The 57,671-nt window shown below is 42.3% G+C and carries 52 protein-coding genes and 1 pseudogene (1 of these 53 running past the window's edge); 29 read left to right on the top strand and 24 right to left on the bottom strand.

The features are described from left to right. Nucleotides 1-506, top strand: the 3' portion of a protein-coding gene (locus H6G92_RS05525) for a DUF6658 family protein (RefSeq protein ID WP_190891574.1). The gene continues 64 nt to the left of window position 1, outside the view; the window shows 506 of its 570 coding nt (coding positions 65-570); its start codon lies off the left edge, out of view; its stop codon occupies nt 504-506. Nucleotides 507-604: 98 nt separating this feature from the next. Continuing rightward, nucleotides 605-1,207: a hypothetical protein gene (locus tag H6G92_RS05520; RefSeq protein ID WP_190891571.1), complete on the top strand. Its 603-nt coding sequence runs from the start codon at nt 605-607 to the stop codon at nt 1,205-1,207. 235 nt (nt 1,208-1,442) lie between these two features. Here H6G92_RS05520 and H6G92_RS05515 read toward each other — a convergent pair whose 3' ends face one another. Next, nucleotides 1,443-3,608: a serine/threonine-protein kinase gene (locus H6G92_RS05515; RefSeq protein ID WP_190891569.1), complete on the bottom strand. Its 2,166-nt coding sequence runs from the start codon at nt 3,606-3,608 to the stop codon at nt 1,443-1,445. Between the two features lie 50 nt (nt 3,609-3,658). Continuing rightward, on the bottom strand, nt 3,659-5,359 hold the full coding sequence (locus tag H6G92_RS05510) for a serine/threonine-protein kinase (protein WP_190891566.1): 1,701 nt from the start codon (nt 5,357-5,359) through the stop codon (nt 3,659-3,661). Nucleotides 5,360-5,530: 171 nt separating this feature from the next. Here H6G92_RS05510 and H6G92_RS05505 point away from each other — a divergent pair, with 171 nt between their 5' ends. Next, nucleotides 5,531-7,045 carry a phenylacetate--CoA ligase family protein gene (locus H6G92_RS05505; protein ID WP_190891563.1) on the top strand — a complete coding sequence of 505 codons (1,515 nt, stop codon included), beginning with the start codon at nt 5,531-5,533 and terminating at the stop codon, nt 7,043-7,045. A gap of 45 nt (nt 7,046-7,090) precedes the next feature. On the opposite strand, the gene H6G92_RS05500 is transcribed toward H6G92_RS05505, so the two are convergent. Together H6G92_RS05500 and H6G92_RS05495 are read right to left on the bottom strand one after the other, a co-directional pair. After that, nucleotides 7,091-7,747, bottom strand: coding sequence for a transposase (locus tag H6G92_RS05500; RefSeq protein WP_190891561.1), 657 nt, complete (start codon nt 7,745-7,747; stop codon nt 7,091-7,093). Between the two features lie 349 nt (nt 7,748-8,096). Continuing rightward, entirely contained in the window at nt 8,097-11,285 is a 3,189-nt protein-coding gene (locus H6G92_RS05495) for a HEAT repeat domain-containing protein (protein ID WP_190891559.1), read from the bottom strand. A 160-nt stretch (nt 11,286-11,445) separates the two neighbouring features. On the opposite strand from H6G92_RS05495, the gene H6G92_RS05490 reads away from it, so the two are divergent. The 3 genes from H6G92_RS05490 to H6G92_RS05480 all read left to right on the top strand — a co-directional run bounded on the left by H6G92_RS05490 (nt 11,446) and on the right by H6G92_RS05480 (nt 13,356). Then, on the top strand, nt 11,446-11,700 hold the full coding sequence (locus H6G92_RS05490; protein WP_190891556.1) for a hypothetical protein: 255 nt from the start codon (nt 11,446-11,448) through the stop codon (nt 11,698-11,700). A gap of 821 nt (nt 11,701-12,521) precedes the next feature. Beyond that, nucleotides 12,522-12,776, top strand: a complete 255-nt coding sequence (locus tag H6G92_RS40775; protein WP_313889937.1) for a hypothetical protein — start codon at nt 12,522-12,524, stop codon at nt 12,774-12,776. Between the two features lie 199 nt (nt 12,777-12,975). Continuing rightward, nucleotides 12,976-13,356 (top strand): DUF6632 domain-containing protein, encoded by a 381-nt coding sequence (locus H6G92_RS05480; RefSeq protein ID WP_190891554.1) that lies wholly within the window; start codon nt 12,976-12,978, stop codon nt 13,354-13,356. A gap of 285 nt (nt 13,357-13,641) precedes the next feature. Here H6G92_RS05480 and H6G92_RS05475 read toward each other — a convergent pair whose 3' ends face one another. Further along, nucleotides 13,642-14,229, bottom strand: a complete 588-nt coding sequence (locus H6G92_RS05475) for a Uma2 family endonuclease (RefSeq protein WP_190891551.1) — start codon at nt 14,227-14,229, stop codon at nt 13,642-13,644. A gap of 140 nt (nt 14,230-14,369) precedes the next feature. Here H6G92_RS05475 and fni point away from each other — a divergent pair, with 140 nt between their 5' ends. Both fni and sppA read left to right on the top strand, forming a co-directional pair. Beyond that, nucleotides 14,370-15,419, top strand: coding sequence for a type 2 isopentenyl-diphosphate Delta-isomerase (gene fni / locus H6G92_RS05470; RefSeq protein WP_190891549.1), 1,050 nt, complete (start codon nt 14,370-14,372; stop codon nt 15,417-15,419). Between the two features lie 89 nt (nt 15,420-15,508). After that, the gene (gene sppA / locus H6G92_RS05465) at nt 15,509-17,344 is read left to right on the top strand and encodes a signal peptide peptidase SppA (protein ID WP_190891546.1); all 1,836 of its coding nucleotides are present in this window, start codon (nt 15,509-15,511) and stop codon (nt 17,342-17,344) included. Between the two features lie 167 nt (nt 17,345-17,511). Here the strand turns inward: sppA and H6G92_RS05460 are convergent, their stop codons facing one another. Further along, on the bottom strand, nt 17,512-18,069 hold the full coding sequence (locus H6G92_RS05460) for an HPP family protein (RefSeq protein ID WP_190891544.1): 558 nt from the start codon (nt 18,067-18,069) through the stop codon (nt 17,512-17,514). Between the two features lie 576 nt (nt 18,070-18,645). Here H6G92_RS05460 and H6G92_RS05455 point away from each other — a divergent pair. The 4 genes from H6G92_RS05455 to H6G92_RS05440 all read left to right on the top strand — a co-directional run bounded on the left by H6G92_RS05455 (nt 18,646) and on the right by H6G92_RS05440 (nt 24,940). Then, the gene (locus tag H6G92_RS05455) at nt 18,646-21,087 is read left to right on the top strand and encodes a dynamin-like GTPase family protein (RefSeq protein ID WP_190891541.1); all 2,442 of its coding nucleotides are present in this window, start codon (nt 18,646-18,648) and stop codon (nt 21,085-21,087) included. 115 nt (nt 21,088-21,202) lie between these two features. Then, nucleotides 21,203-22,228 (top strand): S66 peptidase family protein, encoded by a 1,026-nt coding sequence (locus H6G92_RS05450; protein ID WP_190891539.1) that lies wholly within the window; start codon nt 21,203-21,205, stop codon nt 22,226-22,228. A gap of 72 nt (nt 22,229-22,300) precedes the next feature. After that, nucleotides 22,301-23,905 (top strand): NAD(P)/FAD-dependent oxidoreductase, encoded by a 1,605-nt coding sequence (locus tag H6G92_RS05445; RefSeq protein ID WP_190891537.1) that lies wholly within the window; start codon nt 22,301-22,303, stop codon nt 23,903-23,905. Between the two features lie 387 nt (nt 23,906-24,292). Further along, the gene (locus tag H6G92_RS05440; RefSeq protein ID WP_190891534.1) at nt 24,293-24,940 is read left to right on the top strand and encodes a PEP-CTERM sorting domain-containing protein; all 648 of its coding nucleotides are present in this window, start codon (nt 24,293-24,295) and stop codon (nt 24,938-24,940) included. A 236-nt stretch (nt 24,941-25,176) separates the two neighbouring features. Here H6G92_RS05440 and H6G92_RS05435 read toward each other — a convergent pair whose 3' ends face one another. The 3 genes from H6G92_RS05435 to hemW form a co-directional block, all read right to left on the bottom strand. Then, nucleotides 25,177-26,298, bottom strand: coding sequence for a THUMP domain-containing class I SAM-dependent RNA methyltransferase (locus H6G92_RS05435; RefSeq protein ID WP_190891531.1), 1,122 nt, complete (start codon nt 26,296-26,298; stop codon nt 25,177-25,179). Between the two features lie 89 nt (nt 26,299-26,387). Then, the gene (locus H6G92_RS05430; RefSeq protein ID WP_190891528.1) at nt 26,388-27,275 is read right to left on the bottom strand and encodes a sugar phosphate nucleotidyltransferase; all 888 of its coding nucleotides are present in this window, start codon (nt 27,273-27,275) and stop codon (nt 26,388-26,390) included. 10 nt (nt 27,276-27,285) lie between these two features. Beyond that, complete coding sequence (hemW, locus tag H6G92_RS05425; RefSeq protein WP_190891526.1) at nt 27,286-28,467, bottom strand: radical SAM family heme chaperone HemW; 1,182 nt, start codon at nt 28,465-28,467, stop codon at nt 27,286-27,288. A 250-nt stretch (nt 28,468-28,717) separates the two neighbouring features. On the opposite strand from hemW, the gene H6G92_RS05420 reads away from it, so the two are divergent. Continuing rightward, nucleotides 28,718-29,794, top strand: a complete 1,077-nt coding sequence (locus H6G92_RS05420) for a PIN/TRAM domain-containing protein (RefSeq protein WP_190891524.1) — start codon at nt 28,718-28,720, stop codon at nt 29,792-29,794. Between the two features lie 63 nt (nt 29,795-29,857). Here the strand turns inward: H6G92_RS05420 and H6G92_RS05415 are convergent, their stop codons facing one another. From H6G92_RS05415 to H6G92_RS05405, 3 genes are all read right to left on the bottom strand, one after another. Beyond that, entirely contained in the window at nt 29,858-30,178 is a 321-nt protein-coding gene (locus H6G92_RS05415; protein WP_190891522.1) for a hypothetical protein, read from the bottom strand. 248 nt (nt 30,179-30,426) lie between these two features. Further along, a complete protein-coding gene (gloA2, locus tag H6G92_RS05410; RefSeq protein ID WP_190891983.1) occupies nt 30,427-30,813 on the bottom strand; it encodes an SMU1112c/YaeR family gloxylase I-like metalloprotein in 387 nt (128 codons plus the stop codon). 173 nt (nt 30,814-30,986) lie between these two features. Continuing rightward, nucleotides 30,987-32,063 (bottom strand): alpha/beta hydrolase, encoded by a 1,077-nt coding sequence (locus H6G92_RS05405; RefSeq protein WP_199344707.1) that lies wholly within the window; start codon nt 32,061-32,063, stop codon nt 30,987-30,989. Between the two features lie 240 nt (nt 32,064-32,303). Here H6G92_RS05405 and H6G92_RS05400 point away from each other — a divergent pair, with 240 nt between their 5' ends. The 3 genes and pseudogenes from H6G92_RS05400 (at nt 32,304) to H6G92_RS05390 (ending at nt 34,427) form a co-directional block, all read left to right on the top strand. Further along, the gene (locus H6G92_RS05400) at nt 32,304-33,230 is read left to right on the top strand and encodes an AraC family transcriptional regulator (RefSeq protein WP_190891520.1); all 927 of its coding nucleotides are present in this window, start codon (nt 32,304-32,306) and stop codon (nt 33,228-33,230) included. 603 nt (nt 33,231-33,833) lie between these two features. After that, nucleotides 33,834-33,989, top strand: a pseudogene (locus tag H6G92_RS41050) (pentapeptide repeat-containing protein); the annotation flags it as partial. A 9-nt stretch (nt 33,990-33,998) separates the two neighbouring features. Beyond that, on the top strand, nt 33,999-34,427 hold the full coding sequence (locus tag H6G92_RS05390) for an MAPEG family protein (RefSeq protein ID WP_190891518.1): 429 nt from the start codon (nt 33,999-34,001) through the stop codon (nt 34,425-34,427). A gap of 215 nt (nt 34,428-34,642) precedes the next feature. Here the strand turns inward: H6G92_RS05390 and H6G92_RS05385 are convergent, their stop codons facing one another. After that, nucleotides 34,643-37,015 (bottom strand): putative PEP-binding protein, encoded by a 2,373-nt coding sequence (locus tag H6G92_RS05385; RefSeq protein WP_190891516.1) that lies wholly within the window; start codon nt 37,013-37,015, stop codon nt 34,643-34,645. Nucleotides 37,016-37,653: 638 nt separating this feature from the next. Here H6G92_RS05385 and H6G92_RS05380 point away from each other — a divergent pair. Beyond that, the gene (locus tag H6G92_RS05380; RefSeq protein WP_190891514.1) at nt 37,654-38,103 is read left to right on the top strand and encodes an MgtC/SapB family protein; all 450 of its coding nucleotides are present in this window, start codon (nt 37,654-37,656) and stop codon (nt 38,101-38,103) included. A 25-nt stretch (nt 38,104-38,128) separates the two neighbouring features. Here H6G92_RS05380 and recF read toward each other — a convergent pair whose 3' ends face one another. Together recF and H6G92_RS05370 are read right to left on the bottom strand one after the other, a co-directional pair. Next, nucleotides 38,129-39,250: a DNA replication/repair protein RecF gene (gene recF, locus H6G92_RS05375; protein WP_190891512.1), complete on the bottom strand. Its 1,122-nt coding sequence runs from the start codon at nt 39,248-39,250 to the stop codon at nt 38,129-38,131. 143 nt (nt 39,251-39,393) lie between these two features. Beyond that, complete coding sequence (locus H6G92_RS05370) at nt 39,394-42,252, bottom strand: cation-translocating P-type ATPase (protein WP_190891510.1); 2,859 nt, start codon at nt 42,250-42,252, stop codon at nt 39,394-39,396. Nucleotides 42,253-42,730: 478 nt separating this feature from the next. On the opposite strand from H6G92_RS05370, the gene H6G92_RS05365 reads away from it, so the two are divergent. Then, nucleotides 42,731-44,398 carry a transglutaminase-like domain-containing protein gene (locus tag H6G92_RS05365; RefSeq protein ID WP_190891508.1) on the top strand — a complete coding sequence of 556 codons (1,668 nt, stop codon included), beginning with the start codon at nt 42,731-42,733 and terminating at the stop codon, nt 44,396-44,398. An 87-nt stretch (nt 44,399-44,485) separates the two neighbouring features. Here H6G92_RS05365 and H6G92_RS05360 read toward each other — a convergent pair whose 3' ends face one another. From H6G92_RS05360 to H6G92_RS05350, 3 genes are all read right to left on the bottom strand, one after another. After that, nucleotides 44,486-45,181 (bottom strand): hypothetical protein, encoded by a 696-nt coding sequence (locus H6G92_RS05360; protein WP_190891506.1) that lies wholly within the window; start codon nt 45,179-45,181, stop codon nt 44,486-44,488. A 64-nt stretch (nt 45,182-45,245) separates the two neighbouring features. Then, a complete protein-coding gene (locus tag H6G92_RS05355) occupies nt 45,246-46,031 on the bottom strand; it encodes a hypothetical protein (protein WP_190891504.1) in 786 nt (261 codons plus the stop codon). 153 nt (nt 46,032-46,184) lie between these two features. Further along, nucleotides 46,185-47,039, bottom strand: coding sequence for a PD-(D/E)XK nuclease family protein (locus H6G92_RS05350; protein WP_190891502.1), 855 nt, complete (start codon nt 47,037-47,039; stop codon nt 46,185-46,187). A 146-nt stretch (nt 47,040-47,185) separates the two neighbouring features. On the opposite strand from H6G92_RS05350, the gene H6G92_RS05345 reads away from it, so the two are divergent. The 6 genes from H6G92_RS05345 to H6G92_RS05320 all read left to right on the top strand — a co-directional run bounded on the left by H6G92_RS05345 (nt 47,186) and on the right by H6G92_RS05320 (nt 50,338). Beyond that, a complete protein-coding gene (locus H6G92_RS05345) occupies nt 47,186-48,601 on the top strand; it encodes a phosphoglucomutase/phosphomannomutase family protein (RefSeq protein WP_190891501.1) in 1,416 nt (471 codons plus the stop codon). A gap of 144 nt (nt 48,602-48,745) precedes the next feature. Then, entirely contained in the window at nt 48,746-49,024 is a 279-nt protein-coding gene (locus H6G92_RS05340; protein ID WP_190891500.1) for a LapA family protein, read from the top strand. Between the two features lie 13 nt (nt 49,025-49,037). Continuing rightward, nucleotides 49,038-49,262 (top strand): DUF433 domain-containing protein, encoded by a 225-nt coding sequence (locus H6G92_RS05335; RefSeq protein ID WP_094347786.1) that lies wholly within the window; start codon nt 49,038-49,040, stop codon nt 49,260-49,262. Further along, the gene (locus H6G92_RS05330; protein ID WP_190891499.1) at nt 49,259-49,591 is read left to right on the top strand and encodes a DUF5615 family PIN-like protein; all 333 of its coding nucleotides are present in this window, start codon (nt 49,259-49,261) and stop codon (nt 49,589-49,591) included. The genes H6G92_RS05335 and H6G92_RS05330 overlap by 4 nt, the downstream gene beginning before the upstream one ends. Nucleotides 49,592-49,602: 11 nt before the next feature. Then, nucleotides 49,603-49,860 (top strand): BrnA antitoxin family protein, encoded by a 258-nt coding sequence (locus H6G92_RS05325; protein WP_190891498.1) that lies wholly within the window; start codon nt 49,603-49,605, stop codon nt 49,858-49,860. Nucleotides 49,861-49,894: 34 nt separating this feature from the next. After that, entirely contained in the window at nt 49,895-50,338 is a 444-nt protein-coding gene (locus tag H6G92_RS05320) for a DUF29 domain-containing protein (protein ID WP_190891497.1), read from the top strand. Nucleotides 50,339-50,384: 46 nt separating this feature from the next. Here H6G92_RS05320 and H6G92_RS05315 read toward each other — a convergent pair whose 3' ends face one another. Then, a complete protein-coding gene (locus tag H6G92_RS05315; protein WP_242059051.1) occupies nt 50,385-50,576 on the bottom strand; it encodes a CopG family ribbon-helix-helix protein in 192 nt (63 codons plus the stop codon). Between H6G92_RS05315 and H6G92_RS05310 the strand changes: the two genes are divergently transcribed. After that, entirely contained in the window at nt 50,560-50,703 is a 144-nt protein-coding gene (locus H6G92_RS05310) for a hypothetical protein (RefSeq protein ID WP_190892015.1), read from the top strand. The genes H6G92_RS05315 and H6G92_RS05310 overlap by 17 nt on opposite strands. Nucleotides 50,704-50,785: 82 nt before the next feature. On the opposite strand, the gene H6G92_RS05305 is transcribed toward H6G92_RS05310, so the two are convergent. Both H6G92_RS05305 and H6G92_RS05300 read right to left on the bottom strand, forming a co-directional pair. Then, nucleotides 50,786-51,193, bottom strand: a complete 408-nt coding sequence (locus H6G92_RS05305) for a hypothetical protein (protein WP_190891496.1) — start codon at nt 51,191-51,193, stop codon at nt 50,786-50,788. A gap of 2 nt (nt 51,194-51,195) precedes the next feature. After that, nucleotides 51,196-52,167, bottom strand: a complete 972-nt coding sequence (locus H6G92_RS05300; protein WP_190891495.1) for a hypothetical protein — start codon at nt 52,165-52,167, stop codon at nt 51,196-51,198. Nucleotides 52,168-52,287: 120 nt separating this feature from the next. Here H6G92_RS05300 and H6G92_RS40185 point away from each other — a divergent pair, with 120 nt between their 5' ends. The 3 genes from H6G92_RS40185 (at nt 52,288) to H6G92_RS05290 (ending at nt 53,279) form a co-directional block, all read left to right on the top strand. After that, nucleotides 52,288-52,416, top strand: a complete 129-nt coding sequence (locus tag H6G92_RS40185) for a hypothetical protein (protein WP_277926722.1) — start codon at nt 52,288-52,290, stop codon at nt 52,414-52,416. 421 nt (nt 52,417-52,837) lie between these two features. Next, nucleotides 52,838-53,032 carry a BrnT family toxin gene (locus tag H6G92_RS05295; RefSeq protein WP_242059050.1) on the top strand — a complete coding sequence of 65 codons (195 nt, stop codon included), beginning with the start codon at nt 52,838-52,840 and terminating at the stop codon, nt 53,030-53,032. Further along, nucleotides 52,986-53,279: a hypothetical protein gene (locus H6G92_RS05290; protein WP_190891493.1), complete on the top strand. Its 294-nt coding sequence runs from the start codon at nt 52,986-52,988 to the stop codon at nt 53,277-53,279. Before H6G92_RS05295 ends, H6G92_RS05290 begins: the two co-directional genes overlap by 47 nt. A gap of 33 nt (nt 53,280-53,312) precedes the next feature. Here H6G92_RS05290 and H6G92_RS05285 read toward each other — a convergent pair whose 3' ends face one another. The 3 genes from H6G92_RS05285 to H6G92_RS05275 form a co-directional block, all read right to left on the bottom strand. Next, nucleotides 53,313-53,546 (bottom strand): DUF433 domain-containing protein, encoded by a 234-nt coding sequence (locus H6G92_RS05285; RefSeq protein ID WP_190891491.1) that lies wholly within the window; start codon nt 53,544-53,546, stop codon nt 53,313-53,315. Nucleotides 53,547-53,668: 122 nt separating this feature from the next. Then, complete coding sequence (locus H6G92_RS05280; protein ID WP_190891489.1) at nt 53,669-54,304, bottom strand: hypothetical protein; 636 nt, start codon at nt 54,302-54,304, stop codon at nt 53,669-53,671. 150 nt (nt 54,305-54,454) lie between these two features. Beyond that, nucleotides 54,455-55,177: a Uma2 family endonuclease gene (locus tag H6G92_RS05275; protein ID WP_190891977.1), complete on the bottom strand. Its 723-nt coding sequence runs from the start codon at nt 55,175-55,177 to the stop codon at nt 54,455-54,457. A 422-nt stretch (nt 55,178-55,599) separates the two neighbouring features. Between H6G92_RS05275 and H6G92_RS05270 the strand changes: the two genes are divergently transcribed. Next, on the top strand, nt 55,600-57,534 hold the full coding sequence (locus H6G92_RS05270; protein WP_190891487.1) for a GAF domain-containing protein: 1,935 nt from the start codon (nt 55,600-55,602) through the stop codon (nt 57,532-57,534). The last annotated feature ends 137 nt before the right edge of the window (nt 57,535-57,671 follow it).

Here is a 57,671-nt window from a genome sequence, read left to right as displayed (position 1 = left end):
CTGGACTCTTGTTGATAGGTAGCACTGCTTGTAGTGGGGCAAATGCTCAAGGTGCAAATCCACAAAATCCTGCTGTACAAGCTGGCGGAGCAAACAATCCTTATAAGAATGGTGGAGACAAGTATACCAACTATAGAATGTCTACCGATCCGAAAATAGCAAACCCAAAAGCCAATCAGGGACGCGACCAAGCTAGCTTACAACCAAGTTCGGAATTGTTGATTGCTACAGCAGATAGAGAATCCAAGATACTCTATCCTGGTGCTGAGACACCAGCAGGTCGAATCAACAAAGAAGCAGAGTTGCCACTCATCACAGATAAAGACTTCCGTCAGCCTGAACCCGGTGGTTTGATTCAGAATGAACCAAATGTTGGAGATCGGGTTCAGGATCGGATTGAGACTGTAAAAGAGGCTGTTGAAGAAGCTTCCGGCTTTTTGAAAAATAAGGCAGATGAAGCGAGTGCAAGACCTGAATTACAAAAAAATCCAGCAGTAGGCAGATAAAATCCTTATTTTGTCTGAATGCTTGGAATGCAAAATTAATTCCAAATGCCATCTTGGTTGAAGTTTAATTTAGTCACAAAAATGCAAGGAGTAGAAGCATGAAAAAAGTAAGTACTTGGCTGAAAAATATTCGTCCCTTGAAAGTTTTAACTGTTTTTTTAGCAGGAATATTTTTATTCCTGACACAAGCTTGTGGTGCTCCCGGAGTAGCAACACAGCCACCACAGCCTGACGCTCAATCACCTTATTCCAAACGATATGATCCTACAAAAGATTATCCTCTCTCTTCTCCCGCTGGTGGAATGAATAACTTTAGTGATGTAGAACCCAGAGCAAGATTAGATGAAAAGGCAGCTAATGACAGAGCTGATGCGCTGGCAAAAAATGCTCAAAGAAATATTGAGCAGAAGGGAATTGACAGCCCAGAGCAATATGGGCGAAATTACAAACAAGGTACACCCTTTGGTGAAAGAGTGAAAAACTTGGGTGAAGATGTTAGCAGTTCCGCTGATGAATTGCGAGAAGGCGTAGTTAAGGGTACTCAGCGCGGAATTGAAAATATTAAGGGTAATACCCAAAATGCTGCCGAAGACTTGACAAAAAATGTTCAGCGTGGGGCTGAAGATGCTGGTAAAAATGTTCAGCGCACAGCTGAGGACGCAGGCAAGGCAGTAAAGAGAACAGTTAGAGACGTTGATTGAAATTAATCATTCAATCTTTTGCAAAACCTGAAAGCGCCCACAGACTTTAGTCTGGGGCCTACCTAAAAAAAGCCTGCCTACGCAGGCTTTTATAAGTTTTAGGTGGGGTTCAATTCCCCAGTTAAATAATTACGAATTTTAAAGACGCTATTTCTGTTTGTGGTTTGTCTGCTCTAAGAATAAAACAGATTGGTAACGTTCCCCTGCAACTCTGTACCTCTACCTTCGTATTTTCCTACTGCGGCGTTGTCTCCTGCGTTGGTGTCGGTGTGGGAGTAGCGGTTTCTATAGGAGTTGGTGTCGGTGTGGGCGTTGAGATGGGAGTTGGGGTAGGTGTTTCTATTGGCGTGGGTGTTTCCGTGGGCGTTGGTGTTGGTGTTGGCGTTGGGGGAGGAGTGGGATTTTCTGCTGTAATGCTGAGTTGATAATCTACTGGTTTTGATGCTGTAGAAACCACGACAAACTCGTAAAATCCGTTTTCTGGTAATTTAGTTGACAAGCTACGCTGGGTAGAATCTTCTAAAAATCGAATTTTGCCAGAGGGTGAATAGACTGATAACAAAACTTGGGAATTTGCTTGTAGCTTCAAATCCAGAGATTGGTCTTTGGCAAGTCCAGCAATGAATACTTTACCAGCACCAGGTTGGATAGTACCGCTGACTGTTTTGCCAGTAGCGCCCGGATCAAAGACAAGTTTCTGAAAAGCGCTACCGGCGAGGATAGCACTGAGTTTATCGCTAACAAAACCGTACCAAACTTGCCCAATGGGCTGATCTTGGAAATTTTTACCGCGCTGGTCAGGGAATACATTTAAGAAAGCAGCGTCTCCCAAATCATACAAAGAACGACTTCCAACGTTAATTTTGTTGACTTCCACTTTCCAGCGATCGCGTTCAGCAGTTGTGTAAGTTCCCAACTGTCGTCGTGTATTGGAACTCAATGGTGCAAGTTTTTCCAGCAATTCTGAGGCTGTTTTATCCCATTCTGCCCGCAAACCTTCATCTTCAGGGCCATTGCTGAGAGTGCGTCCTCGCAAACTAGGATTTCTGTCCCAAAAAACTTGATTCACCAAGTTCACGTAGAAGTTAGAGTCAATAGCCAACTGTTGACGGCGATCGCTTAATTTTTCTTTGCGTTCCCGTTCTGCTGGTGAATATTGCGCTAAAGGATCGGTTGGTTGTTCACTGGTTGGAATTGGACTGGCTGTGGGTGTAGGTTCGACTTCACCGACATCTCGCCTGCTATTCAATCCCCACGAAATTAATCCAACACTACCAACGACTAACGCCGCTACAAGGAAAATTTTTGTTGGTGTCCACCAGCTTGTGGGTTGAGGAGATGGGGGGGATGGGGAGGATGGGGGAGGTGGAGAGACGGCTACGGTGGCGGATGTGGGTTGTGGTTGTGGTGGTGTGGGGTATTGAGTTGGGGGAAAGTTAGCTGGGGGCGAGTTGATAGCTTGGAGTACTTGACGGGCTGATTGATAGCGATCGCTAGGTCTAGCAGATAGCATTTTATCTAATACCTGTGCCAAAGTTTGACTCAGGCTAACTTCCCGTTGCCACTGCCAGGTAAGATTGTAGGTATCAATTAATTCTTGGGGTTGTTTTCCTGTCAGTAAAACCAACATTGTTGCGGCCATTGCATACAAGTCGCTGTGGGGAGATACTAACCCAGTTTGCATCTGTTCTGGAGGCGCAAATCCGATCTTACCCAATAGGGTTGGTGATGGGGATGATGCAACTATGCCGGGTTGGTAATATTGGGAAGCAACGGTTGCTACTACTTGTTTGACACCACCAAAATCAATTAACACTGGCAGTTTGTCAACAGTGCGAAGCATTAAGTTATCGGGAGAAATATCTCGATGAATAACACCTAGTGAATGGATATACTCCAACACTGGCAAAATTTGCTGCAACAATTGGCGTACTTCTGACTCTGTAAAGCGCAAACCCTTCTGTAACCGGGCATTTAACAAAGAATTGTAAGTTTCCCCTTCTACATAATCTTGCACCAAAAACAGATATTCTTTGCCCCCTAAGTTGATGCGAAGTAGTTCCCGGAAGCGGGGAATTTGGGGATGTTGCAGTTTATAAAGAACACTTGCTTCTCTCTCAAACAGTTCTTCAGCTTTTTGAACAACGTAAGCGGTTTGAACTTGGGGGGAAAATTCCTTTAAAACACAAAGTTCGCGGAAACGGTTGACATCTTCAGCTAAATAAGTGCGTCCAAAGCCACCCTGACCAATTTGACGTACAATCACATAGCGATCGCCTAAAGTTAGTCCCGGTTGGATACCATAACTCATGGGTGTATCCAACAATTTTTCACCGCACTGGAGACAAAAGCGACTACCTGGGGAATTTTCATGTCCTTTAGAACAATATATTTTAGTCATTAGTTATTAGTCATTAGTTATTAGTTATTCTTCCCCAGTGCCCAGTCCCGTTACTTGCCAGATTGTACTTTACTGACTTGATCAGCTGCGATCGCATACCAAATTTGACCAAAAGTCTGTTGGTTCAGTTTCCCACGCTGCTGATCAGGAAACAACCGATCAAATTTTTCATTTGTGTCTTTGGTCAGCTGATCAATTGTATAGTTCCCAAACTGCCCTGATCGCGCAAGTCGTCTCCATGTTGCATAATCTTTTTGACTATAGTTCCCCAATTTGCGACGAGCTGCTGTACTGAGGTTAGCCTGTTCTAGTTTATCCAACAAATCATCAGCGATACCAGACCATTCATCTCGTAAACCCGCGTCTTCAGGTTTAGATGTGAGGCTACGTCCCTTTAATTCCGGTTTTTTTGTATAAAATAAATTATCTACAAAAGGAATAAAAAATCCTTCAGTAATTTCTAGTTCTTGACGACGACTGATAATTTCCTGGAGGTTGCTATTTTTTCCTTTGTCGCTGACTGGTTTACCGATCGGATTTGGAAACTGGGGAATTTGCGGTAATGAAACTGAAGGTATAGTAATTGAAGTTACGCTCCGAATCACCGCATTTACTACCGCCCAAGCACCTGCGCCGGTTAAGACAACTAAAGCTGTCCCCCCTAAACTCATCACAAAAGGACGAATCCAAATAGGTAAAGATATTGGTTTAGCAATCGCTTGCGTTTTGTTCTGGAATCTACTCACAATAGCGCTGGCGCGTTGTCTTCCTGGAGCAACGACCATCGTTTTTATCTTGGTGGTAATATAATTACCTGCGGATTTACTAGCAGTTGACGATGGTAAATCTTTGAGGATTTGCTCGGCTCGTTGGTAGCGATCGCTCGGTTTATAAGCCAGCATCTTTTTTAACACCGCTTCCAGTTGCGGACTCACTCGGATTTCCTTTCCCCAACCCCAAATTCCCTGATAGCTGTCGTATAATTTTTGCGGTTCTTGTCCTGTGAGTAACACCAGTGATGTCACCGCTAAAGAATATAAATCACTACTAAAAAATGCTTTACCCTGCCGTAGTTGTTCTTCTGGTGCGTAGCCTTTTTTACCTAACAAAGTGTTATTTTCAGCCAGCTTAGTCCGCCAAAAACCTTGAGAAGCCGGCAATTGCTTGACACCACCAAAATCAATCAGCACTGGCAGATTATCAGAACGTCGCCAAATTAAATTGTCAGGAGAAATATCACGGTGAACTACATCTCGTGAGTGGATGTAGGATAACACAGGTAAAATTTGTTGCAGTAAAGTGATTATTTCCTCTTCATTGAAGGTTTTTCCTTGATTTTCACGCTGTTCTAATAATTGGTAGTAATTGTCACCATCCACATAATCTTGCACTAGAAAGAAAAAATCTTTAGTGCCTATTTTCACTTGTAGCGAGGCGTGAAAACGCGGAATTTGCGGATGCTGGAGTTTTTTGAGAACATTAGCTTCTCGCTCAAATAACTCTTTAGCTTTTTGTAAATCTTGATGTTCTTGAACTTGGGGTGCAAATTCCTTCAGCACACAGGTTCGATGGGATTGACTTATATCCTCAGCCAAATAGGTGCGTCCAAAGCCGCCCTGCCCTAGATGACGGATAATTTGATAGCGATTATCCACAACCTGTCCCACACCAAGAGGTAATGGCTCACCACAATGGGTACAAAAGCGGTTACTACCATTATTTGTGTGTTGTTTACTGCAATAGAGCTGCATGGTGCCCAAGGATAAATTAAGGTTTTATTGAGTAACTACAACGCGTATACCCTCATTTTCGGATATCCTACGAATTACGTTAGCGCAGCGGTAGCGAGTCCGCGAGCGTCATTACGAACTACGAATTATTTTAACGGTGTTGGTTCTACTTCAGGATAAACAACAAGCGTCATGAACCACAAATCAAGACAACAGCAGGTAATTAAAGCATTTGAAGATTTTTTGTCTACCCCCCTAGAAACGCTACTGCAACGGCATCTCAACACTCAGACTTCGGCAGCGTTGAGTTTATTTCACGATGTGGCGGCTAATGTGCCAGCTTACAAGGCTTTTTTAGCAGAAAGGGAAATTAGTCCCGCGACTATTCAAACCTTGGAAGACTTTCAAAAACTCCCAGCGATCGCTAAACAAAATTATATACTGCGTTATCCCTTAGCTGACTTGTGCCACAACGGACAATTAGAAGCGTGCGACATGATAGCTGCTTCATCAGGTTCTAGTGGGAAACCGACATTTTGGCCTCGTTTTTTCACAGATGAACTCCAAATCGCCACACGTTTTGAACAGATTTTTCACGATAGTTTCTATGCAGATACCAGACGTACCCTAGCAGTGATTTGTTTCACTTTGGGCACTTGGGTAGGTGGGATGTTTACTACTAATTGCTGTCGTTATCTTGCTAGCAAAGGTTATCCCATTACTGTAATTACTCCTGGTAACAATAAAGAAGAAATCTTGCGAGTTGTCCAGGAATTAGGTTCAGCTTTTGAACAAGTGGTGTTATTGGGATACCCACCATTTTTAAAAGATGTCATTGATACTGGTATCGCCCGTGGTGTGGAGTGGCAGCAATATCAGATTAAATTAGTGATGGCGGGAGAAGTATTTAGTGAAGAATGGCGGAGTTTAGTTGGCGAAAGAGTTGGTTCACAAAATCCTTGTTATGATTTTGCATCACTCTACGGCACTGCGGATGCAGGAGTTTTGGGTAATGAAACACCGTTAAGTATCTGCATTCGCCGTTTTTTGGCAGAAAATCCCGATGCCGCTAGAGCTTTATTTGGGGAATCGCGTTTACCCACGCTAGTACAATACGATCCTTGCAGTCGCTTTTTTGAAGTTCAAGATGGCGGATTGCTGTTTTCAGGAGATAACGGTATTCCCTTAGTGCGTTATGACATTTTAGATACTGGTGGGATAATTAGTTATGATGCCATGCTGCAATTTTTAGCAGAATGGGGATTTAACCCGCTTGAAAATCTCTGTTCTGACACTCAAGAATCACTTAGAGGTATTCATCAGCTACCTTTCGTTTATGTCTTCGGTCGTTCTAACTTTACAGTTTCTTACTTTGGTGCAAATATCTATCCCGAAAATGTAACGGTGGGATTAGAGCAACTAGGAATTCAAGAATGGGTGACGGGTAAATTCGTGTTGCAAGTGAAGGAAGATGCTGACAAGAATCGATTTTTATCAGTGGTTGTGGAATTAGGAGCAGGGGTAGAGGGTAGTGAAGATCAAAGAGTTGCGATCGCATCTTCTATTCTTTCACAACTGTTACGTCTAAATAGCGAGTTTGCTAACTATGTTCCCGCAGAATATCAAACACCACAGGTTACATTAGCGCCAATGGGGGATGCAGAATATTTTCCGATTGGGGTTAAACATCGTTATACGCGTAAATAGTACTAGGCGCGATGAATTAGCAAGAAGACGCGATGAATCGCGTCTCTACAAGGGGGGATGGGGTGGTTGTTCGCAATCGCGTTCCCAATTAATTGGGTTATTGATAATATATTGTCTAATGCGATCGCGAGCAAATTCATTACGAATTATGTTGTTATGAAACCTTTCTTGCCATCCAAAACCTTCATATATTTGATTAATTTCAAATGAACATCGTCCTTTGTACCATCTAATAATTTTAGAAAGAGAATTTTTAGACAACATCGGATTAAATAACCCAGTAACCCCACCCCGTTGAATATCCCCCCTTGTAGAGACGCGATTCATCGCGTCTTCTTGTTTTTTATTCATCGCGTCTTCTTCCTGTGTTCGTGGATTCATCGCGTCTCCTTCTCGTATTTGATTAATAACCAAAATCCCATGAATATGATTAGGCATGACACAAAACGAATCTATCTGGCAATTAGAAAAATGATTAGGAATCTCGTACCACAATTTATGAGCAATTTCTCCAATTGGCGATCGCTGCATTTCACTCTGCACAACCTCACCAAAAAAGCATTTTTTACCGTCGGTGCAAATAGTAACGAAATATCCAGCATTACTAGCATAACTCCATGCCGGTAAACGGGTTGAATCAATTCGATATTTACCTTTGTATTTGGGTTTGTTGTTTTCTGGTTGAGGATCGTAATGATTCATGATTACATCTTTTATTGATACAAAAATTTATGCAATTATTGCTTTGCATTGATGTAATTTCCAACCCAAAAAACTCGGAATTATTCGCGCTATGTAAATGATGGGAAGGAAGAAGACGCGATGAATCGCCTCTCTACAAGGGGGGATAAAAAAACGATGCCTGCGGCGAGCTACGCCTACGCATTTCCATTCTGTTTACGATATCTGTTTTATTAGGGGCATCGCATTCCCTGGATTGCAGAAAGATCGGACGCGATAGATTTACGAGATGGGATGAATCGCGTCTTTACAAGGGATTGCTGCTTCTACATTTCGCTTATGTTTTGGCTGGAGAAAGTATTTTTCTTTCCTACTCTCCATCTTTCACTTTCTCTTGTTGATGCCAAGCTTGAGAAAAAGCGGGGTAGGGCATACCTTGGGCGCACTTCCAGATAACTTTGTAGCAATTATCAAATCGCTCAAAGGCATTTTTGTAATTTTCAGGTGATAAGTAATCCTTCAACACGGTAACAACATTCGGCATCTGTTCCTCTAACATAATTTCCTTCAAGCTAGATGCCACTTTCCATTGAATAGAATAATTCAGTTGTGGTTTGCCGATTAACTCCACTAAAGCAGTGATCGCTTTTTCGTTGCCAGAGCCAATTTTCCCTAAGCTTTCTACCGCTTGCCTTCGGGTATTATCATCCAATTGTGGTTTGCCAATTAAATCCACCAAAGCAGCGATCGCTTTTTCGTTGCCAAAGCCAATTTTTTCTAAGCTTTCTGCCGCTAGGCTTCGGATAAAATCATACAGCTGTGGATTGCCGATTAACTCCACCAAAGCAGCGATCGCTTTTTCGTTGCCAAAGCCAATTTTTTCTAAGCTTTCTGCCGCTAGGCTTCGGTGATCATAACCCAGTTGTGGATTGCCGATTAACTCCACCAAAGCATCAATCGCTTTTTGGTTACCAGGGTCAATTTTCCCTAAGCTTTCTGCCGCTTGCCTTCGGGTATAATTATTCAGTTGTGAATTGCCAATTAACTCCACCAAAGCATTAATCGCTTTTTGGTTACCAGGGTCAATTTTCCCTAAGCTTTCTGCCGCTTGCCTTCGGGTATAATTATCCAGTTGTGGATTGCCGATTAACTCCACCAAAGCATCAATCGCTTTTTCGTTGCCAGGGTCAATTTCCCCTAAGCTTTCTGCCGCTCGCCATCGGGTAAAATCATTCAGTTGTGGATTGCTGATGAACTCCACCAAAGCATCAATCGCTTTTTCGTTGCCAGGGTCAATTTCTCTTAAGCTTTCTGCCGCTAGGCTTCGGGTAAAATTATCTAGTTGTGGTGGATTGCCGATTAACTCCCCCAAAGCATCAATCGCTTTTTGGTTGCCAAGTTCAATTTCCCCTAAGCTTTCTGCCGCTTGCATTCGGATAAAATCATCCAGTTGTGGTTTACCGATTAACTCCACCAAAGCAGCGATCGCTTTTATGCGATTTGTCTGAGCCAGTGCTGTCTCTGCTCCCTCTGAGATTGAATAGAGAAATTTTACCCACTCGTTTTGTTCAACTTTAAACTCGCCAAAGCCCCATTTAACAATTTCCGCTACAATCGCATCTGCGTTGCCAGAATTTTTCCACTCATCAACCCCCGCAGCAGCGAGAAAATAAGCGCGAAACTCATAAAATCCTCTTGTGACTTTATCAATAGCTCTGTATTCTCCGCACCCATCATCAAATTCCATCAATGCCTGAATAAACTCTTCCTTCTCCTTTCTCTCCACATCCTCACGTCCCAACCACAGCAAAATCACCTCCTTCCACTGCGGGGCAAAAATGCGATAAACACCTAACGCGGGGTTGTCGGGAACATGATTCAGAAACTCGTCCCAATTCTCAACCGCCAACGCTGCAAAATATTCCTCAAATGTGGGATGGTAAAAACCGTAAACTTTCTCTTTCGTTGCTGATTCCGCAGCCAGTCCAACTTCATTTAGCCATCCCAACTTTAACGCTAACGAAAATAAAGAATTTTGCTGTTTTGGATCGCCTAATTCCTCACGCACAAACTTATGTGGTAGCCGAAACCGTGACTTTTGTTGATCAATTGCCCGTTTTGCCAAACGTCCCAACGCAGCGTTTAATTCCTCTTGCTGCTGTTCGGTGGTAGGGAAGCGATTTTCTTTCCACTTGTAAACCTCTTCCACAAACTGCTGATAAAGTCCGGCTTTAGTTTCCGGTAAACCTTTATCGGAACCTTGCCAAGTGCTACACAACAGCGCTAACCGCAAAGGATTTTTAACTAAATCTTGGATGCGCTGACGTTCAGCTTTATCTAATTCCTGCCATAATCTTTCCCCTTTGTCTGCATCCTTGTTGTGAAACCAACGCCCAATAAAGTCTTGCACTTGTTGCGGATATTCAAAATTGAGTAACCGATACGTCTCAAAATTTTCTAAAGCGTTGGCGTTTGCTTCCCAAATATTCACCCGACAAGTCAGCACAACCCGCGCATTTTTCACCCATCCCGTTAACTGCTGGGAAATCTCAGTTAATGGTTGGGGTGAAGACATTTCATCTGCTGCATCCAACAATAACCACACACAATTATTCTTGAATAAATCTGCTAAAGCTTTTTTCTCTTCTTCTGTTACATCTTCTACTGGTTCTAAAGCATCCTCCAGCCAATCTTGCAGGAGATAATCTTTTACGCTCTTTCCTTGCAAGTCTGCCAAAGAAATCCAAATTGGTAAACCCAGATTGTTGTTTAATATCCAAAAAGCTATAGTTTGCAACTGAGTAGTTTTTCCCGCACCCGGTTCCCCAATTAAAGCGATGCGGTGTCCTTGAGTTTTACCAATACCATCACCGATAATTTGCTCTAAAAAAGCCTGATGTTCAAATCGCTGCTTCTCTTCATAACTCGGTTCGTAAAGTTGCGAACCTTGTTCTGCGGAAATATCCTCGCTGCACTTCTTCGGTTTGTTACGTTCTACCAATGCTAAAGGGACATGAATTGCCTCTAGCTCAAATTTCATCTCATCATCAGCAAACAGCAACTCATTTGTGGTGAGACGCTTGTGCTTTTCCAGCATAGCGCCGCAGATTTTTTGCCAGTAAGACTCGCCTGATTTCTGGAAATTCGCCTGTAAAGCTTTAGATTTTTCTGGTCTACTAGCTTCCCATGCTTGGTCAAATTGCTTCAGGTTCTTTTCCTTATCTTTTGACCACAATCTCAGCGTGAAGTGCCAACTATCAACACCTTTAGTTTGGGTGCGGTTGTCCTCCAGAATCGTCAAAAAATCTTTCAGCAGAATCAGTGCTTCTCGAATTTGCGGTTTGGTTAACTTGTCTGGATATTTATCTTTCGCTGTCAGGTGTTCCAAAGCTACCAAGTTTGTATTGATTATCAGCTTTGGGTTGGCACTGTCCTTTGTATTCCAGTTGTACCCAATATTAAAAAGATTGTCTTTTTCCAGATTGGCGAAATCAAGCAAAGCCTCTAAAAGGCGCTTCACCCGTATTTTTATTTGATCACCGTAAGTCTTTTTCGGCATGACAGTCGAAGACAAATACCAGAAAGTTTGGGGCTACCCCTAATTGAATGTACTACCCCAAACCCATGTATTCCTGATTTTAACGAGATTTTATCCGCCTTGATTGCGTTTACCACCCCAAAGAGATGCTGTATTCAACAACTCATTCAGGTGGTACGAAATGAAAAACAAGCATCAAAACGCAAGTCAAAGAGCGATGTCTACGACGGGCTACGCCTACGCTTTCTTACTAATTCTGCAAACAATGCTAATTGGCGTAAATGCCGAAAATCGCCTTCAGCAAGGAGACTCACCAATCGAGGTTTTAATCTGGATGATTAACCAGTGTATCCCAGTCCTGAAACAAGCCAGCAGTTTGCAAGACAAGCAGAAAAAGAGCCTGCTACCCAGCCATCGCCATTCTGAGGATCAATAAGATCACAAGCCCCTCTCTGCAAGCAAAGAGGGGCTGTGGCTATATTGGTTGATTTATATAGGAATCCGGTTTAATCGCGTGAAAAAATCTAATAACAATTTAATTAATGATTGCAACACATCCTTGGTTTAAGACGCGATGAATCGCGTCTCTACAAGATGTATGGTCTATTTGTTACGTTTCTCAATTGCGTGCAATCCGGTTCGGATCGGGTTTTTTGATAAAAATTATAATAGATGACAAAAACGCCTTGTAGAGACGGCGATTTATCGCGTCTCTCTTGTTCGTTCAGAACACAAGTCCATTCGTTCAGAACACAAGTCCATTCGTTCAGGACACAAGTTCATTCGTTCAGAACACAAGTTCATTCGTTCAGAACACAAGTCCATTCGTCCAGAACACAAGTTCATTCGTTCAGAACACAAGTTCATTCGTTCAGAACACAAGTCCATTCGTTCAGAACACAAGTCCATTTGTTCAGAACACAAGTTCATTCGTTCAGAACACAAGCTCATTCGTTCAGAACACAAGTTTATTGTCGTGTAATTACTGAGCTAGCAATCCAATCTTATTACGAAAAACACCTTTTTTTTGCAAGCTTTACTGAACCACTATACTGTTCCATTGAGACACTCTAGAAAGATAAAGTTTAGTAAAAAGTCTGCATTGATGCCACGCCAAAAAAGAAGCTCTACCGTGCTGGAAAAAACCGAACAGAGAGTAATCGGATTTATTCCAGCCTCGATTTTGGTGATTCGATCAGCTTAAACAATTTAACCCAGTTAACCGGGCAACTCCGCAACCAGATTGACCAGTATAATATGATGCTAACTGCCATTGACACAGCAAAGGAACAAATAGAAACCCTTGAAAAGACTATCCGCGAAACTTCAGAGCGCTTAGTCAGCGGTGTGGTATTAAAGTATGGTAAAGACAGCCGGGAATACGAGATGACAGGCGGAGTACGCAAGAGCGATGCCTGCGGCGGCCTACGCATTCGTAAAGCCACTAAAGCCACTATCACCCGGTTAAAATCCACCGCCGAGTTAAAAGCGGCTTCTACACAGACGACGTAATGAGCAACAAGTAGGCATCATTCATGGTGAATGATGCCCATTATTTTGCAGACGATTCAGTGTTGAATCAGCTTTAAACCACAAAGAACATCAAGATTCCTAACACTCCCAAGTTGAAGTATCACTAGTGAGAATACTATTAAAAATAGGCATTCCATTAGTAGAAACTACCCTGGAAAAATAGTGTGAGGTTGGAGTAATGGATGAGCAGCATCGGTACTTGCAAATCGCCCTTGTTGTTGTTGGAATTGCTTTTCTCCTGATCTATCCGTTGATGAATATCTGGCCATCGGGCTGGTCATGGCAACCAGGTCAACACGAATACGAACAGATGATCGTCGGCATTTATGGGACGCTCGGTGTATTTTTATTACGGGCCTCTCGAAAACCAGAAGCGCATCTTAGTTTAATCTGGTTCACCGTCTGGTCGAGTTTTGTTCACGCACTGATCATGGCGGTACAGGCAGTGATTGACCCTATGGAACATGGACACCTCGTTGGCGACATTCCAGCATTGATCTTGGTGGCAGTTGTCCTTGGTTTCCTAGCGTCACGCGAAGTAGTGTCAGTGCATGAATGAGCGCGGCATAACAAATCAATCGATAGCGGGCAGCCTCATAAAATTCGCGGCTACACAAACATAGACGCTTTGCGGCTACTCTTCGAGAACGCCAAGGGCGAACCCACAGGGTAATCCGCCTCCGCGGGCTAATTGAAAGAAAGTTAAGGGTTTGAAACCCACCTCCGTGGGTTTTGCCTGTGTAGACGCGGTTTCTAACCGCTCATTTCACGTTAAGTTGACTACGCAGTTTAAAGTTTTTGGCGCTAACCCAAGCGTATTGGGTTCAAATCAACCGCAGGCATTTTACTCTTCAATCAACTCAAAATCAACTCGCTCATAAATATCACGCAAGGCAATTTGAAAATCAATAGAATCTAAGACTAAAACTGCATCTTCACCTTCATATTCCTTAAAAATCCATTGTCCTTCTGCTTGTTTAATAAATTGTTCCACAGCAAAAGTATATTGATCAATCATAATATATTCTTGAAAACCAGGAATTGAACGATAATATTTAAACTTATCTGTTTTGTCATAATTTTTAGTTGAATTTGATAAGACTTCAACAATTAATAAGGGATTAGTAATAGTTGTTGTACCTGTTCCCTCGTAAATAGGCTTACCTTTGATGACTATAATATCAGGATAAGTATAAAGGCGATAACGAGGGATTGATAATTTCACATCCCCTATGTAAATCTCATAATCTTGTCCTTGCACAGTCAGGGGAAACTTGCGACAAAAATTAAGTGCAATCTTATTGTGGTTAGTTATTCCCCCTGTCATAGGTATAATTTCTCCATCTATGTATTCATTTTTATATTCAGCTTTTTCTTCTAATTCCAAATATTCTTCTGGGGTGTAGTAACGCTTTTCTGTTTGTAAAACCATATTAATTAAGGGAATGGGTATATTATCAATAGCGTAACGTACCCTAAAGATAGGAAAAATAAATATTTTTGTTATACAAATACAGTTGCAGACAATGTAACAATAGCGATCGCAAGCCAATACTTTAGCCATACCCACCAGTGAACGCCCCTACCAACATCTCTGCACAAACTCAGAATCGCAAAGCCGATCACATTCGGATCTGTTTAGAAGAAGATGTTCAGTCTCATCAAATCACCAATGGATTGGAACGCTATCGCTTCACCCATTTTTGCTTACCCGAACTAAACCTCGACGATATTGATATCAGTACAACTTTCTTGGGAAAACACCTTGGCGCACCCTTGTTAATTTCTTCCATGACTGGTGGAACAGAACAAGCTGCAATGATTAACCAACGTTTGGCCCAAGTCGCGCAACGCTACAAAATTGCAATGGGTGTCGGTTCCCAGCGAGTAGCAGTAGAAAAACCTCAGGTAGCTGATACTTTTGCTGTCCGCAAGTATGCACCCGATGTTCTGCTATTTGCAAACTTAGGCGCTGTGCAACTTAACTACAAGTACGGTTTAGATGAATGTCTGCGCGTAGTTGATATCCTAGAGGCTGATGCCCTGATTTTACACATTAACCCTCTACAAGAGTGCATTCAACCTAAAGGTGATACTAATTTTCGAGGCTTGATTGACAAAATATCTGATTTGTGCAGTAAAATGCCAGTGCCAGTGATTGCGAAGGAAGTTGGTAACGGCATTTCAGCAGCGATCGCCAACAAACTCATTGATGCTGGAGTAGCAGCAATTGATGTGGCTGGTGCGGGGGGTACTTCTTGGGCAAAGGTGGAAAGTGAACGGGCAGAAAATCCCTTACAACGTCGCTTAGGGAAGACTTTTGCCGATTGGGGTTTACCGACGGCAGAGTGCATTACAACTATTAGAGCGATCGCACCAGATGTACCCTTAATTGCTTCGGGAGGTTTGCGTCATGGATTGGATGTCGCGGCTGCGATCGCTTTGGGAGCAGATATAGCTGGTTTAGCAATGCCTTTTTTGCAAGCAGCAGCAACATCAGAAACAGCAGTTGCTGAACTGGCTGAAGTATTAATTGCCGAAATCACCACAGTCTTATTCTGCACTGGCAACGCCAGCTTGTATCAGTTACAGCACTCTGGTAGTTTACAGCGCATAGAATAAGTAAACAGGTCATTGGTCATTAGTCATTAGTCCTTTGGTTATAACCAATGCCGAATACCCAATACCCAATAACTAATAACTAATAACTAATGCGTAATTTTATCAAACAAACTTTTGCTAGTTTAGTTGGCACCTTACTAGGACTAATTATTTTCGGTGGTCTGGGAACCACTGGACTATTCTTGCTGATATTGGCTGCTAGCTCCTCTAAAGATACTGGGCCAAATGTGAAAGATAAGTCAATGCTGGTTTTTGACTTGTCGATGAAAATTACTGATAGCGAACCTAGTTCAGGTGAACTGTTTCAAAACACAATATCAGGTGTGGATGAAGAAAGAATATCACTCCGCAAAGTTGTGGAAACTTTGGAAAAAGCGCGACGCGATCCGCGAATTGTCGGGATTTACCTGGATGCAACAAGCACAAGCCAAGCTAGTAATGTCGGCTATGCCTCCCTGAAAGAAATTCGGAAAGCACTGGAGGAGTTTCGCGCTACTGGGAAAAAGATTATCGCCTATGGCAGTGATTGGAGTGAAAAGGAATATTACGTTAGTTCAGTGGCAGATTCCATTGTACTTAATCCTCTGGGAATGATGGAAGTCAACGGTTTGAGTTCACAACCAATGTTCTTGGCGGGAGCATTACAGAAGTATGGCATTGGTGTCCAAGTTGTGCGAGTGGGGAAATTTAAAGGGGCTGTTGAACCGTTTCTCCTCACAAAGTTGAGTCCAGAAAACCGCGAACAAACTCAGAAATTGCTGGATGATGTTTGGGGAGAGTGGCGCACTACTGTGGGTGCAAGTCGGAAAATTGAACCGAACCAGTTGCAAGCGATCGCAGATAATCAGGCGCTACTGGAAGCCACACAAGCCAAAACCAGCGGTTTAGTTGATCAAGTACAATACCCCGATGAAGTGGTAACTGACCTCAAAAAGTTGACAGATAGCGATAAAGAAGACAAAACATTCCGACAAATTAGCCTGAATAGCTATGCCCAAGTTCCCGGCAAATCTTTGGGTGTAGAACGTAGCTCAAAAAATCAAATTGCCGTAGTTTATGCTGAGGGCGAGATTGTCGATGGTAAAGGTGAAGATGGGCAAGTAGGAGGCGATCGCTTTGCGAAAATCTTCAACAGACTACGACAAGATAAGGATGTGAAAGCTGTTGTACTACGGATTAATAGTCCTGGTGGTAGCGCTACCGCATCTGAAGTCATGCAGCGAGAAGTGAAATTAACTCGTGAGGCGAAACCAGTTGTAGTGTCAATGGGTGACATGGCCGCCTCTGGTGGTTATTGGATTGCTAGCGACTCAAACCGTATTTTTGCAGAACCAAATACCATTACAGGTTCAATAGGTGTGTTTGGGGTGTTGTTTAATGGCGAAAAGCTGGCGAATGATAATGGCATCACCTGGGATTCGGTTAAAACCGGAACCTATGCTGATAGTCAAACAGTTTCGCGTCCGAAATCGCCCCAAGAGTTGGCACTTTATCAGCGCAGTGTTAACCGGATTTATAATATGTTTCTGAATAAAGTTTCTCAAGGTCGGAAACTCCCAGAACAAAAAGTAGCAGAGATTGCCCAAGGACGGGTTTGGTCGGGTGTGGCGGCCAAGGAAATTGGTTTGGTGGATGAAATTGGTGGCTTGAATACTGCGATCGCCTATGCTGTCAAGGAGGCGAAACTAGGAGAAGACTGGGAAGTGCAAGAATATCCTCGCACTAGCAGTTTCGGAGAACGCTTTTTTGGGCGTGCAACTGAAGAGGCGCGGACTGCTTTAGGAATTGAGGGGACGCAACTCAAACAATCCAATCCCCTCACCGCTGAATTTCAGAAATTGCAACAGGAAGTAGAGATTCTGCAAAAGATGAACGATCCACAGGGGGTTTACGCCCGCTTGCCTTTCAACTTGAAGATTGAGTAGTTTTTTATGCAGCGATCGCACTGAGAATACCCTTGCGATCGCAAGGGTATTATCATACTGAGGAAACGTCCAAGTCTAACCAAAGCAACCGTAAATCATTTGAACTGCGATCAACCTACTGTTTTTTGCCCGATGCTTAAAGATGCTCCGCTTTGCTAGAGATAAGGCTATAACCAGTGTTTTGGATATGTCCTTTCTTCCGCTAAATTATTGAAGATCACAGCACATAGCACTAAAATCATCGATCCCTCAAAGGCAGGTGTTAGCAGAAATTGCCAGTCCGGTTTCGTCATCATGACGACTAATGCAACAGCACCCGAAGGTGGGTGTAGAGTTCCGGTAAGCTGCATGATTCCAATCGCAGTAGAAACAGCCATTCCCATTGCCAAGGGAGAAGCACCGAGAAAATGCAGAATTATCAGACTCACGATCGCAGCTAAAAGATTACCCCCAATGACATTGCGAGGTTGAGCCAAAGGACTGTCAGGCACACCAAAGATCAAGACACTCGTAGCACCAAAAGGAGCCATCAGCAAAGGAGAATTAGTTTTTACAGCAAGGTAAGACGTTGCAGTTATGGCTAAGAAACTACCGATCCAACTCCAAAAAACATGTCGATGATGAGGTCTGTCTATTGGACAGGTTAGCGGACAGGATCGCCATCTGCCAAAGGTTTTAAACCAATAATTTTTTAATTTTAACCGAACTTTTTTACTGTCGATCATGAATGAACCACTCGATAATCATGACTCCCTGAATTGACTGAGCAAGGCTTTGCTAAAGTTACAATAACATGACATTTGTCAAAAAAACCTCTAAAAAGTATTCAAATATACAGATTTTTTTGTTTTATTAAAAATTAGGCTAAAGGGTCAATTTAAGTTGCATAAAAGTCAATACATTTCAGATAAGACCAAAACACTTGTAGAGACGGCGATTTATCGCCTCTCAAAAACCTGTTCGCGTTGGCGTAGCCTCTCGTAGAGAAGCGTTCCCGTAAGGTAGCCCTTACTGCAAGCTAATCATTCGGTAAAATGACTGACGATTAGCTTAGTTGAAATTACTCTTTGTTTGATTTATTCTTGCTCACTAACTGCACCAAGGCGGATGAGTTGGCCTCGCCAACTTCGTAATCAGACTTCTCTTCGCGTCAGCCTAATAAGTTTTTAAGCAGACATAAGCTTTGTGGGTTAAGTGATTATCCAGTAACTAAATCACATCAAATATCTCAGAAATACTACTGAACCATCAAGACAACAAATGTAACTAACATATACATAAATATTGTCAGGATGCTGAACATGTCAGATTTACCGCTTCAGTGCAAAAATTTAAAAGAGCAGGTTGAGTCTATATTACAACTTTTACAACAAGAACCAACGCTACGTTCCCAAGATATTACACCTGTACAAACTTCCTTAAGCAAGGCGATTTCTCCCAAGTTTGAGATTGTGTTTGCGGGTGCGTTTAGTGCTGGTAAATCAATGCTAATTAATGCACTATTGGAGAGGGAATTACTCTACAGTGCGGAGGGACATGCTACAGGTACAGAATGCAAAATAGAGTATGCAGAAATAGATAAAGAACGTGTTGTTTTGACGTTTTTAAGTGAAGCAGAGATTCGGGAACAAGCAGTTTCTTTGTGTCAGCAACTAGGATTTAAAACAGTAACTAATATTAACCAAGCTGAGGTAATTAACTTGCTACGTCAAGGTTCTGAAACTATTATTCAGCAAGAGGGTGGTGAGAGTAAATCAGAACGTGCAAAGCAGGCGAAGGCGTTAACGTTGTTGCTACAAGGATATTGGGCAAACCGCGATCGCATCAACACGGTTAATAATGCTACATATTCAATGGAACAATTTAACTTTTCCAATCTCAAGGAAGCGGCTGGATATGCCCGTCGTGGTAGTAATAGTGCAGTATTGAAGCGAATAGAATATTACTGTAATCATCCTCTGCTACAAGATGGAAATGTAATTATTGACACGCCTGGTATCGATGCACCAGTAGAGAAAGATGCACAGCTAACTTATGCCAAAATTCAACATCCTGATACTTCGGCGGTGGTGTGTGTGCTAAAACCTGCTTCGGCGGGTGACATGACAAAAGAAGAAACAGAACTTTTGGAATTAATGCGGGAGAATGGGGGAGTACGCGATCGCGTTTTCTATATCTTCAACCGCATCGATGAAACTTGGTATAATACAGAACTACGGCAACGATTAGATAACTTAATTAGTGGGCAATTTAGCAATTCAAATAAGGTTTATAAAACCAGTGGATTATTAGGATTTTACGGTAGTCAAATTAAACAAACAAGCCAACGAGATAGATTTGGTTTAGATTCTGTTTTTGCAGAAAGTATTAAAGGTTTAGATGGTAAAGAAGAAACACCACAATTTGTCTATGCATTTAACAACTACTGCGTAAATTCAGGAAAACTATCTTCTACTAAATTCCGTGTCTCTGTTAACGGCTATGAAACTCCAAATCAAAATTATGTGCGGATTTTGGGAGATTCAGGAAATGAACTTATAGAACAGCTAATTCAAGATAGTGGTACTGAGGAATTTCGCACAGCTATTACTCGCTATCTAACACAAGAAAAGCGTCCACAATTATTTAAAAATCTTGCTGATGATTTGGAAGATGTTTGTATTAAACTGAAAAAACATTATCAGAGTGTACAACGTAATTTAGATAGTCAGCCTCAAGAGATTGAGATGATGAAGGCACAAGAAGTGCAACACCTAAATCAACAACTCCAGCAAATTGGTAGAGAATTTAGTGAGCATATCACTGAAGAAGTTAACCATGTAATTAATAATTCTTGTGATGCTTTTGAAGCAGATTTTAGGCAATTGCAATCACGCATGATTCGCCGTTTAGATGAATTGCTAGATACTTTTTCTGTAGCTTATGCTTATCGGCGTGCAACTATCAGCCATCCTCGCAACGCTACCGCACCTTTAATTGCTATTTTAGTGGAGGCATTTTATTACTTAGCAAATCAATTAGAAGATATTTTAGTTGAATCTTCTCAGCAAGTAGTTGCAAATTATTTCCAGCGGTTAATTGAAAAGATTCGCAAGTCCGAATATTATCGTCAGTTGTATCGTTTATTAGATCATGATGGCGGCATTGAACAAGAGATCAGAACTATAGAAAAACAAGTTACTCAAGCATTGGTGAGTGCAGCTAGTGTAGAGTGCGATCGCTTTGTGCGAGAAAGTCCGAGATTTTATGATGAAGGCACTTTTTCTATATATCAATTTCGCCAAACTTTATTACAAACTTCTCAAGGTTACGACGCTGAAAGTATCGTGGAAGCAGAACCAGCAATTAGGCAATTATTGAAATTAGATTTTGACCCCAAAGTTTCTCAAACTATTCGTAAATCTTTCCGTCAAACCATCAACCAAACCCTGAAAACTCAGTTATTGCCAATGGCAGATCAGCAAGCAGATGAGATTTTGCAGCAATATCCACAGGCGCGTGCTTATTTAGAGAAAACGCTGCAACAAGAAGCTGAAGAAAAAATTGCAAATAATCGGCGATTATTGAATGTTGTCGAAGAAAATATTGCAGCATATAATTCAGCCGCTTCTAGTATTAATAATTGTTTGCAGTCCATGCAATTATATGACCATCTTTTGCCTGTAATTGGTGATTTGTTTGACACTGATGGTAAGTTTGCTAATAATGGGTTTGTGATTTCAGATGTGGTACAAGAGGTTTAATTTTACATATGTCAATCCGATTTGATTTGTGAAAATTAGCAGTGTTTAGATCCCCGAATTCTCAAAGAAGTCGGGGATCTAACTTTTTAGAATCCTAATCTCCAACTTAATGGTTATGACTATCAAGCGTCGGGAATTTCTCACAACTTGTGGACTCGCTACTCTAGCCACCCAGATATCACCACTTACCGCTGAAGGTAAACTACCCGCAAACACCATCCGCAAGCCGCCTCGTCTGCAATTAGGCGATACTGTAGGACTAATCGCGCCTGCTGGTATCGTTGACGCTAAAGACATCGAAGCAGCGCAGCAATCAATTTTACAATTAGGGTTAAAAGTCAAGCTGGGGAAGCATATTTTAGATCGTTACGGCTATTTAGCGGGTAAAGATAGCGATCGCGCCCAGGATGTAAACTTGATGTTTAGCGATCGCACCATAAAAGCAATTATCGCCATGCGTGGTGGCTGGGGTTGTAATCGCATTTTACCTTTACTCAACTACTCGCTGATCCGCTCCCATCCGAAAATTCTCATGGGTTACAGCGATATTACGACGCTGTTATTGGCAATTAATGCCCGTAGTCAAATGATTACTTTTCATGGGCCAGTTGCTACGTCTACCTGGAATCAATTTACAGTAGATTACTTCAAGCGCATCCTATTTAATGCTGAAACTGTGACTATGCAAAATCTTAACCCTAGCGAAGTGCGGGTGCAGACAATAGCACGGGGAAAGACAAAAGGTAAACTTGTGGGTGGAAACTTATCAGTGCTATCAGCGATGGTAGGTTCACCTTACCTACCTTCTTGGAACAAAAGCATCCTGTTTGTGGAAGAAATTGGCGAGGATGTTTACCGTCTAGATAGGATGCTGACACAGTTAAAAACTGCTGGGATACTTAATCAAATTACTGGCTTTATCTTTGGGCAATGCACTAATTGTAGTCTTGGGGATGAACCATCATTTACCTTAATGCAAGTATTGCAAGACCACATACTTCCTTTAGGTATTCCTGCTTGGTATGGTTCAATGATTGGTCATATTAAAGATAAATTTACCTTGCCAATCGGTGTGGAAGTGGAAATAGATGCTGAACTTGGGACAATACGAATGTTAGAGGCGGCTGTTAGTCTTGTTTGAGCCACGAAAATCAGCAGCGCCACAGTGATTTTGATTAAGATTTTGATAGACAAGTATGAATTTCTCCTCGCCATGTTACGACTAACAGAAGTAAAGCTCCCGCTTGATCATCCTGAAGATGAGATCAAGTCTGCCATCCTCAAAAAGCTGCAAATCACGGACGAAGAATTGATCAGCTATTCTATCTTCAAGCGTAGCTACGATGCGCGTAAGAAAGGAGAGATCACTCTTGTTTATATTCTCGATGTAGAAACAACTCAGGAAACTCATCTACTCAAGCGTTTGAAAAAAGATCCCCATGTCATGGCCACGCCAGACATGAGTTATCGCCCAGTAGCACAAGCACCAAGCAATTTGGCGATTCGCCCCATCGTGATTGGTACTGGGCCTTGTGGCTTGTTTGCAGGTTTGATGCTGGCACAAATGGGGTTCCGTCCCATCATTTTAGAACGTGGGAAAAAAGTTCGCGATCGCACTGCTGATACTTTTGGCTTTTGGAAGAAAAAATCAGACTTCAACCCCGAATCTAATGCCCAGTTTGGCGAAGGTGGGGCAGGTACATTTTCCGATGGTAAACTCTACAGTCAAGTCAAAGATCCTCAGCATTATGGGCGCAAGGTACTAACCGAACTCGTCAATGCGGGAGCCTCACCGGAAATTCTCTATATCAACAAACCGCATATCGGCACCTTCAAACTCGTGGGAATCGTCCAAAGTATGCGGGCTAAAATCGAATCCCTCGGCGGTGAAATTCGCTTTGAAAGTCGGGTTGAAGATATCAACATCGAAAATGGACAGGTGCGGGGAGTCACCCTCGCTAATGGGGAATATATCGCCAGCGATTATGTGGTTCTGGCGGTAGGTCACAGCGCCCGCGATACCTTCCAAATGCTATTTGATCGTGGGGTTTACATCGAGCCGAAACCATTTTCCATCGGCTTTCGGGTCGAACATCCCCAGACTCTCATCGATAAATGTCGTTTCGGCGCTCAAGCTGGTCATAAGCTTTTAGGTGCTGCTGATTACAAACTGGTTCACCACTGCCAAAATGGTCGTTCCGTCTATAGTTTCTGCATGTGTCCAGGAGGCTTGGTAGTTGCAGCCGCATCGGAACCGGGGCGACTTGTCACCAATGGGATGAGCCAATACTCTCGCAATGAGCGCAATGCCAATAGTGCGATCGTTGTGGGTATCACGCCCGAAGATTATCCGGGAAATGCCTTGGCGGGAATTGACTTTCAACGGCGCTTGGAAGAAAAAGCTTTTGAGTTGGGCGGTGGAACTTATGAAGCTCCAGGGCAGTTGGTGGGTGACTTTCTCAACCATCGCCCCTCGACAGCATTTGGCACTGTTAAGCCGTCTTATACACCTGGGGTACATTTGGGTGATTTGAGTCAGAGTTTACCAGATTATGCGATCGCAGCCATCCGCGAAGCCCTTCCCGCTTTTGACAAACAAATTAAAGGATTTGCGATGGACGATGCCGTGTTAACTGGGGTGGAAACCCGCACTTCATCACCGATTCGGATTAAACGCAAAGAGGATTATCAGAGTTTAAATACAGTCGGTCTTTATCCGGCTGGTGAAGGTGCGGGATATGCAGGGGGAATTCTCTCGGCTGGTATTGATGGGATTAAGGTAGCAGAGGCGGTGGCTTTAAGTATTTTGAGGAATTGAGTAGTTTAGCGCCGTAGGCATCGTCAAATCTGAAATAGTCAATGGGATACCTACGGTAAGCTGCCCTAGCACGAAGTACAAACAGTTAAGAGCAATCGGCTAGGTTATTTATTACTGGATTTTAATCATTGCTGATATCTTTTTTTGCCGTTTATTTAAAGTTTAAGAGTTTTTACTGAGGATATAATCATTACTTTATCAGGGGATTAAATAAGCAGCAATTGTTTAAATATCTGATAAAAATGACACCAGCTTAGAGGCATGTAAAAAGAAATACATATAAGATTCAAAGTATCGTAGTAGGGACTATTATTCCAAAGTAAATATTTAGTAACTACCTACATCAATAACAATACATCTCGTTCGAAGTTTCAAGCAGAGTCCAAAATGAAAAACAATTTTTCTTTCATATCAGCTTCAGTTTTATTAGTTTCTGGAATCGCTTGTGCTTCAATTGCTGCACCAGTTTATGCTGCACCCCGTGGCGGTCAAACTTCTTCAGCAATATGTAGCCTTGCCGATATTTCACTTGGAGGAGTTTCAGCTACAGCTTGTGACGGTCCAAATGCTGGTAATGACACAGGGGCACAAGGTACTTTGCTCCCTGAGCTAAATAATGGTCTGTTTAGCAGCTTTGTTGGTACTGGTGTGCAATGGACTTTAGCTGGCAAATCTGATGAGCCGAATCCCTTTGCGATTACAGCAGCCAATGACTTTAATTCTGGTACATGGGGTTTGGGCACAGCATTGTCCAGTAACACGTTTGTAGTTAGCCTCAAAACAAGTACTGCTTACACTGCTTACCTATTCAAAGATTATGATTTCTCTCAAGGTTTAACAGGAGTATTCAATACCATTGGTGTTGCTTTAGATGGCAGTGGAAAGGCAGGGAAAGATTTATCTCATGCCTCATTATTCGTCTCTAATATAGGGAAAAATCCTCCTCCTACTTCCGTTCCTGAACCGGCTTCTTTGTTAGGTCTTGGTTTAGTAGCAAGTGGAATGGTAATGGTTCGCCGCCGTCGCGCTATCTGATTACACGTTCTTAGGGTTTCATAGAATACAAGATTGAAACTACTTCAACCTCTGAAGTAGTTTCAGTCTTGATCATCAAAAAATCGCAAAATCTGATCTGTTCTGGTCTTAGGAACGTGAATTAAATAAAATGCAAAACTTCATTTTCTATCTAGCTTCCCTCTTCTTTATAAGGCTACGGATTGAGGGTGAGGTAAGCCAGGAACATAAATTGTATGTTATTTAATTCTTATTCCTTAGTACAACTCATATTTCATTAACTGACAAGGCAGCGCTCCGTTATATACCGCAATCCGCTGGGATGATTTTAGTCCAATCGATTGAGACAGTTCCTTGTTCCCACTCAGCACAAATGCAGTCCAGCCTTTGAAGCGTTGTTTCAGCACATCGCCCAAAAGTTTGTAAAATGCTCCTAAATCACTATCTCGCCCCAGCCTTTCGCCATAGGGTGGATTGCAGAATAAAATTCCACTGTCTGCGGGGGCGACAATATCGGCAAGCTCCATTTGAGAAAACCATACATGGTTATCAACGCCGCAGTTTTGAGCATTGTTAATCGCCTGTTCAATTATATTTTCATCGCGATCGCTTCCCCAAATAGGTGCGGGAAGGGTATCTAGTTGACTGTCCTTAGCTTCTTGGAGCAGCTTTTCTAAAAGGGACAGATCAAAATCGAGCCAAGTTTCAAATCCAAAGCACTCACGAAACAACCCTGGTGCTATATTCAGTGCCTTTAAGCTAGCTTCCAGGGGTAAAGTGCCAGATCCACAGAGAGGATCGTAGAACATCTGGTTTGGCTCCCAACCCGAAAGCTGAATGAGCGCAGCAGCCAGAGATTCCTTGAGAGGGGCAGCTCCAACCGCAGGACGGTAGCCTCGACGATGCAGACTATTTCCAGAACTATCGAGTTTAACGGTACAAAAGTCACGTTCAATATGAACATTGACCCGCACATCTGGGTCATGAAGCTCTACATTTGAACGCTCACCCAGATTTTCTTTCTGCTGATCAACGATCGCATTTTTGACCTGGAGAGATGTGAAATGGCTGTGGTTGAGGTGAGCGTTTTTGCCTGTGACATTCACCGCCAGGGTCATGTCTGGCGTGAGATAGTTTACCCAATCGATGGACTGGATACCGCGATAGAGATCCTTGGCATCAAGGCATGGAAACTCATGGATATTCACCAAGATTCGGAACGGCAGCCTAGCCCAGAGGTTGACGCGATAAAGCAAAGTGCGATCGCCCTCAAAGGCTACACCGCAAAACCCTGGCTCCACTGAATGAGCACCCAGTTGCTCTAACTCCTGAGCCGCGAGGGTTTCTAATCCACGAGCAACCGTTGCAAAATAATTCATAATTCGTAATTCGTAATTCGTAATTAATGCGTACTAGGAACTCAATTTATTGGTTTTTCAGAGAAGCGACTTTTCGAGCTTAGATTAATCTAAATATTTTTAAAATCAATCATTGTCTGACGATAAGTATCTGGCAATCCTATATCAAAACATTTACCTTTAACAACATATCCTGTCATCCCCTCTTCCTGACGTAATCTTTCCAGACAGGATGTTAACTGAAATTCACCTCGTTCTCGGAAATTTTGGTTGATATGTTCTGCTATAAAATTAAAGATTTTCGGTGTAAGTAAGTATAAGCCAAATATACATAAAAACTCATTTTCTGCCATTTCCTCTACACGTAAATGCTGTTGTGCATATTCAATGGTAGGCTTTTCATAGAGTTGTTTAACTGACAAAATAGAGTTTAACTCTTGCCAAACTCCTGTTACACACCCAGCTTTATGAATAATTTCTGCTGGCATTGTAGTTAAGCTAACAACGCTTTGATTAACTTGTTCATAAACATCTAAAACTTGACGCGCACAAGACTTTTCAATGTCAGATGCATAAATGTGGTCACCCAACATTAGCAAAAACGGCTCATTTTTTACCCAATCTTTAGCACAAAATACTGCATGACCATAGCCCAATTGCTCCTCTTGCAATAAAATAGTAACTCTGCTACCTAAATCTTCGATATATCGGCTATATTCTTGATTTTGCGGTGAAAGTTTATCTAAAAGTTCTTTTTTTGGTGGATTTTTCAATAAATTTTCAAATATTTCTTTGTCATCCGGCTGCACCACAATCCCTACTTCTGCAATCCCAGCATTAATTGCCTCTTCAATAATTGCGATAATGACAGGTTTTGCCCTACCATCTCGATCAATAATCGGGAAAAGTTCTTTTTTCACAACTTTGGTAGCTGGAAACAAACGAGTACCAAAACCAGCTACCGGAATCACAGCTTTTCTAACTTTATTTTTCTGCATAAGCAGTACATCACCCCAACTTCTCAAATAACTCCGCCAACACCACATTAGAAAACAAAAACCCTTGGGGATCAATCAAACGCAACCTTCCCTCTGCAACTTCAACCCAACCTTTATCAAAATATAATTGCAAACATCTGCAAATTTCCTCCACCTTCTCCTCCCCAAACACCTCCGCCAACACCGCCAAACTTACACCCTCCGCCAAACGCAACCCCAACATTAACGTTTCTAACAATACTTCCTTTGGGGGAGTCACATCACAATCAATCACACCACCAGCTTCCACCCACTGGTAATACTCCCTAGTTTTACGCGGACGAGTGAAGCGTTTCCCTTCTAGATAACTCGCTGCACCCATACCAAAGCCATAATAAGGGCGGTTTTCCCAATACACTCGATTATGCCGACACTGATGACCAGATTGAGCATAATTAGAAATTTCATAATGCTCATAACCTGCACTAGTTAAAACCTGCTGCCCCATCTGGTACATTTTGACTGTGGCTTCATCCGTTGGCAAGGGAGTATCACCAGGTTTGTAGTAACGACCAAAGGCTGTACCTGGTTCGATGGTAAGATCATAAATAGATATATGAGTGGGTAGAAGCGCTACCGCTTTTGTTAGAGAATCCTGCCATTGATCCAAAGACTGATGTGGCAACCCAGAAATTAAGTCTAAGCTGAATTCGGGAATCTCGACTTGGTGAATTAGTTCCACAGCTGCGAAAATATCTTCAACTGAGTGCGATCGCCCCGCCCTTTGCAATAATTCTGATTGAAAGGCTTGTACACCCAAACTTACCCGGTTTACGCCTGCACTGCGGTAGCCTACTATATGTGCTAAATCAAAGGTACCTGGGTCAATTTCCATAGAAATTTCTACCCCGGAAGCAATGCCAAAATGCTTCTCTAGCTCTGTTACTATCCGTTGTAGCTGCTCCGTTGATAGCAGCGAAGGAGTACCACCACCGAAGAAAATTGTCTTCAGAGGTTGACCAAATGCTGGTGTAATGGCAATTTCTTGACATAGCACCTCAACGTATTGGGAGATAGTACCAGATGTTTCGCCCCGCAAGCGATCGCCCACAACAGACACCGGGAAATCACAATAAAAACACCGCCGCCTGCAAAAGGGAATATGCACATAAGCAGAACTGGCAATTCCAGAAATACTAAATTTTTGACTCATTTTGAGAAAGAATTAAGTTAAGCCAACTACGAATTAGAGACAATGAAAATGAGTAATTTCTTTACAAGTTTTTGTCGTTTTACAACGAAACAATGAAAAATATGAAGATAAAAGGCTTTGGTTATAATAATTGCAGATATTGCCCTACTAAACCCTTAGTGTAAGTCAATATTGATGAGTCTATCTTACCGATGAAATAAAAAATACTTAACTTTATCGGTTACCACAGTTGCAGGAAAACAAGACAACCATGCTTGACGCCATTATTATTTTCTCATTTATCTTGGCAGCGTCGGGAATAGGGTTCTACAGCATTGAACTACTACCCAATGGCACTCTCGATCAGGTAACAAATCTTGAAGCTTTACGCTTAGTTGTTGCCGTCTTTGCCGCTATTATTGGTGGTGCGATCGGGCTGAGTTTCCAGACGACATATCGTCGTCTAGAATCACAAGTCAAAGAAATGCCTCTGGAAGTGATCTTAACTCGTGCCATTGGCTTAGTGATTGGGCTATTGCTAGCTAACCTCATGCTAGCCCCACTATTTTTACTACCTATACCGGCGGATTTTGGATTTATTAAGCCACTAGTGGCAGTTGTCGGCAGTATTATCCTCTCCGTTACTGGCATGAATTTGGCAGACACTCACGGGCGAGGTTTATTGCGCTTCATTAATCCCAACACCGTCGAATCGATGGTAGTGGAAGGGACGCTAAAACCAGCTAATACTAAAGTTTTAGATACTAGCTGCATTATTGATGGTCGCATTGAAGCCTTACTAGAAACAGGGTTTTTGGAAGGACAAATTCTTGTACCGCAGTTTGTCTTGCAAGAACTTCAACAAGTAGCTGATGCTAGCAAAGACCAAAAGCGGGTGCGGGGAAGACGAGGACTAGAAATTCTCAACCGTATTAAAGAAGAATATCCCGATCGCATCGTGATTAATGCAATCGATTACGAAGATATTCCCACAGTAGATGCCAAGTTGGTGCGCTTTGCCCAAGAAATCAGCGGTACATTGTTAACCAACGACTACAACTTGTCTAAAGTCGCCAGCGTTCAGAAAGTACCTGTTTTGAATGTGAATGATTTAGTAAATGCCGTCCGTCCCAGTTATTTACCTGGCGACAACCTGGATTTGAAAATTCTCAAGGAAGGCAAAGAACCGAGTCAAGGCATTGGCTATCTAGACGACGGCACAATGGTAGTCGTTGAAGAAGGTAGCAGTTATGTGGGTGGTGAATTGCGAGTAGTAGTCACTAGTGCTTTGCAAACCACCGCAGGAAGAATGATTTTTGCCAAACCCCAAGCTTCAGCATTAGCGTGAAACAATGGGATGTTCAATTCGAGTGACACTTAGTAATCGGTGCAGTCAACCTGCACCGATTATTTATTGATTAGACTCACGAAATTCATTTGCTTGTAAATTCTGTAACTGATCAATAGATAACCCTGTGACTCTGGCAATCTGTTCTAATGGCATACCAGTATTAAATAGATTTCTTGCCACTTCAAGTAAAGCTTCAGCTTTGCCTTCAGCCTTCCCTTCAGCTTTGCCTTCGTCTAAAATATCTTGATAAATCACTGACTCGCGCATAATATCTGACCTCAAAACTCGTCTTATAACCTCTTTGTCTAATACTAAACCAGCTAAAATCGCTGTGGAAGCAGCAATATTTTCAGCTAGAAATTTACAGATATTGCCAAACATTTTAAAATTTTACCAAATAGCTAGTTCATTTGGTATTTATCTGAAGTACTTTAGAGGTTGTTTGAAAAGTGGTTGGCTGTGATTTTAGGTACTGAGAGATCCCCCCTAGCCCCCCTTTTTAAGGGGGGAACCGGAATCAAAGTCCCCCTTAAAAAGGGGGATTTAGGGGGATCTAAAAGTATTTAATACATTACTAGGGACTTTTCAAACATCCTCTTAATCCAAACATCTCCAAACATCTATATATTCTAATTTTCATAAATTTCTAATGGTAAATTATCTGGATCTTTAAAGAAAGTAAATTTCTTACCTGTAATTTCATCAACTCTGATATTTTCTACCTCTAACCCTTTTGATTTTAAATAAATAACAGTTTCCTCTACATCATCAACTTTAAAAGCAAGATGTCTTAAACCACAAGACTCTGGTTTACTAGGTCTTTCTGGAGGATTGGGGAAAGAGAATAGTTCTATTTGAGTATTCTCTGCAACTTTTAAATCTAATTTATAAGAATTTCTGGCGGCGCGAAAAGTCTCTTGAATAATCGAAAAGCCTAAAACTTCTACATAAAATTTTTTGGAGCGATCGTAGTCAGAACAAATAACAGCTACATGATGAATACCAGTGGTTTTCATTGGAGTTTTGCTTTTTTTAGTACAATTATTAAGAGAGTGTACGTAGGTGGGAACCCAACCACAAAACACTTTTGCTTGTTTCAATTATTGTTGAAATTACTTGAAAAGAAACCGTCGTTGTATCTCGAACGACGGTTTCTTCATAACTCTTCGATTCTTATCTGAAACTCACGTTACTTTAAATGTTCGGTAAAAAACGACGTGAGTTTATCAAAAGGAATTAACTCAACTCTGTCATATAAATCAACGTGTCCTGCGTTCGGAACGATATACAATTCTTTGGGTTTGGCTGCACGTTTGTAGGCATCCTCACTAAACTCTCTTGAGTGAGCCTTATCACCCGTGATAAAAAGCATAGGACGAGGGGAAATCGTTTCTATGTCATTAAACGGGTAAAAATTCATAAACTTAACGTTACTGCTGAACGTCGGGTGCGTTGTGAGTTCCGGCGACCCTCCTTTTGGAGTATATTCACCTCGCGGAGTACGGTAGAAATCATAAAACTCACGCTGGATGGGGTCTGTGTTTTCATCTAACTTATGTACAGTCCCACCCGTGTATTTGGTTTCACCATCGGTAAACTCTACATAACGTTGCTTTGCAGCCTCCTCCTGGATTTTCTTTCTCTGCTCAAGGGTCAGCGAATGGTTAAGTGCATTTCGGCTGGCTGCTCCCATATCGTACATGCTGACAGTTGCGATCACTTTTATTCGCGGATCAATCTTAGCGGCACTAATAACAAAGCTTCCGCTACCACAAATTCCAATTATTCCGATTCGGTTTGAGTCAACAAATGGACGAGTACCAAGAAAGTCAATTGCTGCACTGAAATCTTCAGAATAAATATCAGGCGCAACAGCGTTGCGTGGTTCGCCCTCACTCTCTCCCCAGAAAGACAAGTCAAGAGATAAAGTCACAAACCCTCGTTCAGCCATATTTGCAGCATACACGTTGGCACTTTGTTCTTTTACAGCTCCCATAGGATGCCCAACAACGATCGCCGAATGTTTTTTACTCCGATCTAAATTCTTGGGAATAAATAAATGTCCCGCAACATTCATTTTGTATTGGTTTTTAAAAGTAACCTTATACATCGTAATGTTGTCGCTTACCTTAAAAGTTGTATATCCCTTTGGTGTTATTTGTTCCATTTCTTTTGTTTTTTCTGATTGTCCTTTTTTTTCTGTTTGTGTGTAAGCTTGCCCGCTTATCATAAAAGCCATCATCGGTAAAATTAATAGATATTTCATATAATTTTTTCCCTTTTTACTGTGAAATTTACACATTGAAATTGTTGCTCTATTAATTTTAAATTTCTCCAAATATCAATCTGGTTTTATCAGCAGCGTTTCTTCTGTTTGCTGTATAAGTCCAATTATGCAGGCGTGAAAACGGATAGCGTTAGGACGTTCATTGAAAAAAACCGGACAATTCTCCAAAAAATCGCCATGCAACGTGCTGAACAGAAACAAAATGTTTAATATAAATTTATGAACCCAAAAGAAGCAGAATTTGAAAAGCGAAAGATGCAGATCAATCGGGAAGAGCTGATCGAAAGAATGATTCGTCTCGCTCCCGAAAACAGCCTTTTGGAAGTGTTTCCGGGCATTTTCATATATCAATCGTCGAAACCGACCGAGAGCCAGGTATCCGTATTAAAGCCCGCCTTCTGCGTCATCGCGCAGGGCAGCAAGGATGTGCTTTTGAACGATGAATTATTTCACTATGATTCCGGTCATTACTTAATCTCGACGCTTGATTTGCCGATTATGAGTAATGTCGTCGAAGCGTCCGAGGAAAAACCTTATTTGAATCTTCGGATAGACCTCGATCCTGCACTTGTTGCTGCGGTGATGATTGAATCTGGCATCGAAACTAAAAAAAGCGGCACGGGAGTCAAGGCGATGGATGTCAGCCCGGTTGATGCCGATTTGTTGGAAGCGGTCGTCAAATTGGTGAAACTATTTGACACGCCGGACGAAATGAAGTTTCTCGCGCCGCTCATCATTCGCGAGATCATCTACCGGCTTTTAAAGGGAAAACAGAGCGCACGGCTCAGTCAGCTTATCACTACCGAAGGCGACGCGCAGCGCATCTCTAGGGTGGTCAAGCAAATCCGCGAGAACATTGACCAGCCGATGAAAATCGAAGATACAGCCCGTGAACTCGGCATGAGCGTGTCAAGCTTTCACCAACATTTTAAGTCTGTCACGGCGATGAGTCCTTTGCAGTTCCAGAAACAAATACGGCTTCAGGAAGCGCGCCGTCTGATGCTCGGCGAAAACATGGACGTGGCGATCGCCAGCTTTCGTGTCGGTTACGATGATCCGTCTTATTTCAGCCGGGAATATAAAAAACTATTTGGTATTCCCCCGCATCGTGACATCGCCAAGCTACGCAGCAATTTAGGGCAATAAGAATTGGACAGGTTTATTGGTGCAAAGGACTAATACATTAATGATCGCAACACATCCTTGGGTAAAGACGCGATGAATCGCGTCTCTACAAATGGTCTATCTATCGCATTCTTTTTTCAAATTGGTATAACCGCTATGAAATTGTTGCCCCGTCAGTAATTACCACTCTCTGCGGCAGCATTGCTACGTGATGCAGGTATCGACACCATCGTTTACCGTTGTTGCCGGATGTCTAAACTTTCGCATATTTAACTTAAATTTATATTCAATCAGCAAAAAGCCATATTGCTTACTCAAAATGGCGTTTGACTTTCTCAAACCCCAGTTTGCTTTCTCATTTTGGTGTTTTCCGCAAGTAAAAGGAGATATTGCTTTCTCAAACTCCAGTTTGCTTTCTCATTTTGGTGTTTTCCGCAAGCAAAAGGAGATATTGCTTTCTCAAACTCCAGTTTGCTTTCTCATTTTAGTGTTTTCCGCAAGCAAAAGGAGATATTGCTTTCTCAAATCCCAGTTTGCTTGTTTATTTAAGTAATTTCCGCATTCCTTTTGGTATATCGTTAAGCCGACAGAAAAGCGATCGCGTTACTATAAAATGCTAATCTTGAGGCAGCTAGAGCAGCAGGCATTAATTTACGGTTTGCTGATCTGAGAAAAGCTAATCTTCAAAGTGCTAATCTTGAAAATGCAAACCTTGATCGCACCAGCTTTAAAAACGCTGACTTACGTAGAGCAAGATTCATCACTAATGAGCAAGTTTGAGGAGTGGAAATGACGCAAGATGCAATCTTCAGCCCCTTCTTTGCGACAGTGTTTCTAACACTCCTAGTCTGGGTGTATATGTACATCCGTCGTATCAGTTTCATCATCAGTACAAAGATCAGCTCAAAAGACCTTGCTGTACCTGGCACACTGGCGCAACTCTCGCCACCAAACGTATCCAATCCATCAGATAACCTAAAGAATCTGTTTGAGATTCCGGTACTCTTCTATGCGCTTGTGCTATATCTTTTTGTCACGAATCAGGTGGATTCGGTGTATGTGAATGCGGCATGGGTCTTCGTTGTGTTTCGCGCATTGCATAGTGCTGTCCACTGCACATTCAATCTCATCATCCTTCGGTTCTACCTCTACCTATTTGCCACGCTTGCGGTATGGTTCATCGCTATCCGCGCAGCCCTTATCCACTTCAGTCAATAACTATACTGATCTGAGAAAAGCTAATCGAATATTAATATATCTATAATTTTTGACTATTAGTCGATCAGGTAGCTCATTCCCATTGCTGGAGTTCATCTTCTGGCAGTGGTTCAAAGAAAGCATCGCTGAGTTCATCAAGTTTTAGGTTCATTTTCATATTCATCACCTCCGCGCCAATCCACTTCAGGAAGGAGAGATTGAGCCATTTCTTTGGATTACTTTAATTCACGTCGTGCAGCTGCTAAAATTAAGCGTTGTTCGGCACGAGCGATCGCCTGATATGTTCGCTCCACTGCTTCTGGTTCCACAGAAATGGAAGTTATACCCCATTCCACTAACTTATCAATAATTTCTGGATAGAGAGCTGGTGCTTGACCGCAGATTGAACAAGGTATACCGGCAGTTTTAGCCATTTGGATCAGTTGAGCGATCGCACTCATAACTGCCGGATGACGTTCATTAAATACTTTTGCTAGCTGTCCTTGCTCTCGATCCACTCCGAGCAATAATTGGGTCAGGTCATTTGTACCAATAGAAATTCCATCTGCACCTGCTTTGACATATTCTGGCAGTAAAAACAGGACGCTTGGCACTTCTGCCATCATCCACAATTGAAACTGTGACACCTCAGTTAAAAGAGCTTGCTCAACTTTGCGACGGCAAAAGACAAATTCTTCCACAGTTCGCACAAAAGGCAACATTAGATTGACATTGCTGTAACCAGCTTGCTGAACACTTGCCAAAGCTTGCAATTCCAACTCAAATACTGCGGGATTTCGTAAATAGCTGAAAGTACCACGTTCACCTAACATCGACTGGGTTGAAGATTGTAAATTATCACTCAATGATGGTAAATCCTGCGGCCAATCTAAAGAACGATAAAAAACTGGTCTTGGTGCAAAGGCACGGGCAAACTGCATAATCTGCTCAGACCATCGCTCTAACAATTCTGCTTGCCGCCCACCTAAAATCCAACTATTGGGATGTTGCCCGTCCAATATATTTAGTACCATCAATTCTGAGCGCAACAATCCCACCCCATCCACAGGAAAGCTTTGCACTTGTTCTATTAAACTGGACTGACTCAAGTTAACCAGCAGTTGGGTAGCAATCATAGGTAGATGAGAACTAAGAGGAGGATGGGTTGCTTTGGGATTGGAGTGATTCGAGGAAAGCAACTTTTCTCTTCCTAGTCTCCCACTTTCTTCCTCCTTACCTCTTTCCATCTCCTCCTTTGAGTTCCCTTTAATTCGATAAACCTCTCCTCTGTCGCCATCGAGCAGCAGTCGTTCGCCAGTTTGGATTAAGCTTGTAGCAGATGTTGCGTTCACTACTGCTGCAATACCTAATTCTCTGGCAAGAATTGCAGCATGGCTGGTTAATCCGCCTTGTTCAGTAATAATCCCAGCAAGTTGTTGCAGTAATGGTAACCAATCAGGTGCGATCGTTGGTATTACTAAAATCGCTCCCTTGGGTAATTGTTCGGGTTTATGTTGCGGATTAGTAATTACTAGGGCAGTCGCCACAACACGTCCTCCTGCCGCCCCTAGTCCCCTGATGAAGTGTCCGTGGGGAATAATTACAGATTGGGGAGAACTAACTTGTGTTATGTAGAGCTTGCCAGATGGAGTTTGCCCGGCGATAGTCCATTTAATAGTAAAGGTTTTTCCCAGTTCACTCACCAGTTGAGTTCCCAGAGCAATTATTTGTTGTAAGTATTCTTCTTGTAAAGCGTACTGTTTTTGTTGGGCTTCCTGAAGTAGGTAGGTACTCAGACAAGTGTGATCTGGTGTTAACGCTGACTTGGGGATGGGTTGCGAAAAAGCTTCAGGTGCTGCATCATCCACACCATAAGCGAGCATTTTATTGCCCAACTGTTGCTCAAGTACAATCCCAGTTGCCTGTTGAATGTAGTAAACATCTGGCTGGACTTCGCCAAGAGCCATCGCAATTCCTAATCCCCAAGTAGCTTCAATTTCCCAGCCGGAGGAGTTGGCTCTGAGCAAACCACTGGCGATCGCATTATCAACAGGTTGCACCAAAACTGCTAAATTTATTTGTTGCAGATTAATTCCGGCCCGCTGCCAATATAGTAGACTTCTGGCACGAAATATCTGGCTCCAGGTACGCTTTAATGCAAAAGCGATCGCTTCGGGTTCGCACTGGCAAAACACCGACTCCAGCAAACCAGATATATTCTTCATACTTGGGGTAGCAGTCGATACTGCCAAGGTAGGTCGAAGAATTAAACAGCCAGTTTCCAATTCTCTAGCTGCTTGGAAAATTGTCCTCACCCACTCCTCTGGCACAGTCGCAGTCAGAATTTCCTGGCGCAAGCGACCAGCCACCTGCTGAAGTTGCCGCCAATTAGTGACATCCAGGTGTAACGAAGAATGGGGTAAGTCAGCCACTAATGACTCTGAACTATTGAGATTTTCGAGAAATTGCCGTAAAATTTCCGCTGAAACGACAAAACCAGGCACCACCGGATAGCCACGCTGGATAATTTTGCTTAAGAAAAACGCTTTGTCACCTACTTTGGCGCGGTCTTGTAGTTTAATTTGGTCTAGCCAGTAGAGTTTATCCACTCAATTTGTTAGTTTTCAATTGTCTATTTGTCGCCACAGCTATTCCCTCCTGGTACGTTATCAGGCGTTAATCCACTGACTCCTGAATCAGGACTCCTCAATAGGAATAGTTTTCAGCATTTACCTTGAATTTACCGACCTTGTTAGTGGTTAATTGCTAGTTACACGATGTATTCCTGTAATTCGACTTCTTTGGAAATCAAATTTTTGCCTTCATTTCGCCTCCCTTCCCTAAAACCGGGAGTTTAGTTCTTTATCGAGATTGTACATGGCGGTGTCATATTTAATTATTAAGTGTATGGGTTAAATCTAGCAATTTAAGGTAGGCTTTTATAGCATTAGTTATTTTAAATGGCCCAACAACTATTTAATAAACTTAAAATTCATGTAGTTTGTCCAAATTATGATCGTTTCCATAATTTCATCATGCAAACCTCAATTTATTGACTGAAAGAAGATATTATTGAAAAATAATCCTAATAATAGAAGATACTAATTACTAGCTTAAAAAGCATTCCTGAATCCATAAAATCTAAATATGAGATAGGCTATTGCACTAAACCCATTTGATTAAACTCCATTAATAAAAATATTATCAGTTAGCCTAGTATATAGAATACTCTATACCAAACTAAGCATTGTCAAACACTTACTACCTGGCAACTAATGATTGGCTGAATATGAGCTTCCGACTAGGCATTGCATTGCTAATTGGAGCGATAATCGGCTTAGACCGCGAAATTAGGCACAAACCAGCCGGTTTAAGAACTCACATGCTGGTGAGTTTCGGTTCAGCCATTTTTATTTTGATAATTATGCAAACAGGAGGACTGCAAGATACTACTGATGCACTTAGCCGTGTAATTCAGGGGATTGCAACTGGTGTAGGATTTCTCGGTGCTGGAGAAATTGTGCGCCAATCTCCCCAAGAATCACAACGACTTGAAATTCACGGACTCACATCAGCAGCAGCTATTTGGGTTTCAGCTGCATTGGGAATTGCTGCTGGCTGTGGTTTATGGCAGTTAGGATTAATCGGTTCTCTGCTGACTCTTGTAGTTCTCAACATTTTTAAAAGGTTAGAATAAGGTCAAAATTATTCATAATTGATAATTACTGTTGGATTATTTCTCCTGCTTTTACAAAAAGAATTTGGGAGGACTTCAACCACTGGGAATCAAAAGAACCCAAGTGAGTGGTAGTAATCAGGGTTTGAAAGCGGTCTTGAATAGCATCAAGCAATTGATTTTGACGGGATAAATCGAGTTCGGCAAGAACATCATCTAGTAATAGCAATGGTGGCTCTTTAACGACTTCTTCAATTAATTGTAATTCGGCTAATTTTAAAGCTAGAACCAGCGTTCGTTGTTGACCTTGAGAACCGTATTGACGAGCGGGTGTTTGGTTAATAGTTAATTCTATTTCGTCTCGATGGGGGCCGACAAGAGTAGTGCCTTGGTGCATTTCAGCAATCGCTCGCTGCTGAATTTTTGCTAAAAAAGCTTGCTGCACTTCTTCAGGATGGTTATCCTCTAAAGGAATATTCGGCACGTAATTGATTTGCAGAATTTCTGTACTGCCGCTAATACTGGCGTGCCAAGCACTTGCAATGGGAGCTAATCTTTGGATGGCGCGATCGCGTCGTCTAATCACTCTGGTTCCTGTGGTAGCTAATTGTGCATCCCACACCGCCAGTTCCGAGTGTAGAGACGTTGCATCTAATGTCTCTACATGACGTTTTAAAAAAGCATTACGCTGGCGTAACACATGGTTATACTGCTGCAAAATGTGAGCATAAACTGGTTCGAGTTGAATTAAGAGTGTATCTAACCAGTTGCGGCGACCTTCCGGGCCACCGCGTACTAAGTCTAAATCTAGGCTGGAAAATTGGACTGCATTGAGAACGCCGAGAAAATCCATTTGACGGCGGATAGATTCACCATTGAGAGCAACGCTACGGCGACCATTGCGGCGCAGGGTTAAGCTAAGGTCACTAACGCCTGTTTGTCGCTCAAGGGTGGCATTAATTTGGGCTATTGCTTCTCCTTCTTGGACTAAATCGCGATCGCGGGCCATTCGGTGCGATCGCAATGTCGCCAGCAACTCCACCGCCTCCAACAAATTCGATTTTCCCTGAGCGTTATTACCTACCAAAATTGTTTTGGCAGCAGTAAACTCAACCTTTTGGTCTTGATAATTGCGAAATTGTCGGAGGTTTAGAGTTTTTAGGTACATAACGAAAAGTTAGAAGTGAGGAGTTAAGAGTTAGAAATTATAAGTGAGGAGTGAGGAATTTTAAGTTTTGAGTTGTGAATGCAAAATGTTCTTCAACTCATAACTCCTAACTCCTAACTCCTAACTCCCAACTCCTCACTTTTTCAAACGGCCTTCTTACCCATAATCCGCAGAAATATCTTCTCCGCTTCAATCCAGACAAACATTAAGGCACTGAAGCCAATACAAACTCCCAATTCCTCTAGATTCAGGTAGTGAGTACCAAAGAAATCTCGCAGGGGTGGGACGTAAACTAGCATCAACTGCAAAATCGTGGTGACAACAACAGCCGCTAGTACAAAAATATTGGAAAAGGGATTCATCTCGATGGCCAGTCGGTTGTTAGAGCGAATGGCGATCGCATGACCCATTTGGGCGAGACACAAGGTAGTGAATACCATTGTCTTCCAAGCATCGCGATTTCCCTGATACCCAGCAGCATGGGTATGTTGATAAGCCCACCACATTAAGGCAATGCTGATAATGGCAAAGATGATACCAATGCGAATCATGTAAGAACCTAATCCCCTAGCGAAAATACTTTCACGGGGACTAAAAGGCGGACGTTTCATTACATCTGGTTCTGGAGGTTCCACAGCTAATGCTAAGGCTGGTAAACCGTCTGTTACCAAGTTCATCCAGAGAATTTGCAAGGGGGTAAGGGGAACGCCTCCTAAACCAATTAGGGGTGCTGCTGCAATGGTGATAACTTCGCCAATGTTACTGCCCAGAATGTATTTAATAAAGCGGCGAATATTGGTGTAAACAACTCTACCTTCCTTAGTGGCGCTGACAATGGTAGCAAAATTGTCATCAAGTAACACCATGTCACTGGCTTCTTTACTGACATCAGTGCCAGTAATGCCCATTGCAATACCAATGTCGGCTTGTTTGAGGGCTGGAGCATCGTTTACACCATCGCCTGTCATCGCCACAAATCGACCCCGGCGTTGCAGTGCTTGGACAATTCGCAGTTTGTGTTCTGGGGAAACCCTAGCATAGATGCTTACCAGGTCAACGTTTTGCTCTAATTCCTGGTCACTCATCCGTTGCAATTCTTGACCTGTGAGAACGCGATCGCCTTCTTGGGCAATTCCCAAATCGGTAGCGATCGCTCGTGCTGTTAATTGGTGGTCGCCAGTAATCATTACTGGGCGAATTCCTGCTTCTCGGCATTCTTGAACAGCTGCCCTTACTTCTGGTCGTGGAGCATCTAGCATTCCCACCAATCCCAGCCATACTAAGCCTTGCTCAGATGCTTCATCTGAACCTTCCGGTGGAATTTCTGCTAGGGGTTTGTAGGCAAAACCTAACACCCGCAAACCTTTACTCGCCATTTGATCATTTTCTGTCAAAATATTTTGGCGTTGTGCTTCGGTCAAGGGGTCTGAGTGATTGCCCAAATGAATCTGAGTGGAACGTGCCAAGATTAACTCTGGGGAACCTTTGGTAAACATTAAATAACGTTCAGATTGGATCAAGCCAGCGATCGCTGGGTCAACATCTCTCGAAGACGCTTCACCTGTGGCGACTCCCTCCACCTGAGAAATCACGCTCATCCGCTTGCGTTCTGAAGAGAAGGGAAACTCGGCAACGCGAGGTAACTTACTGTTCCACTGGTCTTTTTCGATTCCAGCTTTTCCCGCCAGAGTGACTAATGCGCCCTCTGTCGGATCTCCCAAAATTGCCCATTCACCTTGTTCTTTTTGCAACACTGAATCATTACAAACAGCACAGGCAACAGACAACGCTGAGATTTCTGGAGATTCCTCTAGGGAAATTTTTCGGTCATCTAACTGAAAGTCCCCTGTGGGAGTATAACCTTGGCCGGTAACGCGAAAAGTTTTGTTATTGGTGAAAACCGATTGCACGACCATTTTATTTTGCGTCAGCGTGCCGGTTTTATCAGAACAAATTGTGGTTACAGAACCCAAAGTTTCCACTGCGGGCAGTTTGCGAATCAAAGCATTTTGGCGCACCATTCGCTGGGTTCCCAGCGCTAGAGTCACGGTAATTACAGCAGGTAAACCTTCTGGCACTACAGCAACCGCCATACTCAAGGAAACTTCCAAGAGTTCTTGGATGTTACTAAAGCCTCTTGCTTGGATCACACCGCCGACGACAACGATCGCCACCAGAATCAAAGAACCCGTAACTAGGACATTACCCAGTTGAGTCATCCGTTGCTGTAAAGGCGTAGGTTCACTTTCCACCGCCTGCAACATGGTGGCAATTTTGCCTAGTTCTGTAGTCATGCCGGTGTTCGTCACCAGAACCTTACCGCGTCCTTGGACTACTTCGGTTCCTTGATACACGACATTGAGGCGATCGCCTAATGATGTATCCTCCGGCAATTTTAGTGATGCCTGTTTATTCACCGCTTCGGCTTCACCAGTTAGCGCCGACTCACGCACTTGTAAATTCGACTGCTCGATCAAGCGTCCATCTGCGGCTATCTGCATCCCAGCTTCCAGCAGCATTACATCCCCTGGCACTAAATCCTTGGCTGCTATCTCCACCAGTCTACCCTCGCGAATGACTCGCACTAAGGGAGAGGTCATTTTTTTCAGTGCTGCCAAGGCTTTTTCGGCACGGCTTTCTTGGACGTAACCGAGTATGCCATTGAGGATGACAATTGCTAAGATAGCGATCGTATCTTTAAATGGCACTTCACCGGGCTTCAAGCTGCCCGATCGCAAAGCCATCAGGTCTAAAAACCCAGAAATTAGAGCTACGCCAATCAGCATCAACAACATAATGTTCTTGAACTGATCCAGCAGAATTTCCCAAGCATTACGGCCAGCAGTTTCTTCAAGTTCATTGGGGCCGTATTTTTGCAATCTCTGTTGAGTTTCTTGGGGTGTTAAGCCGCTGTCTGCATTACTATCAAGCAGGTCTAGCGCTTTATCAACTTCTAAACTATGCCAAACGGCGGCACCTTCAGGCAGAGAATTAGCAGACATCGTGTAGGTCACAGCAAATGGTTACAAAATTCGATCATAATTTAGTGATGGCAGGAATTCCATCTTCTAAAGTTACATTAAGGCGATTGCCCAGTTGTATGAGTGTATATGTAATTCTTAACATTTGTAAATTTATCCTTTTTTGAGATAGTGTTATTTCTCACGAAAGAGTTTTTTGGAACATATTGTACCGATAATTGTGAGTAATAGAGCTTTGAAGCTTTGTTGCAGAGCGTATGCCACAATTAATTTTAGGCTGCCATTGCTTTCATTTACATCTAGTCAATAGCCAGGATGCATGGCACGAATGCATTTCTTAATTTTGAATTTTGCCCAAAGTTGAGCCAGCCATTTGTGTATTTCGCCTTCAAGCGAACTGGCGTGCCAGGAGGGTTTCCTGATTTAGCAAACTTTTCCAGCAGAGTTTTTAATTTTGAATTGTCCAGGCGTGCTAAACCATTCAAGAAATATGCTTAATATGAGTTTTGCACTCCCCACGACCGCAAGCCAGATGTTTGGGCAAAAAACAATTCGACCGCTGACTGCTGCTACCCTGTGTGGCATTACTTTCATTAAAGATAGACTGATTGCCATTGACAGCATTAAAGGGCATCTACTGGAGATTGATCCCACCTCTGACAACAGCAAAATTCTCAATCCCCATCAAGTTAAAGAATTTACCGATGTCACTGGTATCGCAGTATGGGAAGATACCCTGTGGGTGAGCCGAGAAAATAGTGTTTACTTGTGCAAGCTCAATGCTTTGGGACTGGAACATTTTGTGACATTGCCTTATCCGGCTGATGGCGTTGCTGTTTGGGAAACGACAGTTTATGTCAGTTGTCAAAGGCTGGGCTACATTCTGATTTTTGACCGCGAAACGCGAAAAGAGATTACCAGATTTTATGCCCCTGGAGTTGGGGTAGAAAATTTGGCAGTGACTCAGGAAATGCTGTGGATTTGCGATCGCACCGAACAATCAGTTTACGCGATGGACAGAGCAACAGGAGAACTACAATTTAGTGTCCTGACCCCTTTTGAATGTCCTACAGGCATAGCAATTCATAAAACTGACGAAACAGGTAAAGAAAGTATTTACGTCGCCTATGCCACAGAGGAGCCTTATATTCGGGACAACCCAAATGCTGATCCGAGTCATGAACTAACATTCCGCGATCGCACTTTTATTCATCCCCTGTATTATCATTACCAACCAGATAAGCGCTACGCCCTCTCTAACGGTTATCTCATTGAAATGTCCTATGCTGAGGAAATTGCACCCTTAGACGAGGTTTATTTACCTGAGGTAGAATGGCGCATCGCCTTACCATCGGAAACCGAACGTCAAAAGGTAAAACACGTTGAACCCATTGGTATACCCTTTACCGAAGAAGTGATAGAGGGGCAACGTGTAGCAGTCTTTAAATTTGATTCTCTTACCCCAGGTGAACGGCATATATTTGGCTGGAAAGCACTTTTGGAAGTTCGAGGCATTAAGTATCGCATCACACCAAGAGATGTAGAAGATATACCTGAACTGTCCCCCGAATTACAAACACGCTACCTAGTGGATGACGATGATTTAGCAATGGACACTCCCATTGTTCGCCGTGCTGCTAGAGAAGCCATTGGTTCTGAAACCAATGTGCTGCGGAAAATGTATAGCATCCGCAACTACGTCTATGATGAGTTATCCTACGGTATTAAACCTTACATTGACACGCCAGATATAGTTTTAGAGCGAGGTGTTGGTTCCTGTGGCGAATATGTCGGTGTTTTACTTGCGTTATGCCGTTTAAATGACATCCCTTGTCGGACTGTAGGTAGGTACAAATGTCCTCCCCATAGTGACTTATTAGGAGTACCGCTACAACCGGACTTTAATCATGTTTGGCTGGAGTTTTACGTACCGAATTTTGGCTGGTTGCCAATGGAATCAAATCCTGACGATGTGGGTCAAGGGGGGCCTTATCCGACGCGCTTTTTTATGGGCTTATGCTGGTATCACATTGAAATTGGCAAAGGTATCACTTTTGAAACTGTGACAAGTCAAGGTGCGCGGCTAACCAAAGAAGATATCCCCATTGGTGATTTGGCGATTAATCATATTCGCTTCACAATTCTTAAAGAATTACCGGACTTTTGAATTAGGGCATTGAGCATCCTGGAAAGGTGCTGAGAAAGCGAGTAAGGTGTGTTATGCCGTAGGCTAACGCACCTTAATAGTCTCTGCTTAACCACAATTTGCGTCTACTTCTAAACTCTTATTTCTATTCAAGTATTCTTCAAACAATTCAAAAAATTTCTGTAGTGCCTCAGGCTCGTCTACAGAATAGAAAAGAATTATTTTAGACCATGACTGACCTGAGTTAATGCCATATTTTTCTTCAATCCATGATTGAAAACCTTCAAATTCACTTTCTGGCTCTGTTGGAGATACGCCAACTTCTTTTCGAGCCAGACTATATCCTCGCAAAAGCATATCTAGTCTAGTGATTGAATTAGTCCCTAAATACATTCCTGGTCTTTTCTTTATATTACTTAGAATCTCGTTGTAAATATCAAACTGAGGAAAACTCATATTCTCACTAAGCCTTGAAATGACTTCACTTTTTTGAATTTTTGAATCATCTTTCTGCTTTAAGAATTGCTCAAATTCTTCAAAGAACCTATTAAAAGCAGCTCGTTCACTTCCAGAGCAAGAGAGAATTATCCCAGCCCAAGACCGACTCACATTAGTTTTTGCTCTTTCTTGTACCCACTCTTGAAACCCTTCCATTCCACAAGAGTTTATGTCAGTAAATCCGAGTGTAATTAGACTATCTATGTACCCAGTTAAGAATGAACGAAGACAAGTAATTGATGGCTTGTCTATGTAGATAACTGGATTTTCTTTAATCTTTTGGAGAAGTATAAAAAGCTCTTTCATGCCAGCAACCTCTAATTTGATGAAGATTTATTAATTTAACAGCCACATCGTGCTTTTATTGAAGTCAATCTTTCCTATCACGAGGGGATAAATTATCTGGCAGTGTATCAGCACGAACCACATCACTAATCCATTCTCCCTCAACATTATTGTTAGAATAATTTGCATAATCATCCCATGTCATCGTGTCGCCAGTTGAGTATTCATAAACGACTCCACGATCTTGATTATTGCCATTTCCATCATTTAAACGAATCCACGTTACATAATCACCAGATGGAGGATAACCACCACCAAATTCAATACCTGGAGGTTGAGCTAAACTTCTAATTGCCCCTAGTACAGGTCGCCAACTTCGATAATGATGAGTTACAAATTTGTCGGGAAAACCAGACCTCCTATAATGTACTGTTTGGTGAAATTTGTAATTATAAAGAACTGAAGATTGACCTTGTGGGCCACAAACCAAATTAAGTGGAAAAAAAGAACAATATCTCTCATCAGCTTTATTTTTAGCCTGCTCATTTTTAGCTTTATTCCAAATATAATCACCAACCAGTCCAGATACGCGCATATCTCCAACAACTGTAGTTACAGCAACAGTTTGCACAGAAGAAGTAGTAGCTCCTGTAGCTATAGTTGTGCTAATTAATGTCGTTCCGGTAGCCTCCGCAGTAGGAGCTAATTCCGAGCCTATAGCAGCGGCACATTCCGGTTGAACAGCACAAGTATCTAGAGACGACAGCAATGCGTAAATAGGTTGAGGTAAAATACCCTTAAATATTAGAAGTAAAAGAAATGTCCAAATTCCTACTAATCTAAATACAGATTTATTTATGGCTAATCGCACTAGTATTGACTCCTCACAACCCAAAGATAAAAAATAAAAATCGGTGTATTTTACATCTAGGTTGTCTGATAGGAGTGAAGAGTGAGGTCAGTAAAAGTACGAGAATTTTGCAGCTATTTTTGAATATTGAGCCAAGATAAAGAGGTAAACCAATTAGCTATTAACTCTTAAACTGGGCAGTGGATATGATTGATGCTGCTTAAAATCAGCAAAGTCACAAATTGAGTTAAATGGGCAAAATCGGCAGTGAGATCCAGGATTAGGAGGGAAAATTTTACTGAAATTACTACTGTGCTCCTGATATTTTTGCAAGTCGTGTTGGTGCTTGTGAGCAATGTTCGCTAACTCAAATTTTAAGGATTCTAATTCACTACTATTGATGCTAATTAACTCAGACTTTTTACATATTTCTAAATTATAAAATGATGCGACAGCTTCCCGTCCAGGGTAAAGATAACGAGCAGCTACCAAATAAACTAATGCCTGTCGTCGATCAAAAGCCGACTTACCAGTTTTGAAATCTAAAATATGTAAAGTGCTATCAGATTCAATGAAAACGCAGTCCATAGCCGCATATAAGCGAAAGCAATAATCTTCTTGTTCAACTACTATCGGTTTGGGAAAGCCTTCATCACCTGGAGTTAATTGAATAATATCTTTATCCAAAAGTAACGGTGCATCGTGATATTTTTTCAAAATTTGCAGCACGCGTTGCTGGACTTGATCACTTGAGTTGGCTAATTTCAGTAGCTGTGCAACTCTTTCTACACCATCTGCTTGCTTCAACAGATGCCTGTGATGATGAAACTCATAAACGCCTTTTTGGGCGAGTATCCCAATCCGCTGGGGTGCGGTGGCTTGCGTTAACAGCGCTTTGACTTGTGGTTCGTGTTGCCGCGCTTTGATAAACCCCCGTCTCATCTGGCAATGCCAGCGTTCTTGCCCGGTCGCTGGGGCAACTAGAGACCAAAGGTGATAACTGGCAAAAGGTCGATCGGGGGTTGACATTGCTCAGAAACAGTGAGAGAAAATACGGTGGGCAGAAGTTTAAGCTAAGGCTTCCTTAGAAAAGAACTTCGGGGGATACTTGCTGCTACACACGCTTTGCGGGAAGCTTGAATAGTACTGATAATGTACGGGAGCAAGTGGCAAAAATGTCCAGCAAGATAAAATTTGGTACCGATGGATGGCGAGGGATTATTGCCGATGACTTTACTTTCCCCAATGTGCGGAAAGTAACAAGAGCAATAGCCACTTACTTAGAAACAGCCTACACAAAAGACAGACCAGTACTTATTGCCTACGATACTCGCTTTTTAGCTGACCAGTTTGCCCAAACAGCGGCCCAAGTACTGGCAGACTTGGGTTGGACTGTGAAAGTTACTGATCGGGATTGCCCCACACCAGTAATTGCCTACAACGCCCGTCACTTAAATTCCGCTGGGGCGTTAATGTTTACTGCTAGTCATAATCCAGCACCCTACTGTGGAATTAAATATATACCCGATTATGCTGGGCCTGCCACTCCAGAGATTACTGATACTATTGTGGCAAATATAGAAAGTGCATCGGATGAGTTGCCTGGAAGCAACCCATCAGGTTCAATTTCAATTTTCGACCCAAAACCTGATTATCTGCAATTTATCTACACCCTACTTGATGTAGAAAAAATCAAAAGCGCTAATTTAAAGGTAAAGTACGATGCTTTGTATTCTACCTCTCGCGGATATTTAGATGAAGTTTTGCAACATAGTGGCGTTCAGTTAGAAAGTTTCCACGATTGGAGGGATGTTTTATTTGGGGGTGGGATGCCAGAACCCAAAGGAGAACAATTAGTTGAGTTAGTGGAAGCAGTAGTTCGCGATCAAGCTGATTTGGGCTTGGCAACGGATGGAGATAGCGATCGCTTTGGCATCGTCGATGAACAAGGAAATGTCCTAACTCCGAATACTGTGCTGTTAGTTCTAGCACGTCATTTAATCAAAAATAAAGGTAAAACAGGCGCTATCGTCCGCACTGTGGCTACAACCCATCTGCTGGATAATTTTGCTGCCAAAAATGGGCTGCAAATTTACGAAACAGCAGTTGGTTTTAAATACATCGGCGAAAAAATGCGCGAAACTGATGTATTAATTGGTGGAGAAGAATCAGGCGGATTGAGTATTATCGGACATATTCCCGAAAAAGACGGGGTTTTAGCCGATATGCTGGTGGCAGAAGCGATCGCTTATGAAGGCAAACCGTTAAGTCAACTTGTCAAAGAAGCGATCGCCGAAGCCGATGGCCCACTTTACAACAACCGCCTAGACTTACACCTCACAGAGGCGCATAAAACCGCCGTCATTGACTCCTTTACTAAAAATCCACCTACAGAGGTAGCAGGAATTAAAGTCAAGGAAGTGGGGCGTAAAGACGGCATTAAGCTCTATTTAGAAGAAGGTAGCTGGATTTTACTGCGTCCTTCCGGCACAGAACCACTGGTGCGCGTCTACCTAGAAACCAACACTCCCGAAAAACTCACCAAAATCGCCCAAGAGTTAGAGAGTGCCATTGCTAAACTAGAGGCATAAGAATCAAGAATTAAGAGTTAGGAGTTAGGAGTTAAGAGTTGTAAATTAACAATTCTTAACTCTTAACTCCTTTTAAACAGTTATGAGTTCTAAATTAATAACTCCTAACTTCTCAATCGCGTCTCTCCTCACTTCGATCAAAGTATGAAAACTCTCGCTCCTTTTTTGACATCTCTAGTTGTAGCGGTTTGGGTGATAGCGATCGCAATTATTTCAGTCCAAAATGCCACACCCGTATCGTTAAAATTCTTAACATTCCAAACGATTCAGATACCAATGGGTTTAGTGCTAGCTTTTAGTGCCGGTATAGGGTTAATTGGCATGGCACTGCTGCAACCTCTGTGGGGACTTGCTGGTTTTGGGCAAGGTAATTCTCGATTGGAAGACGATGCCGAATTTTTTGTCGATGATGAAGACTTTTGAGGGTTGAATAGCTGTGCAGTATCAAAACATTATTACAATCGAACCAGGAAAACGAGGTGGTAAGCCTTGTATTCGAGGAATGCGAATTACTGTATACGATGTTTTATCATATCTTGCTTCTGGGATGACCTACGAGGAAGTGCTTGATGACTTTCCTTATTTGACACAAGAGGATATTTTGGCTTGCCTAAGCTATGCAGCTGATCGAGAACGGCAAATGCTGACAATGCAAGCATGAAGTTATTGTTTGACCATAACTTATCACCTCGATTAGTTGATCGACTGGCTGATATGTACCCAAACTCTCAGCATCTTTTTCTTATAGGTTTAGATCAAGCAGATGATCTAACTGTTTGGGAATATGCCCGACAAAGTGGATTTACTGTTGTCACGAGAGATGCTGATTTTAATGAGTTGAGCATTTTACGAGGATTTCCTCCGAAAGTGATTTGGATTCGTTATGGCAATTGTTCAACCAGACAGATTGAAGAGATTTTGCGATCGCATTTAGAGGATATCCAAGCTTTTGACAAAAATCCAGATTTGGGAGTTTTGACACTGTATTAGATTTGGAAATTATGGAAACTGAGTATGATTTTAGCCAGGGCAAGCGGGGAGCGATTGAATCAACACCAACAGGCAAAACTCGAATTACAATTCGCCTAGATGATGAAGTACTAGCATGGTTTCGTGACCAAGTTCACGCAGCAGGTGGTGGAAATTACCAAACTTTGATTAACGATGCCTTGCGTGAGTACATTCAGCAGCGCCGTGAACCGTTAGAAGATACATTACGGCGAGTATTGCGAGAAGCACTTGAGCGTATTGGAAAATAAAAATATTTTGGCTTCCGTAAGATCGAGAACGGCTATGAGCGCAACTTATAAAGCAGATTTTAATTTGTGGATTGAGCAGACAGCCCAACTATTGCGATCGCATCGCTGGCATGAAGTTGATGTAGAATATCTGATTGAAGAGGTTGAAGGCTTGGGCAAAAGTGAACGGCGGGCTATTGCCAGTCAACTAACTCGCTTACTCTTGCATTTGCTCAAGTGGCAATATCAACCCCAGCGTCGCTCAGATAGTTGGCTCGATTCCATCACTGATTCTCGCACCCAAATTGAGTTAGCAATAGAAGATAGTCCTAGTCTTAAGAGCTATCCTACAGAGCAACTTGAGGAAAGTTATCAAAGGGCACGTCGGCAAGCAGCCAAGCAAACGGGCATACTTGTATCCGTGTTTCCAGAAGAGTGCCCATATTCTGTAGAGTTAGTGTTGGATGAAGACTGGCTACCGGAAGCAAGCGATATTTAATAACTTTATTTGTGGCTGTGTGGAATGAAGCGCACTACGCAGCCACTTAATATGCATTGGTGAGTCTTGCAAAAGTCGCTTTTACTTCTTCATCATCGGCAAAGTCTCCAGCATCCGCTTCAGCAATTCCCTTTTGAATTTCCTCAATTTGCCACTGATATATTTCTAGATAAGTGGCTACCGTTTCATTAAGTATGTAGGTAGCTGCGATCGCAGTTGCAATGAATCGCGATCTCATCAAGTGCAGCTTTGCGATCGCTATCTATCCGAAACGTAATATTTTCTTTGCTCATCGTCTTGTGAAAGTTGTATTGCAACACAATGATAGTGGCGATCGCTATTTTATCAAAACGCTTTTAGCCTGAATATATCGTACTAAAACATGAAAAAAGCCTGATAACACAGGCTTTTTTCATGTTTTAGTAGAGCGATCGCACTCTTATAAAATTAAAACGTCCATTCGTGGTCTGGATCATCTAGGGCGGCGCGAACAGAAGCTAAATTAGCAAGGTCTTTGAAAGGGCTTGATTTAGCAATTTCTGTGATTGAGTTTAAGGTAAGGGCTAGTTGGTCATTATTGCCGGATGCGATCGCATTATCAACGACAGCAAATAAAGCGCGAAAGTTTTCTGCACGTTCATCAAAAGAGCGATCTAGATACGCCATCAGCAACTCTCGCTGGGCATTAATCTTGGTGATTATTTCATTTTCCCAAGCATCAATCTCTCGTCTCTTTGTCTGTTCCTGTTCGGCAACTTTTAGGTAATCGGTGTATGCTGAAACCATTTGCTGTAGAGATTCAGCAGGATTAATGACTTCTTTGACTACTACTTTGGTAACTTTCTTGATTGACATTTTTAATTGCCTCCAAGGGTATGGTATTTCGCTTTGATAGTTGCAGTAGCAGCGTTTAGATTCCCTTGATTATCTAGAACAGGGGTTTTCATAATTTCTGCAAGCGCCTTCACTAAAAGCCCTAGCTGCTGGAATTTACTAGCATCCCTGTTTTTGTCAAATGATGGCAAAGATTCAAGTTCATTCAGACCCACAACAGCAAGATTGTTGAGAGACTCAACCAAATCCATCAACTCTGTAATTCGCCGTTTCACTTGCTGCATAAAGTCTTTTGCTGCTTCAATTTTAGCGATCGCTGTGTTAACTTCAGCTTCATATTCCCGTGCTTTTGTCAACGCTTTCTCGCCTTCACCAGCCAGCACAAAGCCTCCAATTAGTACAGCCGGCCCAACAGTGATACCACCCAACACAAGAGAACCAAGAGCCATGCCTCCGCCACCGGCAGCTAATGAGCCACCGCCCAGCCATGCTAGAGTCGCATTCCAGGCGGCAGCACCACTGAGTCCTCCTATAAGTGTTCCAGTACTCGCTACCCCTACAGAGGTAGCAATACCCATTGCGCCACTGTATCCTGCTGCTGCTGCCCCGATAGCCTTACCGCCACCTTTGAAAAACTGTTCAGCTTCCATTGCGGCAGTTTTGTACTCTTTGATCTGCTGAACTGAAATTCCGTCTAGCCCCTCTAAGAACTCCTTTTCGCTTTGTTTTGCTTTACCAATGTTTCGTTCGATAAAGTCAACAAAACGTCCAATTGTACGCATCATTACATCAAGCTGGAATTGACCATACTCTTCTGCCAGTTCGTTAGTTGCTTCCCAGTCTGTTTTTAATTGGCTGACAGCATCCTCATGACGCTTTTGAGCGCGTTTGCCAATTTCTTTTGCCTCATTCATATCCGCAACGCCCATAGCACCTGCACCTACACCAAAAACAGCGCCAGCTATAGCAACAGCACCTAAGATCAGTGGAATCATGAAATACTCCTGTTAGTACTTGTCTACGGGTTAAACATAAAAGCAAGGCATCACCTTATACTTATGTTTCCCGGAGATACTAACTAATGAACATTCAGAAGGTGTAAATTTGAGACTGCGATGAATGCAGTTGTCAATCATTTTTGTGTTGAGTGCGATCCCTGTGGGAGGCTAAAATCTCAATTCAATGGACAAGCGATGTCTACGAAGGGCTATGCCTACGCACTCGGCTTGACGCTAGAATATTAGTCGCAATCTTGTGGAGATGATTGGCAATGAAAATTAAAGCAGTTATCTAGCAAGAAGACGGTGTATGGTGTGGTTCTGTACGTGCCCTAGCAGGATGTCACACTTGGGGAGACAGCTACGAACATCTATTAGAAATGCTGCAAGATGCGTGCGATTCAAGGTTGCTTGGAAGTTGCTAGTCAACGGGAAGATCAGGTTGATTTAGCATTGTTTTCGTTATAGTACGCAGCTTCAATTTTTCCTAAAAGTGAGGACACAGTTTAGTGACATTTAATCCCGGTGATATAGTCACAGTTGATTTTCCCGGTGTCACTGGTATATTGAGTCCATGAAGTTTGAGTGGGATGAGCGTAAAAACTAAAGCAACATCACAAAGCATGGTTTCGACTTTGCTGATGCTTTCCGCATCTTTAATCTACCCATGCTTGTCTACCTAGATGAACGAGAGAACTATGGAGAGGATCGGTATCTCGGCATTGGACTCCTTGATGGACGAATCGTAGTAGTTATTTACACCGAGCCAGGTGAAGAAATGGTTCGGATCATCTCATTAAGAAAGGCACTGTCTCATGAACGAAAACGCTATGAACAATACCTCAAAAACCGATTGGGTTAGAGTCGATGCAATGAATGACGAAGACATCGATACCTCAGATATTCCACCCTTGTCAGAAGAATTTTTTGCTAAAGCACAATTGCGAATGCCCAAGTCACCTGTAACAATAACAGTTAAGGTAGATCCTGAAACTTTTGCTTGGTTCAAAGAGCAGGGAGAGACTGCCGAACAGCAGATGGCTGTAGCATTAAAGATTTATGCAGAAGCACACAAAGCTTATCCAGCGTCTGAGGCAAAGTCAATCTAATACAATACTAAAACTGAGCATCAATCCAAATTTTCATGCTGTCAAGCAAGGAAAGTGAGTTCGCCGTGCTGCAAACAATAGACAGGCTTGGATATCTTCGAGTTCAAGATCGGGAAAATCCTCTAAAATCTCAGAAACACTGACATTCTCAGCCAACATTTCTAAAATATCACTCACACGAATCCTCATACCTCGAATACAAGGACGACCACCACACTGACCAGGAGTTTGAGTAATGCGAGTCAACAAATCAGCCCTTGAGTTCATAGAAGTGTTTTAATATTTGGTACTTTTATTTAACTCTAACTCTGCGATCGCAATTATTCCAGCCTAGCATCTCAGTGTAGCAACAGGGCGACCGCAGTTATCGCATACTAACCCAACAGCAGTTAAGTTGAGCAGTTTTGGGTTAGTTGTAGCTTCAGGTAATCAATGAATTCCAGAATTTCTGTATCACTGAGTTGTAGACGCGATCGCCTGCCATATTTCTGCTGCAAATAATCCCTTCCCTGCTCTGGAGTCCAATGTAATTGAGCTAAATATCTGTCGGTTTGAGCTATCAGAACTTTTAAACTTACTTTTTGCCCTAGAGTTTGCCAGTCAATTTCCCTATGTTCATCCCAACTAACACCTACAGAGCGATAAATGACTGGATCGTAAATATTACAGAATACTACTTTTTTATCTCCAGGACTAACGGCAATAGTAAGTGGATGACGTAGTTGTTCAGAAGTAAGAGCATCCAAAGACAGCAATAAACTTTTAGAAAAGTAAGTATCGTTTCCTGATTGGATAATATAAGGTTTATCTGCTAGGATAAACAGATTTATTTTTTCATCTGGGCCAAATGTATTTTCAACCTTTTTATTAACTTCTATCCCTGTAATTACCCCAGTCAACGCTTTTTCATAAATTGGGATGCGTCTTTCATCTTCAGCAAGCATATACCAACAGTGATCGGGTTCTTTGCTGACAAAAACATATTGAGGTTTTGGGACTGCTCCAAATCCTAATTTAACTTCCATATTTTTGATGAAGGTTTTGGTAAATATATTTATTGAGCAACAAGCTATGACGATTTTTACCGTCCAGCTATTAGTTGCTTTATAGATATAATTCCCTAGCCAGGAAGCTAATTAACATTAAGGCAGCGAAAATTAGAAAATTTGGTGAATCTATAACAAAGTTTCTGGATCAACACCTAGCGCATTCAACCTTTCAATTAACATTTTTACTTTTTGTTCTGCTTCCACCCGCCGCTGTTCTTCAAAAGCTGCGCGTTCTTCCGCTTCTCTAATACGTTCTTCTGGTGTCAGCAATCTTTGCCCTTCTTCGTCATACCAGTACAGCCATTCCCGCACTATACCTTGATAAATTCCTCGTTCTCGCCCAATTCCTAAACCGATTTCTGGTAGCCAAACGGGATTTCCTGACATTAAGATATATTCCCCGTCAACTAGGCGATACACTTCCAATGGTGTCTTTTTACGCCGAAGGGGACTATATACAACGTAGTACAAAATTCCTAATTCTTTAGCATAGAATTCTTTCTTGATGTTATATTCTTCCCGATATATTTGGGAAACAACTTCTAGTGCTAAAGTTGGCGGTTGCTTTTCTTCCCACAGCACATAACTTAGGCGTAAATCTTCATCAATGAAGCGTTTAACTCCTAAGCTGAGAAATCCATCAGGGACAATAGCTGATTTTTCTGGGTCATAATAAATACCCATATCAACACCAAAGAACCAATCCCAGCGATCGCACCAAACTAAAGCTAGTGTCGTTTTCAGCAAGCCGGGAATTAAATTTTGGACTTCATTATCCACAGGGGTGTCATTAGAGTCCGGTAGTTCTTCGGAAGATGGCAAACAATGGAGCGGATTGTAGTTTAACATGAGCGGTTTTGCCAAATCTGATTCTAGATAGATTGTAGGTAATCTATTGATGTGCGATCGCATATCAAAAATCAAAAACCATTTTTAGCCTAGGCGTAGCCCGTCGTATACATCGACTTATGTCTTTTATCTCAGTATGAAAATACTTATAAGTGTCAAATCTTTACATTAAACTCGTGGTTTTTCGGTACTGACTATCAGAGTGTCTAACTGACAATAGCAAAAAAGGGTGGAATATTGTTCAACTAGAACATTCCAGAAGTCGCAAAGTATTCAATTTCATGGTGAATTTGGTAGCTGGGCTGATTACCTATACCTACCAGGAGAAAAAGTTTTCTCTCAACCTGGACTCCGAAAATGTGGCGCAGCTGGAACTTAGCTGATTTTTAGCCCGATTTTTGAATCGTACTTAAGTATCAGATATGTCACCACAGATCCATTCACGAATTTTAATCAAACACTTTTTAACGGTTTTTTTGCCGTTGTCAGCATTAGTTGGGGGTGTTATCGCGACTATCTACTACCAACAGGTACAAACTGAGAAGGTTGTATTAGAAACTAATGAACTAGGCAAGGTAGATTTACAAACTAAAGTAATCAGCGGAGATTTTTATTCTGTTGTCTCAGATTTGATGGTTATCTCTAAACAAAACGAGCTACAAAGAGTTTTAGAGGGAGTGAATGGACAACAACAGGCACTTTCCCAAGAATTTTTCTTATTTTCTCAATATAAAAAACTTTACGACCAAATTCGCTTTTTAGATCAATCAGGTAAGGAAGTTGTTAGAGTCAACTTCAACCAGGGTGAACCAGGGATTGTCCCCGAAGAAAAACTGCAAGTGCAAGCCAAGCGCTACTGGTTTAATGACACTTTGCGGCTAAACCCTGGACAAGTATTTGTCTCTCCCCTTGACCTCAATATCGAACGAGGTCAGGTTGAAAAACCCCTCAAGCCAATGATCCGCTTTGGTACTCCCATTTTTGATAGCCGTGGGCAGAAACGAGGCGTTGTAGTTTTAAATTATTTCGCCGCAAAACTGCTGGACAATTTTAATCAAGCTTTTGCTAACGCCTCTAGTCAGGGAATGCTACTGAATGCCGATGGCTACTGGTTAAAAGGGACAAAGCCTGAAGATGAATGGGGATTTATGTTTCCCGATCGCAAAAACCGCACTTTTAGCAAAGCTTTTCCCCAAGCATGGCAGGAAATTTCTCAAAAAGAATCGGGACAATTCCAAACTGCTGAGGGAATGTTTACTTTTACTACAGTTTACCCACTTGTGAAAGGGCAAAAATCTAGTACGGGAGCAGGACAGGCTTTTGCACCAAGCCAAAATCAAATTGATCCTAAATCCTATCACTGGAAGATTGTCTCATGGGTATCGCCAGAGGCGTTGACGACCAAATCAAACCGATTTTTGAGTCAATTGCTACTGCTATATGCTGGATTAATAGGACTAATTGGCATTGGTTCTTGGCTACTAGCAAGAGCTAGTGTCAATCGTCAGATGGCCAAGCTAGAGTTAAAACAGTCTGAAGTCCAATTGCGAGAGCTAGTTGAGCGGGAAAAAATCCTTAAAACTCGTCTATCTAGCCAAATTCGCAACTCGCTGGATTTAAATACGATTTTGAGTGCAGTAGTGGTTGAAGTTCGGGAACTGCTACAGATTGATCGATGCCAGTTTTTTTGGTGTCATCAAGAAGATGAATCTACTAGCTTTGAACTGAGTCAGCAAGCTTGCGCTCCCGACTTGACAGAACCTTTAGGCTGTTCTCCTATCCAGAATGTGGAAGCCCTGAGTGAAGCTGTCATGCAAGGGAATTTGCTTTGCTTTGATGACATTGCGACAGATTCGTGGCTTGATTTCAAGAGTCGGAATTTACTGGTGACATTGGGCTTTAAGTCTCTACTAATAGTTTCAATTCAAACTCAGTCGGGTTGTTTGGGTGTGATTGTCTGCGAACATACTAGAGCGCTTCGTCCCTGGAGTGATGATGAAGTGGAAATTATTCGAGGTGTGGCTGACCAGTTAGCGATCGCTATTGACCAAGCCCAATTGTATAATCAAAGCCGCGCTGCTACTGCTGCTGCGACTACTCAAGCAGAACAACTCAACCAAGTTTTGCAGAATCTCAAACAGACTCAATCTCAACTGATTCAGACCGAAAAAATGTCAAGTTTAGGTCAATTAGTGGCTGGGGTAGCTCATGAAATCAATAACCCAGTTAACTTTATCTACGGCAACCTAACCCATGTAAATGAATATACGCTGGGCTTATTGGAACTGGTAGAACTCTATCAAAAAACCAATCTTAATCCAACACCTGAAGTACAAGCTCATATAGAACCCATTTGACATCTAAGAAGGTGCAGCAAGCCTCTTAACCATCAACCGAATAAAACAAAGATTAACCTTGGCAGTCGCATTCGCTAAAGTTCTCTCAAAGTTCTTGACGAGGATTTTGCATCTTTCCATCCAAGCATTTGACCGCT

It is taken from the genome of Nostoc foliaceum FACHB-393, assembly GCF_014698505.1.
GTDB classification, from domain to species: Bacteria; Cyanobacteriota; Cyanobacteriia; order Cyanobacteriales; family Nostocaceae; genus Nostoc; species Nostoc foliaceum_A.
This window is presented reverse-complemented; position numbering and strand designations above follow the sequence as displayed.

Excerpts from the sequence above, each read along its gene's own strand:
- H6G92_RS05520 (WP_190891571.1), top strand. The coding sequence starts at position 605 with ATGAAAAAAGTAAGTACTTGGCTGAAAAATATTCGTCCCTTGAAAGTT.
- H6G92_RS05515 (WP_190891569.1), bottom strand. The coding sequence starts at position 3,608 with ATGACTAAAATATATTGTTCTAAAGGACATGAAAATTCCCCAGGTAGT.
- H6G92_RS05510 (WP_190891566.1), bottom strand. The coding sequence starts at position 5,359 with ATGCAGCTCTATTGCAGTAAACAACACACAAATAATGGTAGTAACCGC.
- H6G92_RS05505 (WP_190891563.1), top strand. The coding sequence starts at position 5,531 with ATGAACCACAAATCAAGACAACAGCAGGTAATTAAAGCATTTGAAGAT.
- H6G92_RS05500 (WP_190891561.1), bottom strand. The coding sequence starts at position 7,747 with ATGAATCATTACGATCCTCAACCAGAAAACAACAAACCCAAATACAAA.
- H6G92_RS05495 (WP_190891559.1), bottom strand. The coding sequence starts at position 11,285 with ATGCCGAAAAAGACTTACGGTGATCAAATAAAAATACGGGTGAAGCGC.
- H6G92_RS05490 (WP_190891556.1), top strand. The coding sequence starts at position 11,446 with ATGAAAAACAAGCATCAAAACGCAAGTCAAAGAGCGATGTCTACGACG.
- H6G92_RS40775 (WP_313889937.1), top strand. The coding sequence starts at position 12,522 with ATGATGCTAACTGCCATTGACACAGCAAAGGAACAAATAGAAACCCTT.
- H6G92_RS05480 (WP_190891554.1), top strand. The coding sequence starts at position 12,976 with ATGGATGAGCAGCATCGGTACTTGCAAATCGCCCTTGTTGTTGTTGGA.
- H6G92_RS05475 (WP_190891551.1), bottom strand. The coding sequence starts at position 14,229 with ATGGTTTTACAAACAGAAAAGCGTTACTACACCCCAGAAGAATATTTG.
- sppA (WP_190891546.1), top strand. The coding sequence starts at position 15,509 with ATGCGTAATTTTATCAAACAAACTTTTGCTAGTTTAGTTGGCACCTTA.
- H6G92_RS05460 (WP_190891544.1), bottom strand. The coding sequence starts at position 18,069 with ATGATCGACAGTAAAAAAGTTCGGTTAAAATTAAAAAATTATTGGTTT.
- H6G92_RS05455 (WP_190891541.1), top strand. The coding sequence starts at position 18,646 with ATGTCAGATTTACCGCTTCAGTGCAAAAATTTAAAAGAGCAGGTTGAG.
- H6G92_RS05450 (WP_190891539.1), top strand. The coding sequence starts at position 21,203 with ATGACTATCAAGCGTCGGGAATTTCTCACAACTTGTGGACTCGCTACT.
- H6G92_RS05445 (WP_190891537.1), top strand. The coding sequence starts at position 22,301 with ATGTTACGACTAACAGAAGTAAAGCTCCCGCTTGATCATCCTGAAGAT.
- H6G92_RS05440 (WP_190891534.1), top strand. The coding sequence starts at position 24,293 with ATGAAAAACAATTTTTCTTTCATATCAGCTTCAGTTTTATTAGTTTCT.
- H6G92_RS05435 (WP_190891531.1), bottom strand. The coding sequence starts at position 26,298 with ATGAATTATTTTGCAACGGTTGCTCGTGGATTAGAAACCCTCGCGGCT.
- H6G92_RS05430 (WP_190891528.1), bottom strand. The coding sequence starts at position 27,275 with ATGCAGAAAAATAAAGTTAGAAAAGCTGTGATTCCGGTAGCTGGTTTT.
- hemW (WP_190891526.1), bottom strand. The coding sequence starts at position 28,467 with ATGAGTCAAAAATTTAGTATTTCTGGAATTGCCAGTTCTGCTTATGTG.
- H6G92_RS05420 (WP_190891524.1), top strand. The coding sequence starts at position 28,718 with ATGCTTGACGCCATTATTATTTTCTCATTTATCTTGGCAGCGTCGGGA.
- H6G92_RS05415 (WP_190891522.1), bottom strand. The coding sequence starts at position 30,178 with ATGTTTGGCAATATCTGTAAATTTCTAGCTGAAAATATTGCTGCTTCC.
- gloA2 (WP_190891983.1), bottom strand. The coding sequence starts at position 30,813 with ATGAAAACCACTGGTATTCATCATGTAGCTGTTATTTGTTCTGACTAC.
- H6G92_RS05405 (WP_199344707.1), bottom strand. The coding sequence starts at position 32,063 with ATGAAATATCTATTAATTTTACCGATGATGGCTTTTATGATAAGCGGG.
- H6G92_RS05400 (WP_190891520.1), top strand. The coding sequence starts at position 32,304 with ATGAACCCAAAAGAAGCAGAATTTGAAAAGCGAAAGATGCAGATCAAT.
- H6G92_RS05390 (WP_190891518.1), top strand. The coding sequence starts at position 33,999 with ATGACGCAAGATGCAATCTTCAGCCCCTTCTTTGCGACAGTGTTTCTA.
- recF (WP_190891512.1), bottom strand. The coding sequence starts at position 39,250 with ATGTACCTAAAAACTCTAAACCTCCGACAATTTCGCAATTATCAAGAC.
- H6G92_RS05370 (WP_190891510.1), bottom strand. The coding sequence starts at position 42,252 with ATGTCTGCTAATTCTCTGCCTGAAGGTGCCGCCGTTTGGCATAGTTTA.
- H6G92_RS05365 (WP_190891508.1), top strand. The coding sequence starts at position 42,731 with ATGAGTTTTGCACTCCCCACGACCGCAAGCCAGATGTTTGGGCAAAAA.
- H6G92_RS05360 (WP_190891506.1), bottom strand. The coding sequence starts at position 45,181 with ATGAAAGAGCTTTTTATACTTCTCCAAAAGATTAAAGAAAATCCAGTT.
- H6G92_RS05350 (WP_190891502.1), bottom strand. The coding sequence starts at position 47,039 with ATGTCAACCCCCGATCGACCTTTTGCCAGTTATCACCTTTGGTCTCTA.
- H6G92_RS05345 (WP_190891501.1), top strand. The coding sequence starts at position 47,186 with ATGTCCAGCAAGATAAAATTTGGTACCGATGGATGGCGAGGGATTATT.
- H6G92_RS05340 (WP_190891500.1), top strand. The coding sequence starts at position 48,746 with ATGAAAACTCTCGCTCCTTTTTTGACATCTCTAGTTGTAGCGGTTTGG.
- H6G92_RS05330 (WP_190891499.1), top strand. The coding sequence starts at position 49,259 with ATGAAGTTATTGTTTGACCATAACTTATCACCTCGATTAGTTGATCGA.
- H6G92_RS05325 (WP_190891498.1), top strand. The coding sequence starts at position 49,603 with ATGGAAACTGAGTATGATTTTAGCCAGGGCAAGCGGGGAGCGATTGAA.
- H6G92_RS05320 (WP_190891497.1), top strand. The coding sequence starts at position 49,895 with ATGAGCGCAACTTATAAAGCAGATTTTAATTTGTGGATTGAGCAGACA.
- H6G92_RS05310 (WP_190892015.1), top strand. The coding sequence starts at position 50,560 with ATGAATCGCGATCTCATCAAGTGCAGCTTTGCGATCGCTATCTATCCG.
- H6G92_RS05315 (WP_242059051.1), bottom strand. The coding sequence starts at position 50,576 with ATGAGATCGCGATTCATTGCAACTGCGATCGCAGCTACCTACATACTT.
- H6G92_RS05305 (WP_190891496.1), bottom strand. The coding sequence starts at position 51,193 with ATGTCAATCAAGAAAGTTACCAAAGTAGTAGTCAAAGAAGTCATTAAT.
- H6G92_RS05300 (WP_190891495.1), bottom strand. The coding sequence starts at position 52,167 with ATGATTCCACTGATCTTAGGTGCTGTTGCTATAGCTGGCGCTGTTTTT.
- H6G92_RS40185 (WP_277926722.1), top strand. The coding sequence starts at position 52,288 with ATGAATGCAGTTGTCAATCATTTTTGTGTTGAGTGCGATCCCTGTGGG.
- H6G92_RS05295 (WP_242059050.1), top strand. The coding sequence starts at position 52,838 with ATGCTTGTCTACCTAGATGAACGAGAGAACTATGGAGAGGATCGGTAT.
- H6G92_RS05290 (WP_190891493.1), top strand. The coding sequence starts at position 52,986 with ATGAACGAAAACGCTATGAACAATACCTCAAAAACCGATTGGGTTAGA.
- H6G92_RS05285 (WP_190891491.1), bottom strand. The coding sequence starts at position 53,546 with ATGAACTCAAGGGCTGATTTGTTGACTCGCATTACTCAAACTCCTGGT.
- H6G92_RS05280 (WP_190891489.1), bottom strand. The coding sequence starts at position 54,304 with ATGGAAGTTAAATTAGGATTTGGAGCAGTCCCAAAACCTCAATATGTT.
- H6G92_RS05275 (WP_190891977.1), bottom strand. The coding sequence starts at position 55,177 with ATGTTAAACTACAATCCGCTCCATTGTTTGCCATCTTCCGAAGAACTA.
- H6G92_RS05270 (WP_190891487.1), top strand. The coding sequence starts at position 55,600 with ATGTCACCACAGATCCATTCACGAATTTTAATCAAACACTTTTTAACG.